The organism is Streptomyces sp. CC53, from assembly GCF_001865245.1.
Classification (GTDB): domain Bacteria; phylum Actinomycetota; class Actinomycetes; order Streptomycetales; family Streptomycetaceae; genus Streptomyces.
The window spans coordinates 9,049-54,740 of sequence record NZ_MKXB01000020.1; the positions used below are offsets into that span (position 1 = coordinate 9,049).

The 45,692-nt window shown below is 73.3% G+C and carries 45 protein-coding genes; 22 read left to right on the forward strand and 23 right to left on the reverse strand.

The window, feature by feature from the left end:
• Positions 1 to 954 precede the first annotated feature (954 nt).
• From BJP40_RS01630 to BJP40_RS01665, 8 genes are all read left to right on the forward strand, one after another.
• Positions 955 to 2,004 carry a BMP family protein gene (locus BJP40_RS01630; RefSeq protein ID WP_071277958.1) on the forward strand — a complete coding sequence of 350 codons (1,050 nt, stop codon included), beginning with the start codon at positions 955 to 957 and terminating at the stop codon, positions 2,002 to 2,004.
• A gap of 238 nt (positions 2,005 to 2,242) precedes the next feature.
• A complete protein-coding gene (locus BJP40_RS01635; protein WP_071275047.1) occupies positions 2,243 to 3,817 on the forward strand; it encodes an ABC transporter ATP-binding protein in 1,575 nt (524 codons plus the stop codon).
• A complete protein-coding gene (locus BJP40_RS01640) occupies positions 3,814 to 4,923 on the forward strand; it encodes an ABC transporter permease (RefSeq protein ID WP_071275035.1) in 1,110 nt (369 codons plus the stop codon). The genes BJP40_RS01635 and BJP40_RS01640 overlap by 4 nt, the downstream gene beginning before the upstream one ends.
• A gap of 5 nt (positions 4,924 to 4,928) precedes the next feature.
• On the forward strand, positions 4,929 to 6,200 hold the full coding sequence (locus BJP40_RS01645; RefSeq protein WP_371258585.1) for an ABC transporter permease: 1,272 nt from the start codon (positions 4,929 to 4,931) through the stop codon (positions 6,198 to 6,200).
• Positions 6,197 to 6,604 carry a cytidine deaminase gene (locus BJP40_RS01650; protein ID WP_071277963.1) on the forward strand — a complete coding sequence of 136 codons (408 nt, stop codon included), beginning with the start codon at positions 6,197 to 6,199 and terminating at the stop codon, positions 6,602 to 6,604. Before BJP40_RS01645 ends, BJP40_RS01650 begins: the two co-directional genes overlap by 4 nt.
• Before the next feature lie 104 nt (positions 6,605 to 6,708).
• On the forward strand, positions 6,709 to 7,986 hold the full coding sequence (locus tag BJP40_RS01655; RefSeq protein ID WP_071277966.1) for a thymidine phosphorylase: 1,278 nt from the start codon (positions 6,709 to 6,711) through the stop codon (positions 7,984 to 7,986).
• A 195-nt stretch (positions 7,987 to 8,181) separates the two neighbouring features.
• A complete protein-coding gene (locus BJP40_RS35095) occupies positions 8,182 to 8,370 on the forward strand; it encodes a hypothetical protein (RefSeq protein WP_071277969.1) in 189 nt (62 codons plus the stop codon).
• Positions 8,371 to 8,403: 33 nt separating this feature from the next.
• On the forward strand, positions 8,404 to 8,772 hold the full coding sequence (locus BJP40_RS01665) for an STAS domain-containing protein (protein ID WP_071277972.1): 369 nt from the start codon (positions 8,404 to 8,406) through the stop codon (positions 8,770 to 8,772).
• Here BJP40_RS01665 and BJP40_RS01670 read toward each other — a convergent pair.
• The 3 genes from BJP40_RS01670 to BJP40_RS01680 all read right to left on the reverse strand — a co-directional run bounded on the left by BJP40_RS01670 (position 8,696) and on the right by BJP40_RS01680 (position 11,903).
• On the reverse strand, positions 8,696 to 9,682 hold the full coding sequence (locus BJP40_RS01670) for a sigma-70 family RNA polymerase sigma factor (RefSeq protein ID WP_071278049.1): 987 nt from the start codon (positions 9,680 to 9,682) through the stop codon (positions 8,696 to 8,698). The two genes, BJP40_RS01665 and BJP40_RS01670, sit on opposite strands and share 77 nt — an antisense overlap.
• A gap of 112 nt (positions 9,683 to 9,794) precedes the next feature.
• The gene (locus BJP40_RS01675) at positions 9,795 to 10,511 is read right to left on the reverse strand and encodes a L,D-transpeptidase family protein (RefSeq protein ID WP_079170841.1); all 717 of its coding nucleotides are present in this window, start codon (positions 10,509 to 10,511) and stop codon (positions 9,795 to 9,797) included.
• Positions 10,512 to 10,610: 99 nt separating this feature from the next.
• Entirely contained in the window at positions 10,611 to 11,903 is a 1,293-nt protein-coding gene (locus BJP40_RS01680) for an MFS transporter (RefSeq protein WP_071277978.1), read from the reverse strand.
• Positions 11,904 to 11,966: 63 nt separating this feature from the next.
• Here BJP40_RS01680 and BJP40_RS01685 point away from each other — a divergent pair, with 63 nt between their 5' ends.
• Positions 11,967 to 12,929: a LysR family transcriptional regulator gene (locus BJP40_RS01685; RefSeq protein ID WP_177204277.1), complete on the forward strand. Its 963-nt coding sequence runs from the start codon at positions 11,967 to 11,969 to the stop codon at positions 12,927 to 12,929.
• A gap of 269 nt (positions 12,930 to 13,198) precedes the next feature.
• Here the strand turns inward: BJP40_RS01685 and BJP40_RS01690 are convergent, their stop codons facing one another.
• Positions 13,199 to 13,981 (reverse strand): alpha/beta hydrolase, encoded by a 783-nt coding sequence (locus BJP40_RS01690; RefSeq protein WP_071277984.1) that lies wholly within the window; start codon positions 13,979 to 13,981, stop codon positions 13,199 to 13,201.
• Positions 13,982 to 14,142: 161 nt separating this feature from the next.
• Between BJP40_RS01690 and BJP40_RS01695 the strand changes: the two genes are divergently transcribed.
• Both BJP40_RS01695 and BJP40_RS01700 read left to right on the forward strand, forming a co-directional pair.
• Positions 14,143 to 15,282, forward strand: coding sequence for an adenosine deaminase (locus BJP40_RS01695; protein ID WP_071277987.1), 1,140 nt, complete (start codon positions 14,143 to 14,145; stop codon positions 15,280 to 15,282).
• A 179-nt stretch (positions 15,283 to 15,461) separates the two neighbouring features.
• Positions 15,462 to 15,785: a hypothetical protein gene (locus BJP40_RS01700; protein ID WP_071275010.1), complete on the forward strand. Its 324-nt coding sequence runs from the start codon at positions 15,462 to 15,464 to the stop codon at positions 15,783 to 15,785.
• A gap of 84 nt (positions 15,786 to 15,869) precedes the next feature.
• Here BJP40_RS01700 and BJP40_RS01705 read toward each other — a convergent pair whose 3' ends face one another.
• The 5 genes from BJP40_RS01705 to BJP40_RS01725 form a co-directional block, all read right to left on the reverse strand.
• Complete coding sequence (locus tag BJP40_RS01705; RefSeq protein WP_071275007.1) at positions 15,870 to 16,070, reverse strand: PspC domain-containing protein; 201 nt, start codon at positions 16,068 to 16,070, stop codon at positions 15,870 to 15,872.
• 91 nt (positions 16,071 to 16,161) lie between these two features.
• Complete coding sequence (locus tag BJP40_RS01710; protein WP_371258584.1) at positions 16,162 to 16,818, reverse strand: VanZ family protein; 657 nt, start codon at positions 16,816 to 16,818, stop codon at positions 16,162 to 16,164.
• Positions 16,819 to 16,958: 140 nt separating this feature from the next.
• Positions 16,959 to 17,672 (reverse strand): hypothetical protein, encoded by a 714-nt coding sequence (locus tag BJP40_RS01715; protein WP_107416670.1) that lies wholly within the window; start codon positions 17,670 to 17,672, stop codon positions 16,959 to 16,961.
• Entirely contained in the window at positions 17,650 to 19,248 is a 1,599-nt protein-coding gene (locus BJP40_RS01720; protein ID WP_071277993.1) for a HAMP domain-containing sensor histidine kinase, read from the reverse strand. The genes BJP40_RS01715 and BJP40_RS01720 overlap by 23 nt, the downstream gene beginning before the upstream one ends.
• A gap of 24 nt (positions 19,249 to 19,272) precedes the next feature.
• Positions 19,273 to 19,950, reverse strand: a complete 678-nt coding sequence (locus tag BJP40_RS01725; protein WP_177204278.1) for a response regulator transcription factor — start codon at positions 19,948 to 19,950, stop codon at positions 19,273 to 19,275.
• A gap of 224 nt (positions 19,951 to 20,174) precedes the next feature.
• On the opposite strand from BJP40_RS01725, the gene BJP40_RS01730 reads away from it, so the two are divergent.
• Positions 20,175 to 20,918 carry a SigE family RNA polymerase sigma factor gene (locus BJP40_RS01730; protein ID WP_071277999.1) on the forward strand — a complete coding sequence of 248 codons (744 nt, stop codon included), beginning with the start codon at positions 20,175 to 20,177 and terminating at the stop codon, positions 20,916 to 20,918.
• A gap of 241 nt (positions 20,919 to 21,159) precedes the next feature.
• Here the strand turns inward: BJP40_RS01730 and BJP40_RS01735 are convergent, their stop codons facing one another.
• Positions 21,160 to 21,879, reverse strand: a complete 720-nt coding sequence (locus tag BJP40_RS01735; protein ID WP_079170842.1) for a uridine kinase — start codon at positions 21,877 to 21,879, stop codon at positions 21,160 to 21,162.
• 56 nt (positions 21,880 to 21,935) lie between these two features.
• On the opposite strand from BJP40_RS01735, the gene BJP40_RS01740 reads away from it, so the two are divergent.
• Positions 21,936 to 22,274, forward strand: coding sequence for a hypothetical protein (locus tag BJP40_RS01740; protein ID WP_071264665.1), 339 nt, complete (start codon positions 21,936 to 21,938; stop codon positions 22,272 to 22,274).
• Between the two features lie 78 nt (positions 22,275 to 22,352).
• Here BJP40_RS01740 and BJP40_RS01745 read toward each other — a convergent pair whose 3' ends face one another.
• The 3 genes from BJP40_RS01745 to deoC are packed head-to-tail and all read right to left on the reverse strand — an operon-like array spanning position 22,353 to position 25,665.
• Positions 22,353 to 23,285 carry an aldehyde dehydrogenase family protein gene (locus BJP40_RS01745; protein WP_071278005.1) on the reverse strand — a complete coding sequence of 311 codons (933 nt, stop codon included), beginning with the start codon at positions 23,283 to 23,285 and terminating at the stop codon, positions 22,353 to 22,355.
• Positions 23,278 to 24,714, reverse strand: a complete 1,437-nt coding sequence (locus tag BJP40_RS01750) for an aldehyde dehydrogenase family protein (protein ID WP_071278008.1) — start codon at positions 24,712 to 24,714, stop codon at positions 23,278 to 23,280. The genes BJP40_RS01745 and BJP40_RS01750 overlap by 8 nt, the downstream gene beginning before the upstream one ends.
• Before the next feature lie 6 nt (positions 24,715 to 24,720).
• The gene (deoC, locus tag BJP40_RS01755; protein WP_079170843.1) at positions 24,721 to 25,665 is read right to left on the reverse strand and encodes a deoxyribose-phosphate aldolase; all 945 of its coding nucleotides are present in this window, start codon (positions 25,663 to 25,665) and stop codon (positions 24,721 to 24,723) included.
• A gap of 173 nt (positions 25,666 to 25,838) precedes the next feature.
• Here deoC and BJP40_RS01760 point away from each other — a divergent pair, with 173 nt between their 5' ends.
• Positions 25,839 to 26,435 (forward strand): PH domain-containing protein, encoded by a 597-nt coding sequence (locus BJP40_RS01760; protein WP_071278014.1) that lies wholly within the window; start codon positions 25,839 to 25,841, stop codon positions 26,433 to 26,435.
• 376 nt (positions 26,436 to 26,811) lie between these two features.
• On the opposite strand, the gene BJP40_RS01765 is transcribed toward BJP40_RS01760, so the two are convergent.
• From BJP40_RS01765 to BJP40_RS01780, 4 genes are all read right to left on the reverse strand, one after another.
• The gene (locus tag BJP40_RS01765) at positions 26,812 to 28,461 is read right to left on the reverse strand and encodes a phospho-sugar mutase (protein WP_071278016.1); all 1,650 of its coding nucleotides are present in this window, start codon (positions 28,459 to 28,461) and stop codon (positions 26,812 to 26,814) included.
• 71 nt (positions 28,462 to 28,532) lie between these two features.
• Complete coding sequence (locus BJP40_RS01770; RefSeq protein ID WP_071278019.1) at positions 28,533 to 29,357, reverse strand: purine-nucleoside phosphorylase; 825 nt, start codon at positions 29,355 to 29,357, stop codon at positions 28,533 to 28,535.
• Positions 29,358 to 29,908: 551 nt separating this feature from the next.
• Positions 29,909 to 30,190, reverse strand: a complete 282-nt coding sequence (locus BJP40_RS01775; RefSeq protein WP_071278022.1) for a type II toxin-antitoxin system RelE/ParE family toxin — start codon at positions 30,188 to 30,190, stop codon at positions 29,909 to 29,911.
• Positions 30,191 to 30,239: 49 nt separating this feature from the next.
• On the reverse strand, positions 30,240 to 30,677 hold the full coding sequence (locus tag BJP40_RS01780) for a gamma-glutamylcyclotransferase (RefSeq protein ID WP_071264680.1): 438 nt from the start codon (positions 30,675 to 30,677) through the stop codon (positions 30,240 to 30,242).
• Positions 30,678 to 30,835: 158 nt separating this feature from the next.
• Between BJP40_RS01780 and BJP40_RS01785 the strand changes: the two genes are divergently transcribed.
• Together BJP40_RS01785 and BJP40_RS01790 are read left to right on the forward strand one after the other, a co-directional pair.
• Positions 30,836 to 32,344 carry an NAD(P)H-quinone dehydrogenase gene (locus tag BJP40_RS01785; RefSeq protein ID WP_368406424.1) on the forward strand — a complete coding sequence of 503 codons (1,509 nt, stop codon included), beginning with the start codon at positions 30,836 to 30,838 and terminating at the stop codon, positions 32,342 to 32,344.
• A 291-nt stretch (positions 32,345 to 32,635) separates the two neighbouring features.
• Entirely contained in the window at positions 32,636 to 33,595 is a 960-nt protein-coding gene (locus tag BJP40_RS01790; RefSeq protein ID WP_071278025.1) for a DeoR/GlpR family DNA-binding transcription regulator, read from the forward strand.
• Between the two features lie 942 nt (positions 33,596 to 34,537).
• On the opposite strand, the gene BJP40_RS01795 is transcribed toward BJP40_RS01790, so the two are convergent.
• Positions 34,538 to 35,101 (reverse strand): TetR/AcrR family transcriptional regulator, encoded by a 564-nt coding sequence (locus BJP40_RS01795; RefSeq protein ID WP_071271415.1) that lies wholly within the window; start codon positions 35,099 to 35,101, stop codon positions 34,538 to 34,540.
• A 108-nt stretch (positions 35,102 to 35,209) separates the two neighbouring features.
• Positions 35,210 to 36,970, reverse strand: coding sequence for a biotin carboxylase N-terminal domain-containing protein (locus tag BJP40_RS01800; protein WP_071271421.1), 1,761 nt, complete (start codon positions 36,968 to 36,970; stop codon positions 35,210 to 35,212).
• A gap of 358 nt (positions 36,971 to 37,328) precedes the next feature.
• Here BJP40_RS01800 and BJP40_RS01805 point away from each other — a divergent pair, with 358 nt between their 5' ends.
• Positions 37,329 to 37,760 carry a hypothetical protein gene (locus tag BJP40_RS01805; RefSeq protein ID WP_071278027.1) on the forward strand — a complete coding sequence of 144 codons (432 nt, stop codon included), beginning with the start codon at positions 37,329 to 37,331 and terminating at the stop codon, positions 37,758 to 37,760.
• A gap of 94 nt (positions 37,761 to 37,854) precedes the next feature.
• Here the strand turns inward: BJP40_RS01805 and BJP40_RS01810 are convergent, their stop codons facing one another.
• The gene (locus BJP40_RS01810; RefSeq protein ID WP_071278029.1) at positions 37,855 to 38,457 is read right to left on the reverse strand and encodes a nucleoside triphosphate pyrophosphatase; all 603 of its coding nucleotides are present in this window, start codon (positions 38,455 to 38,457) and stop codon (positions 37,855 to 37,857) included.
• Between the two features lie 50 nt (positions 38,458 to 38,507).
• Complete coding sequence (gene mmpB, locus BJP40_RS35100; protein WP_256220593.1) at positions 38,508 to 38,636, reverse strand: morphogenic membrane protein MmpB; 129 nt, start codon at positions 38,634 to 38,636, stop codon at positions 38,508 to 38,510.
• A 97-nt stretch (positions 38,637 to 38,733) separates the two neighbouring features.
• Here mmpB and BJP40_RS01815 point away from each other — a divergent pair, with 97 nt between their 5' ends.
• Complete coding sequence (locus BJP40_RS01815; protein WP_071278031.1) at positions 38,734 to 39,132, forward strand: hypothetical protein; 399 nt, start codon at positions 38,734 to 38,736, stop codon at positions 39,130 to 39,132.
• Between the two features lie 181 nt (positions 39,133 to 39,313).
• Here BJP40_RS01815 and BJP40_RS01820 read toward each other — a convergent pair whose 3' ends face one another.
• Both BJP40_RS01820 and BJP40_RS01825 read right to left on the reverse strand, forming a co-directional pair.
• Positions 39,314 to 39,526: an acyl-CoA carboxylase epsilon subunit gene (locus tag BJP40_RS01820; protein WP_071278033.1), complete on the reverse strand. Its 213-nt coding sequence runs from the start codon at positions 39,524 to 39,526 to the stop codon at positions 39,314 to 39,316.
• Between the two features lie 10 nt (positions 39,527 to 39,536).
• Positions 39,537 to 41,126 carry an acyl-CoA carboxylase subunit beta gene (locus tag BJP40_RS01825; protein ID WP_071278035.1) on the reverse strand — a complete coding sequence of 530 codons (1,590 nt, stop codon included), beginning with the start codon at positions 41,124 to 41,126 and terminating at the stop codon, positions 39,537 to 39,539.
• A 121-nt stretch (positions 41,127 to 41,247) separates the two neighbouring features.
• Here BJP40_RS01825 and BJP40_RS01830 point away from each other — a divergent pair, with 121 nt between their 5' ends.
• From BJP40_RS01830 to BJP40_RS01845, 4 genes are all read left to right on the forward strand, one after another.
• Positions 41,248 to 42,153, forward strand: coding sequence for a biotin--[acetyl-CoA-carboxylase] ligase (locus BJP40_RS01830; protein WP_071278037.1), 906 nt, complete (start codon positions 41,248 to 41,250; stop codon positions 42,151 to 42,153).
• A 157-nt stretch (positions 42,154 to 42,310) separates the two neighbouring features.
• Positions 42,311 to 43,450, forward strand: coding sequence for an adenylate/guanylate cyclase domain-containing protein (locus tag BJP40_RS01835; protein WP_071278039.1), 1,140 nt, complete (start codon positions 42,311 to 42,313; stop codon positions 43,448 to 43,450).
• Between the two features lie 67 nt (positions 43,451 to 43,517).
• The gene (locus tag BJP40_RS01840) at positions 43,518 to 44,300 is read left to right on the forward strand and encodes an enoyl-CoA hydratase/isomerase family protein (RefSeq protein WP_371258586.1); all 783 of its coding nucleotides are present in this window, start codon (positions 43,518 to 43,520) and stop codon (positions 44,298 to 44,300) included.
• 153 nt (positions 44,301 to 44,453) lie between these two features.
• Positions 44,454 to 45,692 (forward strand): GGDEF domain-containing protein (locus BJP40_RS01845; RefSeq protein WP_079170847.1); only part of this gene is annotated, 1,239 nt, incomplete at its 3' end.

Below are 45,692 nucleotides of genomic sequence, written 5' to 3' on the forward strand. Positions count from 1 at the left end.
CCCTGGCGCCCAGGCCCCGGTCCTTCGCCACCCAGGCCCGCGGCCCCTCCGCCGCCACGACCGCGCCGGTTCGCGTCGACCCGCCGCGGGCCCGGAGGCGTACCCGTCTGCACGCCGCCTGCCCACCGCCGGGGTACTTCACCGCTTGCCCCCGACCCCGGCTCCGGAGACGGTGACCACCGGGACACCAGGCGATCCAGGGCGGCTCGATCGGCACACCGGGCGATCCGGGGCAGCTCCCCGAGACGGCGACGACCGGAGCGGGGCGTCCCGCCTTGTCGCCGCCGGTACCCCCGCGCCCCCGAGACCCTGCCGTAAGGTACGTCCGGCCGTCGCCGGCAGCCCCGTGAACGCCAGGACCTTGTCGTACGGGCACGTCCGGCCGCCGCCGGCACCCCCGCGCCCCCGAGACCCTGCCGTAAGGCACGTCCGGCCGTCGCCGGCAGCCCCGTGAACGCCAGGACCCTGCCGTACGGGCACGCCCGGCCGCCGCCGGGCCCGACAGCCCCCAGAGGCGATCTCCGTCAGGAACGTGCCCGGTGCGTCCGTCCCGTGGGGCACCCCGGCGCGTCCCGCCCCCGCCGCGTGCTGCGGACTCCCCGCTCTTACCGAAGGGTCGCGCCCCCCCGTCGAGGGCGCCCGCGCCTCGGGCGATTCCTCCCACGCCGACGCCCCCGCAGGTGGCTCGATATCGTCGCTCTCGCCGCCCGTCGGCCCCTGCTGAGCCACCCGGCGCACCCGCCGGCGCGTCGGCCGACCGCAGGCCAGAACGGCTGCCACGCTGGGGTGGCCCCTACTCGGCGGGACCCACGGGGAGGTGGCCGGGCCGCGGCCTGTTCGCGACGAATCGATAACGGCTTCCGTACGGGGCTTTATCTGACATCTACGCGCGTTACGATCGCCGCGAAACCAGCGCCGAGAAGAGGCGCTTCGGTCAGGTCGAAGGAGCCCCCCTTGCGCCGGATCACCAGGATCGCCACCGCGGGCATCGCGTCCGCGGCGCTCGCGCTCAGCGTCACCGCCTGCGGCGGTGGCAACTCGTCGGACGCCGGGTCCGACTCGGACGGCGGCAAGGCCGCCATCGCGTACGACATCGGCGGCCGCGGCGACCAGTCGTTCAACGACGCCGCCTACGCCGGCCTCGCCAAGGCCGAGAAGGACTTCGGCATCAAGGGCACCGAGGCGGAGCCCAGCGAGGGCGAGGGCGACCCGGACAAGGTCCAGCGCCTCACCTCGCTCGCCCGTGCCGGCAACAACCCGGTGATCGGCGTCGGCTTCGCGTACGCGCCGGCCATCGCCGAGGTTGCCCCGAAGTTCCCGGACACCACGTTCGGTCTCATCGACGACACGTCGAAGACCGGCAAGAACATCGCCAACCTGGTCTTCAACGAGGAGCAGGGCTCCTACCTGGCGGGCGTGGCCGCCGCCAAGGTGACCAAGTCGAACACCGTCGGCTTCATCGGCGGGGTGGAGACCCCGCTGATCAAGAAGTTCGAGGCGGGCTTCGTCCAGGGCGTCAAGGACACCAACAAGGACGTCAACGTCAAGGTCCAGTACCTGACGCAGCCGCCGGACTTCGGTGGCTTCTCGAAGCCGGACCTCGGCAAGGCCGCCGCCCAGGGCCAGATCGACGCGGGCGCGGACGTGATCTACGCCGCCGCCGGCCTCGCCGGCTCGGGCTCCATCGAGGCTGCCGCCAAGGCCGACAAGTGGGCCATCGGCGTCGACTCGGACCAGTACAACCAGTCCGGTCTGGCCGCCTACAAGGAGCACATCCTCACCTCGGTCACCAAGAACGTCTCCGGTGCCGTCTACAACCTGATCAAGTCGGTCGAGGACGGCAACCCGCAGAGCGGTGAGATCCGCTACGGCCTGGAGGACGACGGTGTGGGCCTGGCCATGTCCAACCCCGCCTTCACCGAGATGAAGGACGTCATCACCGCGGTCGACCAGGCCAAGGCCGACATCATCGCCGGCAAGATCCAGGTCAAGACCGCCCCGTAACCCACGTCACGGGGCCAGGACCCTCGGTCCTCGGGGTCCGGACGGACAGGAACGCCACAGCGCCTGCCCTCCGGACCCCGCCGTCAGGTTCTGGCCACGGGTGTTTGGCATTCGGGATCACTACGCGCGTAGAACCCTCTCCGGCGCGATAACTTCGGCCACACCGAGCCCACCGTGCCCAGCGTGCCCGTCCTCCCCCCTGCTTCTCCCGCTCCTTTCTCGCCAAGGAGAGTGCGTCATCAACGCGTCCAGCCCCCCCGCAGTCGAACTGCGCGGCATCACCAAGCGCTTCCCCGGCGTCGTCGCCAACCACGACATCCACCTCACCGTCCGCAAGGGCACGGTCCACGCCCTCTGCGGTGAGAACGGTGCAGGCAAGTCGACCCTGATGAAGATCCTCTACGGCATGCAGAAGCCGGACGAGGGCACGATCGTCGTGGACGGCCGGGAGGTCTCGTTCCACAGCCCGGCCGACGCCATCGCCGCCGGCATCGGCATGGTGCACCAGCACTTCATGCTGGCCGACAACCTCACCGTCCTGGAGAACGTCGTCCTCGGCAGCGAGAAGCTGTACGGGATCGGCGGCAAGGCTCGCGACAAGATCAAGGAGATCTCCGACGCGTACGGGCTGAACATCCGCCCGGACGTGCTCGTCGAGCACCTCGGTGTCGCCGACCGCCAGCGCGTCGAGATCCTGAAGGTCCTCTACCGCGGCGCCCGCACCCTCATCCTCGACGAGCCGACCGCCGTGCTCGTGCCGCAGGAGGTCGACGCGCTCTTCGCCAACCTGCGGGAGCTCAAGGCCGAGGGCCTCACCGTCATCTTCATCTCCCACAAGCTGGGCGAGGTGCTGTCCGTCGCCGACGACATCACCGTCATCCGGCGCGGCACGACGGTGGGCACCGCCGACCCGGCCACGACGACCACCAAGCAGCTCGCCGAGCTGATGGTGGGTGCCGAGCTGCCCTCGCCGGAGACCCGCGAGTCCACCGTCACCGACACCGCCATGCTCCAGGTCGACGACCTGCGGCTGGCCGTGACCGACCCCGACGGCGTCGTCCGCGAGGTCCTCGGCGGGATCAGCTTCACCATCCACAAGGGCGAGGTCATGGGCATCGCCGGCGTGGAGGGCAACGGCCAGACCGAGCTGATCGAAGCCCTGATGGGCATGCGCGACCCGGACAGCGGCGTCATCACGCTCGACGGCTCCGACATCTCCCACGCCCCGACGCGCCGCCGGCGCGAGCGCGGCATCGGCTACATCCCCGAGGACCGCCACCGGCACGGCCTGCTGCTGGAGTCCCCCCTGTGGGAGAACCGCATCCTCGGCCACGTCACCGAGGCCCCCAACAGCAAGCACGGCATCCTCGACCCCCGCGGCGCCCGCCGCGACACCGAGCGGATCGTGCGCGAGTACGACGTGCGCACCCCCGGCATCGAGGTCACCGCGGCCTCCCTCTCCGGCGGCAACCAGCAGAAGCTGATCGTCGGCCGCGAGATGAGCCACGCGCCCAAGCTGCTCATCGCCGCCCACCCCACCCGCGGTGTGGACGTCGGCGCGCAGGCGCAGATCTGGGACCAGATCCGGGAGGCCCGGCGGGAGGGCCTCGCGGTGCTGCTGATCTCCGCCGACCTGGACGAGCTGATCGGGCTCTCCGACACCCTGCGGGTCATGTTCCGCGGCCGCCTGGTCGCGGACGCCGACCCCGCCACGATCACCCCCGAGCAGCTGGGCTCGGCCATGACCGGTGCCGCCACCGGCCACCTTGAGCACGACGCGCACGGTCACGACACGGACGGTGAAGGCCGATGAAGAAGTTCGACAAGGAGAAGGTGCTGCTGGCCCTGGCCGGCCCGGCGCTCGCGCTGGCCGTGGCCTTCGTCCTCACCTCGATCGTGCTGCTGGCCTCCGGGCGCGACCCGATCAGGCCGTACACCCTGATGATGGAGACGGCCGAGTTCCCGGACGTCCAGGTCCTGATCATCAACCAGACCGGCACGTACTACCTGGCAGCCCTCGCCGTCGCCGTGGGCTTCCGGATGAACCTGTTCAACATCGGCGTCGACGGCCAGTACCGCCTCGCCGCGATGCTCGCCGCCGTCGTCGGCGCCAGCGTCGAGCTGCCCGGTCCGCTGCACCTGCTGCTGATCGTGGTCGTCGCCGTCCTCGTGGGTGCCTTCTGGGCGGGTATCGCCGGCTTCCTGAAGACCACCCGCGGTGTCAGCGAAGTCGTGTCGACGATCATGCTGAACGCCATCGCGACGAGCCTGATCGCCTGGATGATCCTGCCGGCGAACCTCGGCGTGCAGCCGCCCGGCTCCAACGACCTCACGACCGGTGAGATCGCCGAGTCCGGCTGGATGACCGGCCTGTCGGTCGAGGGCGGCAACATCTACGGCTTCACCTTCGTGGCCTTCGCCCTCGGCGTCGTCTACTGGTTCGTCCTCAACCGCACCCGCTTCGGCTTCGACCTGCGCGCCACCGGCGCCAGCTCGACCGCCGCCCAGGCGAGCGGCGTCGACGCCAAGAAGATGGTGCTCACCGCCATGCTGATCTCCGGCGGTGTCGCCGGCCTGACCGGTATGCCGCTGCTGCTCGGCCAGACCCACACCTACAGCCTGAGCTTCCCCGCGGGCGTGGGCTTCGTGGGCATCACCGTCGCCCTGCTCGGCCGCAACAGCCCCGTCGGCATCTTCTTCGCCGCCCTGCTCATCTCCTTCCTGGAGAAGGCGTCCGGATCCGTGATCGACCCGGAGTTCGAGAAGGAGATCGCCACGATCATGCAGGGCCTGATCGTGATCTCGGTGGTCGTGTCGTACGAGGTCGTCCGCCAGTACGGCCTGCGCCGGCAGCAGCAGAAGGTCGGCGAGGAACTTGCCGCCCAGGCCCGCAAGAACAAGGAGGACGTGGCGGCATGAGCGAGATGGAATCCACGAGCACGGTGACCACCGCGGGCGCCAACGCGCCCGCCAAGGGCGGGGGCCGCCGCAAGCTGTCCCTGCCGGTCATCCTGCTGATCGTCGCCGCCGGCCTGATGCTGTTCTCCCTGGTCCGCGTGATCAGCGGCGCCGAGGACCTGACCTCCGTCGGCCAGGTGGCAGGCGCCCTCCAGCTCGCCGTGCCGATCGGCCTCGCCGGCCTCGGCGGCCTGTGGGCCGAGCGCGCGGGCGTGGTCAACATCGGCCTTGAGGGCATGATGATCCTGGGCACCTGGTTCGGTGCCTGGGCCGGTTACCAGTGGGGTCCGTGGACCGGCGTGCTGGTGGGGCTCCTCGGCGGTGCGCTGGGCGGCCTGATCCACGCGATCATGACCGTCACGTTCAACGTGAACCACATCGTCTCCGGTGTGGCCATCACGATCCTGGCCACGGGCGCGACCCGGTACCTGTCGAACTTCACCTTCGCCGAGGCCGCGGGCGGCTCCTCGAAGCAGTCCCCCCGCATCGACCCCATCGAGCGCATCACCGTCCCAGGGCTGTCGGACTGGTTGAGCGACCTCCAGGAGAAGCACTGGTTCTTCGTCTCCGACCTCGCCGGAGTGCTGGGCGGCCTGGTCACCAACCTGTCGCTGCTGACGGTCATCGCCCTGCTGCTGGTGCCCGGCACGTGGTGGGTGCTGTGGCGCACCGGCTTCGGCCTGCGGCTGCGCTCCTGCGGTGAGAACCCGGTCGCCGCGGAGTCCCTGGGCGTCAACGTCTACAAGTACAAGTACATCGCGGTCCTCGTCTCCGGCGCCCTCGCCGGCCTCGGCGGCGCGTTCCTCGCGATCGTCTCCACCGGCATCTACCAGGAGGGCCAGACCGGCGGCCGCGGCTACATCGGCCTCGCTGCGATGATCTTCGGCAACTGGATGCCGGGCGGTCTCGCCCTGGGCGCGGGACTCTTCGGCTTCACCGACAGCCTCAAGCTGCGCGGCGGCGCCGAGAACGTCCACGCGATGCTGCTCCTGCTGGCGATCCTGCTCGTCATCGCCGCGGGCTGGACGCTGTACAAGAAGAAGTACACGGCCGCCGTGGTCTCCGTCGTGGTGGCAGCCGGGCTCTTCACCTGGTACGCGCTCACCGACGCCCTGCCCAGCCAGTTCGTCGACGCGGCGCCGTACGTCACGACGCTGCTGGTGCTGGCCCTGTCCGCGCAGCGGCTCCGGCCGCCCAAGGCGGACGGCCTGCCCTACAAGAAGGGCCAGGGCAAGTGACGACGCCCGCGCAGGACCCCCCCTTCGACTGGGAGGCCCTGCACGCCGCCGCCCGGGAGGTCATGGCGCACGCCTACGCGCCGTACTCCGGCTACCCGGTCGGTGCGGCGGCCACGGCCGACGACGGGCGCGTGGTCACCGGCTGCAACGTCGAGAACGCCTCGTACGGCATCGGCCTGTGCGCCGAGTGCGGGCTCGTCTCGCAGCTGCAGGCCACCGGCGGCGGCCGGCTGACGCACTTCGTGTGCGTCGACGGCCGCGGCGAGACGCTGGTGCCGTGCGGCCGCTGCCGGCAGCTGCTCTACGAGTTCGGCGGCGGCGAGCTGCTGGTGGACACCCCCGAAGGCGTCCGCACGCTCGACGAGATGCTGCCGCAGGCCTTCGGTCCGAAGCACCTCACCTGATCCGCGCGGCCCTTCCGCCTCCCCTCGGTGGAAGGGCCGCGCCACTTCCCCTCTCTATGCGCGTAGACGACTCGGCGCGCACCGCTGGAAGGAACACTGAGCCCATGGACGCGATTTCCGTCATCCGCACGAAGCGGGACCGTGGTGAGCTGAGCCCCGAGCAGATCGACTGGGTCATCGACGCGTACACGCGCGGCGAGGTCGCCGACGAGCAGATGTCCGCCCTGGCGATGGCGATCCTGCTGAACGGCATGAACCGGGCGGAGATCGCCCGCTGGACCGCTGCGATGATCGCCTCGGGCGAGCGCATGGACTTCTCGTCCCTGTCCCGCCCGACCGCCGACAAGCACTCCACCGGTGGCGTCGGTGACAAGATCACCCTTCCGCTGGCGCCGCTCGTCGCGGCGTGCGGCGCCGCCGTTCCGCAGCTCAGCGGCCGGGGCCTCGGCCACACCGGCGGCACCCTCGACAAGCTGGAGTCCATCCCCGGCTGGCGGGCGCTGCTGTCCAACGAGGAGATGCTGCACGTCCTCGACACCACCGGCGCGGTCATCTGCGCGGCCGGCGACGGGCTCGCCCCGGCCGACAAGAAGCTGTACGCGCTGCGCGACGTCACCGGCACCGTCGAGGCCATCCCGCTGATCGCCTCCTCGATCATGTCCAAGAAGATCGCGGAGGGCACCGGCTCGCTGGTCCTCGACGTGAAGGTCGGCTCCGGCGCCTTCATGAAGAACATCGACGACGCCCGCGAGCTGGCGTCCACCATGGTCGGCCTCGGCACCGACCACGGCGTGCGGACCGTCGCGCTCCTCACCGACATGTCCACCCCGCTCGGCCTCACCGCGGGCAACGCCCTGGAGGTCCGCGAGTCCGTCGAGGTCCTCGCGGGCGGCGGCCCGGCGGACGTCGTCGAGCTGACCGTCGCCCTGGCGCGCGAGATGCTGGACGCCGCCGGGATCAAGGACGCCGACCCGGCGAAGGCCCTCGCGGACGGCTCCGCCATGGACGTGTGGCGCCGCATGATCGCCGCACAGGGCGGCGACCCGGACGCGCAGCTGCCGGTGGCCCGCGAGCAGCACGTGGTCACCGCGCCGTCCTCCGGTGTGCTCACGCGCCTCGACGCGTACGGCGTCGGCGTCGCCGCCTGGCGCCTCGGCGCGGGCCGGGCCCGCAAGGAGGACCCGGTGCAGGCCGGGGCGGGCGTCGAACTGCACGCCAAGCCGGGCGACACCGTCACGGCCGGCCAGCCGCTGATGACCCTGCACACGGACACCCCGGAGAAGTTCGACTACGCCCTGAAGTCCCTGGACGGCGCCTGGGACATCGCCGGTGAGGGCGCGGCGTTCACCCCGCAGCCGATCGTCCTGGACCGCATCGCCTGACCCTGTCAAAGGCATGTGCCCCTTCGGTGAACGGGACCGGTGGCTCGCCACCGGTCCCGTTCGGCATGCTGGACTGTGTGCCCCCCGAAGAGGAGCACACCGCGAGGGCACTCGCCGTCGAGTCCGGACCGGAGGACGGTTCCGGCTGGGACGACATCGTCCGGGTGCAGAAGGTGAAGGGCTACGCCACCGCGGGTGTCCCCCTGTACCTCCTGGTGGAACGCTTGGCAGACGGGAGGCGCCATCGCCACCCTCCACGGCGAGCCGAGGAACGGAACGTACCGGGTTCTGGACACCGTGCTCTCCGGCGAGGAGATCCACCTTCCCGAGCCCTTCGACCTCACCCCCGGCACGGCGGAGTCCCCCGTCCCCCCGCTCCGATGAGTTCCGGACCCTGACCGGGTCCCTGTTCATGTGATGAACAGGGACCCCCTCGTGCTGGAGCTCATCGGCCCCCTCGAACCCCCCGACGTGCCGCGGCTCTGCGCCGGGCTCGCCGAGCAGCTCGGCGCCCGTGCCACACCGCCGGAAGGGGATGTCGTCGTGGACGCCTCCGGGCTGGGCCACCCCACGTTCGCCGCCGTCGACGCCCTGGCCCGCATGCAGCTCACAGCCCGCCGCCTCGGCCGTCGCCTCACCGTCGAGGGGGCGGGACCCGAGCTGCGCGCGCTGCTGGACCTGGCCGGGCTCGCCGACGAGGCCATCCCCCTCACGCCTCCGGCGGATCCAGCCGCTCCGGGAGACCGAACAGGGGGAACCAGCGCTGCACGTCCAGGAACGACGTGATCCCGCTGACCCTGCCGTCCGCTATCTCGATCACCATCAGGGCCCACGGGCTGAACCCGCCCTGCGGATCAGGGTGGTAGTGCGCGAAGGCGGGCGTGCCGTTGGCGACCGTCGGGATCAGGCGCGAGCCGCGGCACACCGAGCCGACACCCAGCATCCAGCCCACGATGTCGTCGTGGCCCCGCAGCCACAGGTCGTACGGCGGCATGGACAGCGTGGCGTCCTCGTGCAGCAGCGCCGTGAGCGCCGCCATGTCGTACGCCTCGAACGCGGCCACGTACCGGTCGAGCAGGTCACGCTGCCCGGCGTCCAGCGGGTCCGCCGTCTGCGTCCGCGCCGGAGCGTGCGCGGCCAGGGTCGCGCGGGCCCGCTGCAGCGCGCTGTTCACGGAGGCCACCGACGTGTCGAGCAGTTCGGCCACCTCGCTCGCCTTCCAGGCCAGCACCTCGCGCAGGATCAGCACCGCCCGCTGCTTCGCCGGCAGGTGCTGGAGGGCCGCGACGAAGGCCAGCCGCACGGACTCCCGGGCCAGTGCCGTCTCCGCCGGGTCGGAGACCTGCGGCAGCACCCGGCCGTCCGGCACCGGCTCCAGCCAGGTCGCCTCGGGGCGGGAGGTGAGCTGCGCCCGCGCCACCGGCACGGCCTCCGTCAGGTCCACGGGCCGGGCCCGGCGGTTGCCCGCGTTGAGCGCGTCCAGGCACACGTTCGTGGCGATCCGGTACAGCCAGGAGCGCAGGGACGAGCGGCCCTCGAACCTCTCCAGGGACCGCCAGGCGCGGATCATCGTCTCCTGGACCGCGTCCTCCGCTTCGAACGCGGAGCCCAGCATGCGGTAGCAGTAGCCGGTCAGTTCCTTCCGGTGCTCCTCAAGCCGGGCCTCCGTGTCCTCGGGCGCCGCCGTCTCGGCCATCCCGACCACCCCTGTCGCGCTCGCTCGTGCCTGACCTGCATGGGTTGTGCGTACCTTTCGGACGCTACAGGAAGGCACTGACAGCGGCCCCTCAACAGGGCTGCGCCGCAGGTCAGGTACCGGGCTTGCGGCCGTAGACGTAGACGTCGTCGCCGTTCTTCAGCAGATTCCAGTACGCCTTGGCGTCCTTGGGCCGCATGTTCACGCAGCCGCCGGAACCGGGCGGGTTCCACATCGACTTGTCCGTCGAGTGGAAGGCCTGGCCGCCGTCGAAGAACTGCGAGTACGGCATCCACACCTTGTAGATCGTCGACCAGTGCTTGACGTTGCGGTGGTAGATCCGCTTGAGGCCGGTGCGGGTCTCGGCGCCGTCGCGGCCCGTGCGCACCGGCACCGGTCCGTACACCAGCTTCGCGCCGTCCTGCACCCAGCTGAGCTGCCGTGTCAGGTCGACGCACGCGATCCTGCCCTTGTTGACCGGGCACTTGCCGGCCTTGTTCGGGTTCTTCCCGGCGGCCCGCTGCTGGATCATCGTGTCCATCGTGCGCCAGGTGAGCGGCCCGGCGTACCCCATGTCCGGGGTGATGCCGTGCTGCCGCTGGAAGGACTGGACGGCCCGGCAGTCGGCCGGCGACTGCCTGCCGTCGACGGGCCGCCCGAGGAACTTCTCCACCTGCTTCTGGTACGGCCCCGCCTTGGTCGTGCAGGCCGTCGCGGCCTGCGCCGTCCCGGCTCCCACCGCCGCCGCCAGCGGGACCACGAGTCCTGTGACGGCCAGCGCGACCCCGCCGCGCCACCGCCACGTCCCGCCCGGACCTCTTGTGCGCATACGCCCGCCCCCTCGCGTCCGTTGTGCTTGTCGTACCTGTAGGACGCTCGGGGGCGGGGCATGGTTACGGCCGGAGGTCCGCCTTTTCCGCGGCCCGGGTCAGCGGCCCGCCATCGCGGGGTGCGCGCGCCGGGCCCGGGCGAGGCCGGCGAGGCGGCGCTCCTGGACGCGGGCGCTGTGGGTGCCGTACAGGGTGATCGACACGACGCCGAGGACCGCGACCAGGCCCAGCAGGACCGTGCCCGCCCAGCCGCCGGAGTGGAACGCGACCGCGCCCAGCGTGCCGCCCGCGCTGCTGCCCAGGTAGTACGCCGACTGGTACAGCGCCGACGCCTGCGCCCGGCCCTCCGTCGCGGTGCGGCTCACCGCCGCGGAGGCCACCGCGTGCCCGGCGAAGAAGCCCGCGGTGATGAGCACCAGGCCCGCGAGGACCCCGGCCAGCGAGGCGGACAGGGACAGCAGCAGCCCCGCCGCGGTCGTCGCCACCGCCAGGTACAGGGCCCCGCGCCGGCCCATGCGGCCCACCAGCGTCCCGGCCGCCGCGGACGACGCCGTACCCACCAGGTACACCAGGAACACCGAGCCCACCACGCCCTGCGGCAGCGAGAAGGGCGCCTCCACGAGCCGGTAGCCGATCACCGTGTAGACCGCGCCGAACACGGTCATGAACAGGGCGCCGATCGCGTACAGCCGCAGCAGCAGCGGGTCCGACAGGTGCGTCCGCACCGTGCGGGCCACCGCCCGCGGGTCCAGCGGCGCCGGAGCGAAGTGGCGGGCCTTCGGCAGCAGCAGCCGGTACGCCACCACGCACACCGCCGCCAGCAGGCCGACCGCGGCGAGCCCGGCACGCCAGCCCCACAGCTGGGCGGCCCAGCCGGTGACGATCCGGCCGCTCATCCCGCCGATGCTGTTGCCCGCGACGAACAGCCCGATCGCCGCCACCAGTGCCTTCGGGCGCACCTCCTCCGCCAGGTACGCCATCGCCGACGCCGGCACGCCCGCCAGGGCGGCGCCCTGCACGGCCCGCAGCACGACCAGCCACTCAAGGCTCGGCGCGAACGGCACCAGCAGTCCGACCGCCACCGCGACGACGAGCGACGTGGTCATCAGGGCCCGGCGGCCGAACCGCTCGGACAGGGCGCTCAGCGGCAGCACGCACAGGGCCAGTGCGCCGGTCGCGGCGGAGACCGTCCAGCTCGCCGCGGAGGCGCTCACCGCGAAGTCCGCGGAGACGGCCGGCAGCAGGGCCTGGGTCGAGTAGAGGAGGGCGAAGGCGGCGAGTCCGGCGGCGAAGAGCGCGAAGCTCATGCGGCGGTAGCCGGGGCGTCCTGGGGCAAGGCGGGTGTCGGCGTCCACGGTCGTCGTGGACGCCTTGGTACTGGCGGGAGACATGTCTCGAACGTACGGACACGGCCGTTCATGCGTCCAATGCATGGAACGGCTTTAATCGTTCCCATGATGCATGACTACAGGTCACAGCCGTGGCTGTCACTGAACAGTAACGAAGACGAAATGGGCCTGCTGCTCGCCCCTCGCCTCGCGTACTTCGCGGCGGTGGCCAGGCACGAGCACGTGACCCGGGCGTCCCTCGACACGGGCGTACCGCAGTCGACCCTGTCGCGGGCCGTCGCGAAGCTGGAGGAGGACCTCGGCGTGACGCTCTTCGCCCGCACCGGCCGCACGGTGTCCCTGACCCCGGCGGGCCGCACGTTCCTGATGGCCGCGGAGCGGGCCCTCGGCGAGGTGGAGCGGGCCGCCGAGGCCGTACGGGCCGACGTCGACCCCAGCGCGGGGCGGGTCGCGTTCGGGTTCCTGCACACGATGGGCTCCGAGACCGTGCCCGGCCTGCTGCGGGCGTTCCGCGTCGACCACCCGAAGGTCCGCTTCACCCTCGTCCAGAACTACGGCGAGGCCATGATCGAGCGGCTGCGCGCCGGAGAGCTCGACCTGTGCCTCACCTCGCCGGTGCCCGACGCGCCCGACCTGGTCGCCCGCCGCCTGGACGAGCAGCGGCTGCGGCTGGTCGTGCCCGACGACCACCGGCTGGCCGCCCGCAAGCGGGTCCGGCTCGCCGAGGCCGCCGACGAGGCGTTCGTGACGCTGGAGCCCGGCTACGGGCTGCGTCGCATCACCGACCACCTGTGCGCCGAGGCGGGCTTCCGGCCCCGCATCGCGTTCGAGGGCGAGGAGGCGGAGACGCTGCGCGGCCTGGTCGCCGCCGGCCTCGGCGTCGCCCTGCTGCCGCCGCCCGCCGTGCCCCGCCCCGGCGTCGTGGAGCTGACGGTGACGGCGCCGCGGGCGGTGCGCGAAATCGGTGTCGCCTGGCAGGCGGGCCGTCCCGACACCCCGCCGGTCGCCGCCTTCAAGAAGTTCCTCCTGTCGCGCCGCGGCAAGCTGCTGAGCGAGGCGATCCACTGACCCCCCCGCCCTCTCGCGGCCACGGCGCCCCGCCGACCCGCACCCCGGCCGGAGGCCGCCCCGCGCCCGCAGCCGTCCGCAGGTGCCCCCGCCCCACGTCCGCGTCCGGGTCGGGAGGCTCCCACGTGCGACCCGCAGTCCCGTCCCGTACGGCTCGGCAGCGCACCCGCGCCCCGCCCGTACCTCTCCGACGCATCCAAAGCCCCCGCGCGTGCGGCCGCGGACCGCACCCCGTCCCGTGCGGCCGCAGACGGCGTCCCCCCGTGCGGTCACGGGCGCAGCGACCGCCCGAACCCCGCGGCCAACGGCATCCGCAGCCCCAGCGGCGGGGGCGCGGCGAACGCGTCCGCGACCGGCCGGGAGAACGGCCGCCCGAACAGCGAGCCCAGCACGAAGTCCGCCGCGAGGGCCAGCACTTCGCCGTGGTGCTGGCGCAGGGCGTGGCCGTCCGAGTGCACCTCGAACCGGCACGTGGACCGGTTCGCCTTCTTCGCGCGGATCGCCAGCCGGTACGACAGCTCCGGATGCGCGGTCTCGTCCGTCGTGCCGTGCACCACCATCACCTGACGGCCCAGCAGCTGACGTACGGGCTCCGGTTCGGCCGCCACGTCGTCCCCGGGCAGCCACGGCGCCAGCGCCAGCACGGACACCACCGCCGCGTGGTCCGCCGCCCGCAGCGCGGCCCGCCCGCCCATGCCGTGCCCCACCAGGCACACCGGCAGGTCCCCGTGACGCCGCGCCACCTCCCCGACCGCCCAGCGGGCGTCCGCCGCGAGCCGGGCGTCCGCGCCGTTCCAGCCGCGCCCCCGGTAGCGCACCACGTGCGCGACCAGTCCGTGGTCCCGGCCCGCCGCCCGCACCAGGCTGCGTCCCAGCGGCCGCAGCGCGGCGTGCGCCAGGAGCGAGGGCCCGCGCCCCGACTCGGGGACGCCGTCGGGGAGCAGCAGCACCACCCCGTCCACCACCCCCGGTGCTCCCGGGTCCCTCACCGGCCGTCCCAGCCGGGGCGCCCGGGCATCCCCTGAGCCCGGGCCTACGAGTGCGTGTGCCATGGCAGAACAGTCTCAGAAGGATTGGTGTACGCCACTCGTCCAACCGGTCACTGTTGGGTATCGGGCGGCGGATCGGCCGATCCTCGCCCCCGGCGGGCCGCCACCCGGCCGCCCCGCGTCGCACCGGTGCCCTCTACGCGCGTAGGGGCTACAGTGCGGAAATGACGAGCCAGAGCCCCTCCCCGGCCGCCTCGCCGGCCGCAGCGACACCCACCGCGGACCAGATCCGCCGCGCCCCGAAGGCGCTGCTCCACGACCACCTGGACGGCGGGCTCCGCCCCGGCACCGTCATCGAACTGGCCCGGGACCGCGGCTACACGGCCCTGCCGGAGACCGAGGCCGACAAGCTCGGCCTGTGGTTCCGCGAGGCCGCCGACTCCGGGTCGCTCGAACGCTACCTGGAGACCTTCGCGCACACCTGCGCCGTCATGCAGACCCGTGACGCCCTGTACCGCGTGGCCGCCGAGTGCGCCGAGGACCTCGCCGAGGACGGCGTCGTCTACGCGGAGGTGCGCTACGCCCCCGAGCAGCACCTCGAAGGCGGGCTCACCCTGGACGAGGTCGTCGCGGCCGTCAACGACGGCTTCCGCGAAGGGGAGCGGCGGGCCCGCGAGAGCGGGCGCCGCATCCGCGTCGGCGCCCTCCTCACGGCCATGCGGCACGCCGCCCGCTCGCTGGAGATCGCCGAACTCGCCAACGCCCACCGCGACACCGGGGTCGTCGGGTTCGACATCGCGGGCGCCGAGGCCGGCTTCCCGCCCACCCGCCACCTGGACGCCTTCGAGTACCTGAAGCGGGAGAACAACCACTTCACCATCCACGCCGGCGAGGCGTTCGGCCTGCCGTCGATCTGGCAGGCCCTCCAGTGGTGCGGCGCCGACCGCCTGGGTCACGGGGTGCGGATCATCGACGACATCGAGGTCGCCGCCGACGGCGCGGTCTCCCTCGGCCGGCTCGCCGCGTACGTCCGCGACAAGCGGATCCCGCTGGAGATGTGCCCGACGTCCAACCTCCAGACGGGCGCGGTCGCCTCGTACGCCGAGCACCCCATCGGTCTGCTGCGCCGACTGCACTTCCGGGTCACGGTGAACACCGACAACCGTCTGATGTCAGGAACGAGCATGAGCCGGGAATTCGAGCTGCTGACCGAGGTCTTCGGTTACACGCTCGACGACCTCCAGTGGTTCACGGTCAATGCGATGAAATCAGCATTCATTCCTTTCGATGAAAGGCTGGCGATGATCAACGACGTCATCAAGCCCGGATATGCCGAGCTGAAGTCCGAGTGGCTGTTCGGCTAGACCGCTCTGACCAGTGCGTCCGCGGCGTGCGTGCGCTGAGGGAGTCGGCTCCCCGCCGCCCCCGGGGGCTCGGGAAACCCGTTGACCCGAAGGTTTCGGGTGATTGCGGACGGCGTTGCGCGGTGGCTAGGTTGCAGAGCCGCTCATCTCCCCCGAGTTTCCCCCAAGGACGATTTTCGATGAAGCAGTCCGCTGCCAAGTCCCTCGGTGTCGCCGCGCTCGGTGCCGCTTTCGCCGCCGCCTCCGCGGGCAGCGCCGCCGCGCTGACCTCCGTCCCCACCGGCCCCGCCCTGGAGACCGTCACGCAGGCCGTCCCGGTCGGCGAGGTCGCCGGTCACCTCCCCGGCGGAGCGGGCGAGGCCGTCGGCCTCACCCAGGGCGTCGTGGAGATGGCCACCCAGGCCGCGCCGGACGTCCCGGTCGACACCCCCGCCGACCCCGTCCTCGGGCTGCTCGGCGGCCTGCCCGTCGGCGGCAGCCTGGGCCAGGCCGGCCTCGGCTGACCCCGCACGCACGACGACGGCGGTGGGCACCCTTCTACGGGGGTGCCCACCGCCGTTTCGCCGATACGGGGACGACCGGTCCGGCTACCAGGCCGCGTCCGCGGGCTTCTCCTGCGGCAGCAGCAGCCACAGCGCCAGATAGAGCAGGAACTGCGGGCCCGGAAGGAGGCACGACACCACGAAGATCACGCGCATCGTCGTCGCCGAGGTGCCGAAGCGCCGCGCCAGGCCCGCGCACACTCCACCGATCATGCGTCCGTCACGAGGGCGGGTCAGTGCGGCCATGGTGGGCTCCTAACTGAAGCGTCGAGGAAGCCTCCGTAGCGGGCCTCCAACTGACTCCATCGTGCCCCGGCCGCGCGGACAAACCATCGGACTACGGGGCGATCCCGACCCTGGGAATCGTCGGGGTAGGCCCCTGAGAGCCGTCCTCCCTCAGGAGGGCCCCGCCCCGACCGTTCCTCCCGCCCAGGGCGGAGGCCCGCTCGCCCGCCGAGCGCACCGCCGCCGCGACCGCGCCCCGGACCCCCGGCCGGCCCCCGCGACCGTCCCCGTGCAGCTCCAGCCGGCGCCGCAGCCGCGCCCGCCAGGCGGGCACCACCGCGAGGTGGGCCAGCGCCACACCGGTGGTGTTCAACAGCAACTGGTCCACGTCCACGACCCGCCCCGGCACCGCGGTCTGCAGCAACTCGATCCCCAGCGACACCAGCGCGCCACCCGCCGCGGTGCGCAGCAGCGACGCCCACGGCGCCACGTCCAACCGCGCGTCCGCCAGCGGCAGCAGCACGCCCAGCGGCGCCAGCAGCAGCAGCCCACCGGCGATCCGCCGCGCCGCCTCCACCGGGCCCAGCGCCAGGTCCGCCCTGATCCCCGCCAGCGGCTCCCAGTTCGCGGCCGTCACCCACATCACGTCCAGCGGGCGCAGCGTCAGCCACCCCACGATCGCGAGGTGGACGAAGAGGAGGACCAGCCCCGCCACGCGGTGGCGGATGACGGCACTGCCGCCCGAACCATGACGCTGCACGCCCCCCAAGACGCGAGGTGCGGCGGCATCGGTTCCGCCCGGACGCACTCCGCCCCGCGCCCGGGCGACTGCGCCGCTCGGCAGCGGTGCGGGCGCCGGCAGACCCCGCGTCCCGGCCGCGGCCCGCCCGGCCGGCTCGTGCGCCACGATCAGGCCGACCGCGTCGGCACGGGCGACTCGGGGCGTTCCTTGACGGCCCGGTCGCAGACGTAGTGGCGCACCGGGTAGTCGCCGGGGCCGCCCAGCGGCACCGCACCCGCCGCCACCGCGCCGGCGCCCGCGTAGGTGCAGACGATCTGCGACAGCGCCGCGGGCGCCAGGTCCTCGGGCTGCCGGCTGAGCCGCAGCGCTCCCTCAGGGTCGCCGTCCCGCCCCTCCGACACCGTCAGCGGGCCCTGCACGTACGTGGCGAAGCCGGCCTGCCGCTCCGCCTCCGACGGCTGCTGCGCCAGCGCGTCCAGCAGGGCCTGTGCCGCGGCCACCCGCGCCGCCCCGCCGCCCGTCGGCAGCCGAAGCGTCCTGTCCATCGTCGCCAGACCGGAGGCGCACACCAGGTACACCGCCTCGGTGCGGGGTGCGGCCGACGTCCGCGCCGCCTCCGAGGCCGCGCCCGGGTCGGGTTCCGGGGTGGCCGCCGGCGGAGGGTCGCACGACATCCGGGACGGCGCGCCGCCCGCGTCGACCGGCACCGACGTCGTCCGGATCCCGCAGCCCGCGGTCACCGCGGCCAGCACCGCCGCACCCGCGAGCACCAGGGACCGGCGGCGCACCGCCGCGCCCCTGCCCGTGCCGCCTCCCGCACGGGAACCGGGTCCGCCGACCGGTGCCGCCCCGGACGGCTCAGGCGCCTGCTTGGCTGTCACTCCGCTGTTCCTCATCCCCTGGACCGTCGCTTTCCCCCCGGCCGCCCCGCCGCGCGCCCTCGCCGCCGTCCCGGCCGGCCACCCCCGAGCCGTCCCTCGGCAGCCGCAGGGTGAAGACGGCGCCGTCGCCGTCCGGCGAGTTCTCCGCCGTGATGCTGCCGCCGTGGATCAGGGCGTTCTCCATGGCGATCGACAGGCCGAGCCCGCTGCCCTCCGAGCGCGGCCGTGACGCGCTCGCCTTGTAGAAGCGGTCGAAGACGTGCGGCAGCACCTCCTCCGGAATGCCCGGCCCGTGGTCCCGTACCCGTACGACGAGGTCGTCGCCGTCCGTCCGCACCGCGACCCGCACCGGCGACCCGCCGTGCTTCAGCGCGTTGCCGATCAGGTTCGCGAGGACGACGTCCAGCCGCCGCGGATCCAGCCGGGCCACCAGACCCCGCTCCGCGTCGAGTTCCACCGCGTCCAGCCACGCCCGTGCGTCGATGCAGGCCGTCACCTGGTCGGCCACGTCCACGTCGTCGAGCACCAGCCGGGCCGTGCCCGCGTCGAAGCGGGTCACCTCCATCAGGTTCTCGACCAGCGTGTTCAGCCGCCGCGTCTCGCTGACGACCAGCGCCACCGCCGGGGCGATCATCGGGTCCAGGCCGTCCTGCTCCTCCTCCAGGACCTCCGTCACCGCCGTCAGCGCCGTCATCGGCGTGCGCAGCTCGTGCGACATGTCCGCCACGAACCGGCGGCTCGACTCCTCCCGGGCGCTCATGTCCGCGACCTTCTTCTGGAGGTTCTCCGCGGCGTCGTTGAACGTCCTTGCCAGCTCGGCCAGTTCGTCCGTGCCCGACACGCGCAGCCGGGTGTCGAGCCGGCCCTCGCCGAGCCGCCGGGCCGCCTCGCCGAGCCGGTGCACCGGCCGCAGCACCGTCGTCGCCGCGAACTGCGCCAGCAGCGCCGACCCCAGCAGCGCCACCAGCGTCGCCACGCCCAGCGACCAGGCCAGCGAGTTCAGGTCCTGACGCTCCGGCTCCAGCGACTTGTACATGTAGCCGGTCGGCCCGCCGCCGATGATCCGCGTCCCGCCCACCAGGTACGGCGTCCCGCCCCGCTCCGTACGCAGCCAGAACAGGTGGTACGGGTGGTCGTTGCCGGAGCCCACCTCCTGCTCCTCGGCCACCGCGGCCCGCAGCGTCTGCGGCACGTCCTTCCAGGTGAAGCGGTCCGGGTCGGACGCCCCGACGATGGGCTTGCCCTCCTCGCGCTCGCCCAGCAGCAGCACGCTGTACCCGCCGCCGCCCGCCGCCATCTGCTCGGCGGCGCGCCGCAGTTCCTCCTCGGTCGGCCGCAGCGGCAGCACCGCCGCCCGGTTCTGCATCTCCTGCCGGAAGTCGCGCAGCGCCGTGTCCTGCGTACGCGTCAGGACCGCCTCGCGGTTCAGCCAGTAGGCGATGCCCGACGCGGACACCGCGGCGGCCAGCGCGACCAGCCCGAACACGGCGATGAGGCGCACCCTCAGACTCGTCCACCGCCGGCCGGGGGGCAGCGCCGCCCCGCCGTTCCTGGTGCTCTTCGCGGCACCGCTCACTGTGCTGTTCCCGTCACTACGATCCTACGAAGGGGTGTCCAGGCGGTAGCCGACACCGCGCACCGTACGGATCAGGGTCGGCGAGGACGGCACGTCCTCCACCTTCGCCCGCAGGCGCTGCACACAGGCGTCCACCAGGCGCGAGTCGCCGAGGTAGTCGTGCTCCCACACCAGCCGCAGCAGCTGCTGCCGCGACAGCGCCTGCCCGGGGCGGCGGCTCAGCTCCAGCAGCAGCCGCAGCTCGGTCGGCGTGAGCTGCAGCTCCTGCCCGTGCTTCGTCACCGTCATCGCGGACCGGTCGATCACGAGCGCCCCGAACGTCGCCGAGTCCGTCGTCTCCCGCTCGCCGCGCCGCAGCACCGCCCGGATCCGGGCGTCCAGCACCCGGCCCTGCACCGGCTTGACGACGTAGTCGTCCGCACCCGACTCCAGACCGACGACCACGTCGATGTCGTCGCTGCGCGCGGTCAGCAGGATGATCGGCAGCTGGTCGGTGCGGCGGATCCGCCGGCACACCTCGAAGCCGTCGATGCCAGGCAGCATCACGTCCAGCACAACCAGGTCCGGCCGCTGTTCCCGCAGCATCTTCAGACCCTCTTCGCCGGACGCGGCAGTGGCCACCCGGTGGCCCTGTCGCGAAAGCGAGAGTTCGAGGGCCGTGCGGATGGAGTCGTCGTCCTCGATCAGCAACAGGAAAGGCACGCCGTCATTCTGTCTCATGGGGCGCGGCGAGTTCGACACCCGGAGCGCTCCCACGGCCCCACCGGTACCGGACCGGTATGTCACCGCACGGTCAGAGGACGGTCCGCGCCGTGTCACACGCCCCTGTTGCAGGCCTGTGACAGTCGGCGGACAGCGCCATGAAGTGGCCCCGGCAGTCTTTTGGTCACACGGACGAACCGACTCCAGGACGACAGGGGGGCGTGATGAACGCAGTGCCGCACAGCACCACTCCGAGCGCGAGCGCAGTGGTCACGCGCCTCCACGACGTCGTCCGGAGCGCGGAGAAGTCCGGTGCCGTGAACGGGCGGGGGTGCGTTCGCGGCGCCGGGCGTCAGCACAAGGCGCCGTACATGGTCGCCGTGGCTGACGGGGGAAGGGCGTACGGGGAGGGCCCGGGGGAGCGCGCGGAGCGGACGGGGACGAGCGCCGAAGCGGCGTTCACCGCCTACGTCCAGGAGCGACGCGCCTCCCTGTACGCCACGGCCTACCACCTCACCGGCGACCGCCACGAGGCGGAAGACCTGCTGCAGACGGCGCTGTTCTCCACGTACCGCGCCTGGGACCGCATCAGCGACAAGGCGGCCGTCGGCGGCTACCTGCGGCGGACGATGACGAACCTGCACATCAGTGCCTGGCGGCGGCGCAAGCTCAACGAGTACCCGACGGAGGAGCTGCCGGAGACGGTGGGCGACTCCGACGCGATGCGGGGCACTGAGCTGCGCACGGTGCTCTGGCAGGCGCTGGCCCGGCTGCCCGAGCAGCAGCGCACGATGCTGGTGCTGCGCTACTACGAGGGCCGCACCGATCCGGAGATCGCCGACATCCTCGACATCAGCGTCGGCACGGTGAAGTCGAGCATCTGGCGGTCGCTGCGCCGACTGCGCGAGGACGAGGTCCTCAGCTTCGGGCGCGACCAGGAGGAGTCCTTCGGCCAGCTCGTGGCCTGAGGGTACGGGGGGACACGGGGGAGGCGGTCACGGTCTCGGGGGAGACCGGCGGCCGCCACGGGGGACCGGGGGGATCCACGGGGGGTACGGGGGAACACCTGCGCCGGACAAGCTGGGGGGCTTGTCCGGCGCATTCCCCTGTTCGGGCCGGGGGCTGTGCCGCCGCATCCCGCAGCAGTGAGGGCTGCCGCCCGCCACCGGGGTGCGACGGCGGCAGCCGCGCGGCGGGTCGGCCGCGGTGTCAGCCGCCCTGCGGTGCGGGGGCCGTTGCGGCGGCGAGGGGTCGGCGGCGGCCCGCGGCGGCGGCCTCCAGACGACCCAGCGCCTGCTTCTTGTCGCACGCGTGCGCGCCCAGCGCGGTCTGCCGCGCCACGATGGACCGCTCGGCCCGCATCAGCCGCCAGCCGCGGCGCAGCAGGAACGGCACCGACTTGCGGCCCTCGCGCAGGTCGCGCAGGAGCCGGCGGCGGAACGTGGTCGACGGCCGACCGCGCAGGCACAGGGCGTCGGCGAGCAGGCCGAGCTCCTGGCAGCGGCGCGCGATGTCGGCGGCGAAGATGCCCTCCGCCACGAACAGCGGGGTGCGCTCGATGTCGAAGGCGTCCCAGGACACGCGGGAGCTGGTGGCGATGTCGTACACCGGGACGGTGGTGCGTCCGGTGGCGCAGAGCTCGGCGATCGCGGCGACCGCCGCGTCCGCGTCCCAGGACCCGGGCGCGTCCCAGTCGATGTCCGTGCTGCCCGGCACGAGGGGGAGGGTCGGGTCGCCGGCCTCCTTGTAGAAGTCGTCGAGCCGCAGCACGGGCAGGCCGGTGCGGGCGGCGAGGGACGACTTTCCGGAGCCGGAGGGGCCCGCGAGCAGGACGACGCGGGTCGGGATCGGTTGCGCACTCACGGGACACCAGTGTGAACCATTGAGCCGGTAGGGGGACCCCGCCGTGCACCCGTTGGTATCGAGCATCACACCTCCCCTACGCTGCGTCCTCGATCGAGCACCCTCAGGTGAGGACCAGTGTGATGAACCGTTTGCTGAAGGCCGGGCTGACCGTGTCGGCGGTGGGCGCCGCGCTCGGAGCGGCCGGGGGAGCGGCGCATGCGGCCCCGCAGCTGCACGACGTCGACCCGGCCGCCTCCGTGCAGGCGCTGACGGGCGCGGTCCCGCACGTGGCGGGCCCGGTCAAGCACCTCAAGATCAACCCGCTGGCGGAGACCGGGGTGGACCCGCTGGACAACGGGGTCGGCACGCAGGTGGCCGACTTCCAGCCGGTCGACACGACCTCGGTGACGGGGTCGCTGACCAACGTCCCGAGCCTGCCGGTGGCGGGCCCGCTGCTGGGCGGGGTCGTGCCGGGCTGAGGCGGCCCCGGCAGGGGCACGGCCCCGCCTCCCCTGGACGGCGGGGAGGCGGGGCCGCGGTACGGCGGGGCGTACGGCTCAGTACGACGAGCCGGAGGCGCCCAGGGAGCCGGTGGGGTGCCAGACCCTCTTTGTCTCCAGGAAGGCGGTCAGCCGGCCGGTGCCGGGGTCGGCGAACCAGTCGGTCCTGTCCACAGGCCGGGGGCGCAGGACCCGCTTGAGGTTGTCCGCCGCCGCGACCTCCAGGTCCCGGGCCAGTTCGGTGTCGCCCGCCGCGCCGGTCAGGTCGACGGCGTTCACGTCCTGGTGGGCGGCCAGCGGCGCGGCGATCTCCGCGGTGCGGCCGGACAGGATGTTCACCACACCGCCGGGCAGGTCCGAGGTGGCCAGCACCTCGGCCAGCGACAGGGCGGGCAGCGGGGCCTTCTCGGCGGCAACGACGACCGCGGTGTTGCCGGTGGCGATCACCGGCGCGACCACGGACACCAGGCCCAGCAGCGACGACTCCTGCGGCGCCAGCACCGCCACGACACCGGTCGGCTCCGGTGTCGACAGGTTGAAGTACGGCCCGGCGACCGGGTTGGCGCCGCCGACGACCTGGCTGATCTTGTCGGTCCAGCCCGCGTACCACACCCAGCGGTCGATGGCCGCCTCGACGGTCTCCGCCGCCTTGGACTTCGACAGGCCCTCGGCGTCGGCCACCTCCCGCACGAACTGGTGCCGGCGGCCCTCCATCATCTCCGCGACCCGGTACAGGATCTGGCCGCGCAGGTAGGCGGTGGCGCCGGACCAGCCGCCGAACGCCTTGCGGGCGGCGACCACCGCGTCACGGGCGTCCTTGCGGGAGGCGAGCGGCGCGTTCGCCAGCCAGGTGCCCCGGCCCGCCGCGTCGGAGGCTGATGTCGCTGTGGTCACTTCGTACACCCGGCCGCTCTCGGAACGAGGGAACTTCCCGCCCACGTACAGCTTGTAGGTCTTGAAGACGCTCAGCCGCGTCGCCGACTCAGACATCGAGGTACGCCTCCAGACCGTGGCGGCCGCCCTCGCGGCCGAAGCCCGACTCCTTGTAGCCGCCGAACGGCGAGGTCGGGTCGAACTTGTTGAACGTGTTGGACCAGACGACGCCCGCGCGGAGCTTGCCCGCGACCGCGAGGATGCGGGAGCCCTTCTCGGTCCAGATGCCCGCCGACAGGCCGTACTGGGTGTTGTTGGCCTTCGCGACGGCCTCGTCCGGGGTGCGGAAGGTCAGCACCGACAGGACGGGCCCGAAGATCTCGTCACGGGCCACCGTGTGCGCCTGCGTGACGTTCGTGAACAGCGTCGGCGCGAACCAGTAGCCGTGCGCGGGAAGCTCGCAGGCGGGCGACCAGCGTTCGGCGCCCTCCGCCTCGCCGGTCTCCGCGAGGGCCGTGATGCGGGCCAGCTGCTCGGCGGAGTTGATGGCGCCGATGTCGGTGTTCTTGTCCAGCGGGTCGCCCAGGCGCAGCGTGGACAGCCGCCGCTTGAGGGACTCCAGCAGCTCCTCCTGGACCGACTCCTGGACGAGGAGGCGGGAGCCCGCGCAGCAGACCTGGCCCTGGTTGAAGAAGATGCCGTTGACGATGCCCTCGACGGCCTGGTCGACGGGGGCGTCGTCGAAGACGATGTTGGCGCCCTTGCCGCCGAGCTCCAGCGTGAGCTTCTTGGAGGTGCCGGCGACCGTGCGGGCGATCTCCTTGCCCACGGCGGTGGAGCCGGTGAAGGCCACCTTGTCGACGTCCGGGTGGGCGACCAGGGCGGCCCCGGCGTCCCCGTACCCGGGCAGGATGTTGACGACGCCCTTGGGCAGCCCCGCCTGGCGGCAGATGTCCGCGAAGAACAGGGCGGACAGCGGGGTGGTCTCCGCGGGCTTCAGGACGACCGTGTTGCCCGCGGCGAGCGCCGGGGCGATCTTCCACGCCAGCATCAGCAGCGGGAAGTTCCACGGGATGACCTGGCCGGCGACGCCGAGCGGCTTCGGGTCCGGGCCGTAGCCGGCGTGGCCGAGCTTGTCGGCCCAGCCGGCGTAGTAGAAGAAGTGCGCGGCGACCAGGGGCAGGTCGGCGTCACGCGTCTCCCTGATCGGCTTGCCGTTGTCGAGGGTCTCCAGGACGGCCAGCTCGCGGGAGCGCTCCTGGATGATCCGGGCGATGCGGAAGAGGTACTTGGCGCGCTCGCGGCCGGGCAGCGCCGACCACTTGCCGAACGCCTTGCGGGCCGCCTTGACCGCCCGGTCGACGTCCTCGGCGCCGGCCTGGGCGACCTCGGCCAGCACCTCCTCGGAGGAGGGGCTGACGGTCTTGAACACCTTGCCGTCGGCGGCGTCGGTGAACTCGCCGTCGACGAAGAGCCCGTACGAGGGGGCGATGTCGACGACGGAGCGCGACTCCGGAGCCGGTGCGTACTCGAATGCGGATGCCATGGTGTATCAGTCCACCGTCACGTAGTCGGGGCCGGAGTAGCGGCCGGTGGCGAGCTTCTGGCGCTGCATCAGCAGGTCGTTGAGCAGGCTCGACGCGCCGAACCTGAACCAGTGCGGGTCCAGCCAGTCCCCGCCCGCGGTCTCGTTGACCAGGACCAGGAACTTGACCGCGTCCTTCGTGCTGCGGATGCCGCCCGCCGGCTTCACGCCCACCTGGACACCGGTCTGCGCGCGGAAGTCGCGGACGGCCTCCAGCATGAGCAGGGTGTTGGCGGGGGTGGCGTTGACCGCGACCTTGCCGGTCGACGTCTTGATGAAGTCCGCGCCCGCGAGCATGCCGAGCCAGGAGGCGCGGCGGATGTTGTCGTACGTGGAGAGTTCGCCCGTCTCGAAGATCACCTTCAGGCGGGCGGTCCCGCAGGCCTCCTTCACCGCGCGGATCTCGTCGTGGACCTTCAGGTAGTGGCCCGCGAGGAACGCGCCGCGGTCGATCACCATGTCGATCTCGTCCGCCCCGGCGGCCACGGCGTCGCGGGTGTCCGCGAGCTTCACGCCGAGCGCGGCGCGGCCGGCCGGGAAGGCGGTGGCCACGGAGGCCACCTTCACGTCCGTACCGGCGAGGGCGGCCTTGGCCGTCTCCACCATGTCGGGGTAGACGCACACCGCGGCGGTACGGGGCGCGGTGCGGTCGGTCGGGTCGGGGTGGACGGCCTTGGCGGCGAGCGCCCGGACCTTGCCCGGGGTGTCCGCGCCTTCCAGCGTCGTCAGGTCGATCATCGAGATGGCCAGGTCGATGGCGTACGCCTTGGCCGTCGTCTTGATCGAGCGGGTACCGAGGGACGCGGCGCGCGCCTCAAGACCGACGGGGTCCACGCCGGGCAGCCCGTGGAGGAAGCGGCGCAGCGTGCTGTCGGACGCGGTCACGTCAGCGAAGGGTGCATTGTCGGGCATGGTCACCAGGTGAGCATATCTACGCGCGTAGCGGCCTGTACAGAGCAGGACAGCCGACGGAGGTCACGACTGCGCATCCGTGAACCGGAACGCGCAGGCGAGCGCGGCGCGGGCCGCAGCCGGGTGCAGTACCTCACACCGGCGTCCCGGCGGCCTGAGGCACAATCGCCCCCATGACGACCCCTGAGCAGCAGCCCGGCACCCCCGACCCCTCCGCGGAGCCCGCGTACGCGGACCGGGTCTACCGGTCCCCGATGGGTATGGCCGGCGGTGCTCTGCTCCTCGCGATCGGCCTGTGGATGGGTGTCGACGCGATGCTGCGGGGCGACGGCCGGGTGCCGTGGACGGCCGCCGCGCTGCTGCTGCTCGGCGTGCCGCTGGTGGTGGCGTTCACCTTCCGCCCCGCCGTGCACGCGAACGCGGACCGCGTCAGGATCCGCAACCCCTTCCGCACGATCGAGCTGCCCTGGGGCACGGTGGCCGCGGTGCGCGCCTCCTACTCGACGGAGGCCGTGACCCGCGACGGCGCCAAGTACCAGGTGTGGGCCGTCCCCGTGTCCCTCAGGGCCCGGAAGAAGGCGCTGCGCGGCGGGGGCGCCACCGCGGAGGGCGGCAAGGACCGGCCGCTGGACGTGCTCAAGGAACTAGCGGAGCGGGGCGCCGAGCGCCCCACCGCCCAGGGCGAGCCCCGGGTCCGCTGGTGCTACGAGGTCCTCGCCCCGGCGGCGGTCGGCCTGGTGGCGCTCGTGGTGCTGCTGGCCACGGCCTGACACCGCCGGCGTGGCCGCCCCGGACCCGCGGGCCTCGCCGGCGGCGGGACCCCGGGGGAGGCGCCACGGCCGCCCCAGGGGCCGTGGCCCGCGAGGGCGGGTTCCGGCACGGGCCGAGGCTCCGCGTTGAGCCGTGCGGCACGGCAGGGGGGCGTACCGGCCGGCGCGTGCCGCCACGGCGAAGGGGCCGAGCATCGCGTACCGCCGCACAGGTGGGCGGAGAGCCGGCCGCAGCGGACCGCCGCACGGGTGTGGCGGAGGGGGCGGGCCGCGTGCTCGCCGGGCGCGACCCCGCACAGGGCGCTGTGCCCGTTGTACGCCGGAGGGGCCGGCCCGGGTCGTTCCGGGCCGGCCCCTCCGCCGGGCAGGGGAAGCGTCAGATGCCTGCCGCGGCCGCCAGGTCGCGCTTGACGGCCTCCAGGACCCCGGCCGCGCTGGTGCGGGCGTCCGCCAGCCCCGGGGCGTCCGCGACCGGGACCACGACCTCCAGGTAGCACTTCAGCTTCGGCTCCGTACCGCTCGGGCGGACGATGACGCGGGCCTTGTAGTCGCCCTCCAGGTAGTACCGCAGCCCGTCGGTCGGGGGCAGCGCCTGCGACCCCTTCGTCAGGTCCTCGGCCGACACCACCGTCAGCCCGCCCAGCTTCGCCGGGGGCGCCTCGCGCAGGCGGCGCATCGCCTCCGAGATGACCGACAGGTCCTGCACGCGGACCGACAGCTGGTCCGTGGCGTGCAGGCCGTGCGCCACCGCCAGGTCGTCCAGCAGGTCCGACAGGGTCCGGCCCTGCTCCTTCAGCTCCGAGGCCAGCTCCGTGACCAGCAGGGCCGCCGTGATGCCGTCCTTGTCCCGGACGCCGCCCGGGTCCACGCAGTAGCCGAGGGCCTCCTCGTAGCCGTACCGCAGGCCGTCCACGCGGGCGATCCACTTGAAGCCGGTCAGGGTCTCCGCGTGACCCACCCCGCCCGCCTCCGCGATGCGCCGCAGCAGCGAGGACGACACGATCGACTCCGCGAAGACGCCCTGCGCCCCCTTGTGGACGAGGTGCTCCGCCAGCAGGGCGCCCACCTCGTCGCCGCGCAGCATCCGCCAGCCGCCCGGGGACGCGGTGTCCGGCACGGCCACCGCGCAGCGGTCCGCGTCCGGGTCGTTCGCGATCACGAGGTCCGGCCGGGCCTCCCGCGCCGTCGCGAACGCCAGGTCCATGGCGCCCGGCTCCTCCGGGTTCGGGAACGCCACGGTGGGGAACGCCGGATCGGGCTCCGCCTGCTCCGCCACCAGCACCGGAGCCGGGAAGCCCGCCCGCTCGAAGGCCGCCAGCACCACGTCCTTGCCGACGCCGTGCATCGCCGTGTAGACGACCCGGGCGGTGCGCGGGCCGCCGGGGGTGAGGACCGCGTCCGTGCGCGCCAGGTACGCGTCCAGGACCTCGTCGCCCAGCGTGTCCCAGCCGTCCTCGGCGCGCGGCACGTCCGCCAGCGAACGCACCGCCGCGATCTGCGCCGCGATCTCCGCGTCCGCCGGCGGCACGATCTGCGAGCCGTCGCCCAGGTACACCTTGTAGCCGTTGTCCCGCGGCGGGTTGTGGCTGGCCGTGACCTCCACGCCCGCGACCGCACCCAGGTGCCTTATCGCGTACGCGAGGACGGGCGTCGGCAGCGGCCTCGGCAGGAGCGCGGCCCGCAGGCCCGCGGCGACCATCACGGCGGCCGTGTCCCGGGCGAAGTCCGCCGACTTGTAGCGGGCGTCGTAGCCGACGACGACCAGGCCCCCGCCGCTGCCCTGCTCCTTCAGGTACGCGGCCAGGCCGGCCGCCGCGCGGATGACCACGGAGCGGTTCATCCGCATCGGTCCGGCGCCCAGCTCGCCGCGCAGTCCGGCCGTGCCGAACTGCAGCGTGCCGGCGAAGCGGGCGGCCAGCTCGTCGAGGTCCCGCTCGGCGAGGAGGGCGGCGAGCTCCTCGCGGGTCTCGCCGTCCGGGTCCTCCGCGAGCCATGCCTCCGCCTGCGCGATCAGGTCCTGGTGCACGGTCTGCCTCTCTGGATGTGTGTCGTACGCGTACGGGGTGGTCCTGCCCTGTGCCGGTACCCGGCGGTGCCTCAGATGCGCTCCAGCACCCGGGTGAGGAGCTGGCCCATGCGCGCAGCGGAGTCGCGACCGGCCTGCAGGACCTCCTCGTGGTTCAGCGGCTCACCCGAAAGGCCCGCGGCCAGATTGGTGACGAGCGAGATGCCCAGGACCTCGGCGCCCGCCTCGCGGGCCGCGATGGCCTCCAGGACGGTCGACATGCCGACGAGGTCGCCGCCCAGGACGCGGACCATGTTGATCTCGGCCGGGGTCTCGTAGTGCGGCCCGGGGAACTGGACGTACACGCCCTCTTCGAGGCTGGGGTCCACCTCCTTGCACAGCGCGCGCAGCCGCGGCGAGTAGAGGTCCGTCAGGTCGACGAAGTTGGCGCCGACGATCGGGGAGGCGGCGGTCAGGTTCAGGTGGTCGCCGATCAGCACCGGCTGGCCGGGACGCATGCCTTCGCGCAGACCACCGCAGCCGTTGGTGAGCACGACGGTCTTGCAGCCGGCGGCGACGGCGGTGCGCACGCCGTGGGCGACGGCGGCGACGCCGCGGCCCTCGTAGAAGTGCGTGCGGCCCAGGAAGACCAGGGCCCGCTTGTCGCCGATGCGGTACGAGCGCAGCTTGCCGCCGTGGCCTTCGACCGCGGGCGGCGGGAACCCGGGCAGCTCGGTGACGGGGAACTCGTGCTCGGGGCTGCCGAGCGCGTCGGCGGCGGGGGCCCAGCCGGAGCCCATCACGAGGGCGACGTCGTGGGTCTCGGCGCCGGTCAGCTCACGCAGGCGGGAAGCGGCCTGGTCGGCGGCGGCGTAGGGGTCGCCCAGGGGGCGTTCCGGAGTAGCAGATGCGTTCACGCGACGAGGGTAACCCGAACGGGCCTACGCGCGTAGATGACAGGCCCTACGGTGTTCGGATCGTTGCGTTGTGGTTTCCGCCGAATCGGCCGGGCGACCCCTGGGAGGCGGCTTGCGGCCCTCCGCAGCCCGGAACTCCGGCCCTCCTGAGCATGCGGTTCCCGCCCTGCCGTCCTGCCGTCCTGCCGGCCCACGGACCTGCCGACTCTTCGGGGGCTGCCGGTCCACGGCCCTCCGGGCCTGCCGGTCCACGCTCCTCCGGGCCTGCCGGTCTCCGGTCCTCCGGGCCGGCAGGGGCTGCGGCTCTGCAGGGCCTGGTGCTCTTCCGGCCCTGCCGGTCCTCCGGGCTGAGGGGCTTGGGCTCTTCCGGGCCTGCGGCCTTCCGCGGGCCTGCTGGGCCTCGGGCTTCCGGGCCCGCCGGTCCTCCGGGCCTGCCCGGGCTTCGGGCTCGCGGTCCCGCTGGTCCCGGCTCCTCGGGCCCCCGCCTCTCGCCCACGGATTTCCGGGCCTGCCCGCCCTCCGTGCCTTCGCGGCCCTGGAGGGCGGGCAGGTCAGTCGTCGGCGTCGGTGACGAGGACGTCCTTGTTGTTGAAGACCTCGACGATGAAGATCAGCAGGCGCCCCAGGCTCACGGTGTACTCGACCAGGATGTTCTGCGTGAGGAGGATGGTGCGGTCGTCCCCGGTGGCGCTTATGGGGCGGGAGAGATCGAGGAACGGGTCGCGGGCGATGAGGGCGATGCCCTTGTCGAACGCCGACCGCTGGTGGTCGTCCAGCCGATCGCGGGCCGAAGCGGCCTGCTCGGTGAAGTGCACCTGGTAGGTCCGAGACATGATGATCCCTCCGCCTGTCCTGGCGCGAGTCTATCGCCGCCGGCCGCCCTCAGCAGGGCCGTTTGCGCAGCTCCATCACGTAGTCGTGGGGGGCGCCCGCCGACTCGGCCGCGTCGGCGACCTCACCCAGGTAGCGGGCCGACGGCAGCCCGCCCTCGTAGCCGTTGAGCACGTACGTCCAGGCGGACTCCTCGCCGTCCAGGGTGTGCACCCGCACGCGCAGCCGCCGGTAGATGTCCAGCCCGACGCCCTCCCAGCGGTCCATCGAGTCCTCGTCCATCGGGGCGATGTCGTACAGCGCGACGAAGACCTGCGAGCAGGGGTCCTCCACGATCGTGGCGAGGGCCCCCTCCCAGCCCATCTGCTCGCCGCCGAAGGTCAGGCGCCAGCCGTTCATCCAGCCGGTCCCGCGCAGCGGGGAGTGCGGGGCGCGGCGGGACATCAGCCGCGCGTCGAGATTGCCGGCGTACGCGGCGTAGAGCGACATGGGTCGAGAGTACGTGAGGGGTGGGGCTGCGCGCTGGCCGCGGGCGCAGGGAGGCGGGTGCGACCGCGCGGCCGGAAGCGGCCGAACGAGGACCCGGGGCTGAGCGGGCTCGGGCAGTGCGGGACAATGAAGTACGTACTCCCTTCCTTCCGAGGACCATTCCCGACCCCCGGGCCCGCACAGTCCGCGGGGTTGCCGTGACGAGAGCGCGAGGCGTGACCCCAGTGACCCGGATCGTGATCATCGGTGGCGGACCCGGCGGATACGAGGCGGCCCTGGTGGGCGCCCAGCTCGGCGCGGAGGTGACCGTCGTGGACTGCGACGGCCTCGGCGGGGCGTCCGTCCTGACCGACTGCGTACCCTCCAAGACCCTCATCGCGACCGCGGAGGTCATGACGACCTTCGACTCCTCCTACGAGGAGCTGGGCATCATCGTCGCCGACGACACACCCCACGTGGACACACCCGCACGGGTGGTCGGCGTCGACCTGGGCAAGGTGAACCGCCGGGTGAAGCGGCTCGCGCTCGCCCAGTCCCACGACATCACCGCGTCCGTCACCCGGGCCGGCGCCCGGGTGATGCGCGGCCGGGGCCGACTCGACGGCGCGCAGGCGCTCGACGGCTCCCGGAAGGTCGTGGTCACCGCCGCCGACGGCTCCGAGGAGACCCTCACCGCCGACGCCGTCCTCATCGCGACCGGCGGCCACCCGCGCGAGATCCCCGACGCCCAGCCGGACGGCGAGCGCATCCTCAACTGGACGCAGGTGTACGACCTGGAGGAGCTCCCCGAGGAGCTCATCGTGGTGGGTTCCGGTGTGACCGGCGCCGAGTTCGCCGGCGCGTACCAGGCGCTCGGGTCCCGCGTCACGCTCGTCTCGTCGCGCGACCGGGTGCTGCCCGGCGAGGACCCGGACGCGGCGGCCGTACTGGAGGACGTGTTCCGGCGCCGCGGCATGAACGTGATGGCGCGCTCGCGCGCCCAGTCCGCCAAACGGGTCGGCGACCGCGTCGAGGTCACCCTGTCGGACGGGCGGGTCATCTCCGGCACCCACTGCCTCATGGCGGTCGGTGCCATCCCGAACACCGCGGGCATGGGCCTGGAGGAGGCCGGTGTGCGGCTGAGGGACTCCGGCCACATCTGGACCGACAAGGTGTCCCGCACGACGGCGCCCGGCGTGTACGCGGCCGGCGACGTGACGGGCGTCTTCGCGCTGGCGTCGGTGGCCGCCCAGCAGGGCCGCATCGCGATGTACCACTTCCTGGGTGAGACGGTGACGCCGCTCAACCTGAAGACGGTGTCGTCGAACGTGTTCACGGACCCCGAGATCGCCACCGTCGGGTACACCCAGGCCGACGTGGACGCGGGCAAGATCGACGCCCGGGTCGTCAAGCTGCCGCTGCTGCGCAACCCGCGGGCCAAGATGCAGGGGGTGCGGGACGGCTTCGTCAAGATCTTCTGCCGGCCGGGCACCGGCATCGTGGTGGGCGGCTGTGTCGTCTCGCCCCGAGCCAGTGAGCTGATCCACCCCATCTCGATCGCGGTCGACAACAATCTGACCGTCGAGCAGATCGCGAACGCCTTCACCGTGTACCCGTCCCTGTCGGGATCGATCGCCGAGGTGGCACGGCAGTTGCACACCCGGAAGTCGGCGGGCGCAGAGGCATGACCCCGCGGCGGCCCGACGCAGGCCGGGGGCGGGGCGAGGGGTAAGGGGTGGCGTAAGGTCGCCAATCCGGTCAAACGGACACCCTTGGCCAGGGGGCAACCCCCGGCAACTCCCGGCAAGTCGGGACAATCCGCGGTCGAAGACCGTTCATGGACGGGGCCACCCATACCACTTGGCGGCCCCGTCTGTTCGCAACTTCTCGGATTCGGCGCATACGGCTGCAAACCCTCGACCGCTGGGGTTACTGTCAGTTTCGTGTTCGCTGCAGAACGTCGCCAGTTGATCCTAGAAATGGTGCGGGCCAATGGGGCGGTATCGCTCCGGGAGCTCGCCCGCGTCGTCCAGACCTCCGAAGTGACCGTACGGCGGGACGTGCGCGCGCTGGAGGCAGAAGGACTCCTCGACCGCCGGCACGGCGGTGCGGTACTGCCGGGCGGATTCACGCGAGAGTCCGGCTTCCCGCAGAAATCCCATCTCGCGACCGCCGAGAAGACCGCCATCGCGGACGTCGCGGCGGGCCTCGTCGAGGAGGGCGAGGCCATCGTGGTCGGCGCCGGGACGACCACGCAGGAGCTGGCCCGCCGGCTGGCCCGCGTCCCCGGCCTGACCGTCGTCACCAACTCCCTCCTCGTCGCCCAGGCCCTCGCCCACGCCAACCGCGTGGAGGTGGTGATGACCGGCGGCACCCTGCGCGGCTCCAACTACGCGCTCGTCGGCAGCGGCGCGGAGCAGTCCCTCCACGGGCTGCGGGTGTCCCGCGCCTTCCTGTCCGGCGCGGGCCTCACCGCGGAACGCGGCCTGTCGACCTCCAACATGCTGTCGGCGAGCGTCGACCGGGCGCTCGTGCAGGCGGCGGCGGAGGTCGTGGTCCTGGCCGACCACGGCAAACTCGGTACGGACACCATGTTCCAGACCGTTCCGACCGACCTCATCACCCGCCTCGTCACGGACGAGCCGCCCGGCCACGACGAGCGCGCCGCCATGGAGCTCCAGGCCCTGGCCGACCAGGGCGTCCAGATCACGGTCGCCTCCTCCTCCGGCACGGCTGCCGGCGGCGGCCCCTCCTCGGGGCCCGGCCCGCGCACCGCGGAGGGAGGCCCGTCGGGCCGCCAGCACCGCAGGGACGTTCCGCTCCCGGGCCAGCGCGGCCGCCACCCCGGCGCCCCGCTCCGCGCCGCCTCCCTCACCGCGGCCGTGGACCCCGCACCGGCGGACCGCCCGGCCCGCGTGGCGGACCTGCGCCGCCGCTGAACCCGGCTCCCTCAGGGAGCCTCCCCGTGCCCGGTGGGTACGTCGGCCCGGCGGAGTGGCGGCCACCGGACCCTCCTGAGGGCGGGGCCCGCCGCCGTGCTCCGTTCGGTATGCCGTCCGTGCCGGTCACCGGTGTGGCCCTGCGATCTGCGGGGACACGTTCCGGCCTTTGGCGGACACGCCTCAGAAACCTCTACGGGCGAGTCGTGCGGCTTCACGCCGACCGCGAGGACCGGCACGCCGGGGCGCGTACGCGGCGGGCGCGTCCGCCGGCCTAAGGATCACGCGCGCCCCCGCCGGCCTAGGGATCATGCGCGCGCCCGTCAGCCTCCGGATCACGCGCGCGCCCGCCGCCGACCCGGGCGCGGGCGCAGGCACGGGTCGGGCTGCGGGCGGCGCGGGAGACACGCGGGCGGGGCGTGGCCTCGCCCCCCGGACACAGCCGCACCGCGGTGCACGAGGAGGTCCCCGAAGCCGCCCGGGTACCGCAGTCCGTGGCCCTCACGGGGTGACGGGCGGTGGGTGCCAGCGGGTCCGCAAGGAGGGGGCCTCGGGGCAGGGCGGGTCCGGTGCCGATCCGGTGCTCGGAGGCCCTCGCCCCCACGGTCCCGGGTGGGGGTGCGGGCGTCGGCCGGTCCCCAACGGCCTCGGGGGCGACGGAGGCCCGCAGGGGACGCCCTCATGGGCGCCGGGTGATCCCCGCGCCGACGCGGGTCCGGTGCCGATCCGGTGCTCGGAGGTCCTTGCCCGCGACGGTCCTGGGCGGGGGTGCGGGCGTCGGCCGGTCTGCAACGGTCTGGAGGGCGACGGAGGCCCGCAGGGGACGCCCTCATGGGCGCCGGGAGATCCCCGCGCCGACGCTGGTCCGGTGTCGGCTGCGGCCTGCTTCGGGGGCCCGTGCCGGTGGGGCCCTGAGCCGGCGGCGGCCCGCGCCGGCGGGACTCAGGCCTTGAGTCCGCGGAGGGTCAGGGTCAGCAAACGGTCGGCCAGTTCGGGGTCCTCGGCGTCCTGCTCCGCCGCCAGGGCTATCGCGTTGGTGAGCTGCATCAGATCGCCGATCGACACGTCCGCCCGTACCGCGCCCGCCTCCTGCGCGCGGACCAGCAGGCGGTCACCCGCCGCACGCAGCGGTTCACTGCACTCGGACAGCGCCGAACCCGGCTCGTACGGCGCCGACATCAGCGCGCGCGCCAAGCCCCGGTACTCACCGGCATGGGTCACGATGGCCCGCAGCCACTCCACCAGTGCCGTGCACGGCTCCTCGGTGTCCGCGAGCTCCCGGGACCGCTCCAGCAGGGTCGCCAGCGCGTCCTGGAAGACGGCGTTCAGCAGGGCGGGGCGGTTCGGGAAATGCCGGTAGAGGGTGCCGATCCCCACGCCCGCGCGCCGCGCGATCTCCTCCAGCGCGGCGTCCGCGCCCTGCTCCGCGAAGGCCGCGCGCGCCACGCGCAGCAACCGCTCGTGGTTGCGCCGGGCATCGGCCCGCATGGGCCGGGTCGTGGTCATCGCCGCACCCTCCTCGTACTCCAGGATGCCATCCGGCGGGTACGGGCGAGGGGCCCTCCGCAACGATCCGGAAGGCCCCTCGCGCCGGGCTGCGCCGCGGCGCGGCCGTCAGTCCTTGATCTCGCAGATCGCCGCGCCGGACGTCACCGAGCCGCCGACCTCGGCGCTGAGGCCCTTGACGGTGCCGGCCTTGTGGGCGTTCAGCGGCTGCTCCATCTTCATGGCCTCCAGGACCACGATGAGGTCGCCCTCGTCGACCTCCTGGCCCTCCTCGACGGCCACCTTCACGATGGTGCCCTGCATCGGGGAGGCGAGGGTGTCGCCGGAGGCCGCGGCGGCGGCCTTCTTCTTGGCGCGCCGCTTCGGCTTCGCCCCGGCGGCGAGACCGGTGCGGGCCAGGGACATGCCGAGCGACGTGGGGAGGGAGACCTCCAGGCGCTTGCCGCCGACCTCGACGACGACCGTCTCGCGACCGGGCTCCTCGTCCGCCTCCGCGTCGGCGGGCGCGGCGAAGGGCTTGATCTCGTTGACGAACTCGGTCTCGATCCACCGGGTGTGGACCGTGAAGGGGCCCTCGGCGGGGGCGAACGCCGGGTCGGCGACGACCGCGCGGTGGAACGGGATGGCGGTCGCCATGCCCTCGACCTGGAACTCGGCGAGCGCGCGCCGCGCCCGCTCCAGGGCCTGCTGCCGGGTGGCGCCGGTGATGACCAGCTTGGCGAGGAGGGAGTCCCAGGCGGGGCCGATCACCGAGCCGGACTCGACGCCGGCGTCGAGGCGGACGCCCGGGCCGGTCGGCGGGGAGAACAGGGTCACCGTGCCCGGGGCGGGCAGGAAGCCGCGGCCCGGGTCCTCGCCGTTGATGCGGAACTCGAAGGAGTGGCCGCGGACGGCCGGGTCGCCGTAGCCGAGCTCCTCGCCGTCGGCGATGCGGAACATCTCCCGCACGAGGTCGATGCCGGTGACCTCCTCGGTGACCGGGTGCTCGACCTGGAGGCGGGTGTTGACCTCCAGGAAGGAGATCGTGCCGTCGGCGCCGACGAGGAACTCCACGGTGCCCGCGCCGACGTAGCCGGCCTCCTTCAGGATGGCCTTCGACGCGCGGTACAGCTCGGCGTTCTGCTCGTCGGTCAGGAACGGCGCGGGCGCCTCCTCGACGAGCTTCTGGTGGCGGCGCTGCAAGGAGCAGTCACGCGTGGACACCACGACGACGTTGCCGTGCTTGTCCGCCAGGCACTGCGTCTCCACGTGGCGGGGCTTGTCCAGGTAGCGCTCCACGAAGCACTCACCGCGGCCGAACGCCGCGACGGCCTCGCGGACCGCCGAGTCGTAGAGCTCGGGGACCTCTTCGAGGGTGCGGGCGACCTTCAGCCCGCGCCCGCCGCCGCCGAAGGCGGCCTTGATCGCGATCGGCAGACCGTGCTCGCGGGCGAACGCGACGACCTCGTCCGCACCCGACACGGGGTCCGGGGTGCCGGCCACCAGCGGCGCGCCGGCGCGCTGGGCGATGTGCCGGGCGGCGACCTTGTCGCCGAGGTCGCGGATCGCCTGCGGCGGGGGGCCGATCCAGACCAGCCCGGCGTCCATGACGGCCTGGGCGAACTCCGCGTTCTCCGACAGGAAGCCGTAGCCGGGGTGGACCGCGTCGGCCCCCGAGTCCTTGGCCGCCTGGAGCACCTTGGCCATGTCCAGGTAACTGGCGGCCGGGGTGTCACCGCCCAGGGCGAATGCCTCGTCGGCCGCACGGACGTGCAGGGCGTCCCGGTCCGGGTCGGCGTAGACGGCTACGCTGGCGATCCCGGCGTCCCGGCAGGCACGGGCGACACGGACAGCGATTTCGCCACGGTTGGCGATGAGCACCTTGCGCACGATGGCTCCCTCCATTCCCAAAACACGCTGAGTTTAGGGACTGCCGACACGACGTTTCGACTGTTCCCCAGTCGTGAGGTTGCCCACACGGAGCGTGAAACGGGGTCTCTCGGGCCTCAGGACCCCTTGTCCTGCCACGGTAAGCAGGGCTTCTCCACTGCACAGTAGCCCTGCGGTGTGGCCAAGGTCTCTGTCCTGGGGGCCAGCGGGGCGGGTTGTTTCTTTGTGGAGTCCCTACGAATGGGCGAATGATTCTTTGCCGTTGCGTCAGGACCCTTGCCCAGGGGTTTACCGGTGAGTAGCCTGCGCGTTGTTTCTCCGTACTAGCGGTAACAGGCCGAGTGCGCAGGGGGTACCCGTGGCGACCCGCAGACCGATAGCGCTGACGGCGGCCACCGCGCTGCTGCTGGAAGCGGTGGGCGTGCTCGTGCTGCACGCGGTGCTCGCGAAGGTCCAGGGCGACCAGCGGATGTCGCTGGCGGACCTGGACCCCGGCGCGATGGTCGCCGGCACCTGGGCGATGGGCGCCGTCCTCGGCGCCTACCTGGCGCTGTGCGGGGCGGCGCTCCTCCGCGTCGGCGTCCGCGACCGCGCGCCCACCCGCCGGGTGCGGATCCTGCTGGTCTCCTGCGCGCTCACGCACGGCGTGCTGGGCGCGGTGGCCGTGGCCGTGGTCGGCTGGACCGCCTTCGCGGTGCTGATGCTCGTGCTGGGCCTGGTGGTGCTGGCCCTCGTCGCGTACGGGGACGAGACCGCGGCCGGGCAGGAGGGCGCGGCGGCGGCGCCGTAGCCGCACGGGGGCGCGTCGGGCACGCCCCTGGCCGCGGCCGCGTGGGCACCGGCGAGGCGTCAGACGGTGGCTGCGGCGGGCGCGGCGGGGACGGTCACGTCCACAGGTCCGTCATGGCAACGCCCAACTGCCCCAGCAGGCGCCGGAAGAGCGGCAGGGACAGTCCGATGACGTTGCCGGGGTCCCCGTCGATGCCCTCGATGAACGGGGCCGAGCGGCCGTCCAGGGTGAACGCGCCCGCCACGTTCAGGGGTTCGCCCGTAGCCACGTACGCGGTGATCTCGTCGTCCGTGGGGTCGCCGAAGCGGACCAGCGTGGACGCCGTTCCGGACGCGTACCGCTTGGCCGCGGTGTCGTGCACGCAGTGGCCCGTCTGGAGGACGCCGACGCGGCCGCGCATGGACTTCCAGCGGGCGACGGCCTCCTCGGCGTCCGCCGGCTTGCCCAGGGCCCGGCCGTCCAGTTCCAGGACCGAGTCGCAGCCGACGACCAGTGTGCCCTGGGCCTCCGGCTTCGCGGCCACCAGGGACGCCTTGGCCTCCGCCAGGGCGAGCGCCAGCTCGGCGGGGGTGGGGGCGGTGATGCGGTCCTCGTCGAAACCGCTGACGATGACCTCCGGTGCGAGTCCCGCCTGCCGCAGCAGTCCGAGGCGGGCAGGGGAGGCTGAGGCGAGGACGAGGCGACGCTGTGGGCTCATGGCGCCATCGTACGGAAACGGGGGCGGCGATCCGCGACCCTCCGACCCGGTCAGCGCAGGCCCGTCGCGAGCATCAGGAACAGCATCGCGACGGCCAGCAGGACCCCTGCCCGGCGCAGCATGGCCTGCGTGGCCCGCATCTCCTCGGGCGGCTCGTTCTCGGGGTCGGACCACAGCATCCTCCGATGGTGCGCCCGCGCCGGGCGGGGCGCCTGAGTACGCGTACTCATCTGCGCCGCCAGGCCGTTGTCAGCGGCGGGTGCGAGCCTGTGCCGTATGACTCCTCTGACCCTGCTCGACCTGGACCGGGCGCTGCGGGCCTGCTGGGCGGCGGACACCGCCTCGCCCGACGACCGCGACGTGTGGCGGCCGGAGAACCCCTCCTGGGGGCACTGTGACATCACGTCCCTGGTCGTCCACGACCTGTTCGGCGGCGACCTGGTCGTCGGCGAGGTGCACGTCGACGGCGCACAGCGCGGCTACCACTGGTGGAACCGGCTGGCGAGCGGCGTCGAGCTGGACCTGACGAGGGAGCAGTTCCGGCGCGGGGAGGCGATATCCGCCGCCCGGGTCGTGCAGCGGCCTCCCGGTCCGCTGCCGCGCCGGTGGGACGCGTACCTGTTGCTCAGGGAGCGGCTGCGGGCGCACCTCGGGGACCTGCCCGAGCCCTGCTGAGGCCCGCGCCTCGGGTTCCGCCCCGCCGGTACGGCGGGCGGCCTGCGTCCGTCGGGGCGGGACCCACTGCGGTGCGGTGCGCGCAGTCCGGCCACCGTACCGGCGCCGCCCCTGCGCTCGACGTGCGCGCGCCCCGGCGTGTGCGCGGGGCGCGGGCACAGGGCGGCGGGCCCCGCCGGGGTCAGCCGGGCCAGTACGTGCGGGACCAGGACGCCGCACCCGGGCGCCGCGTGCGGACGCGGGCGATGCGCGACGGCTCGGACCACGCGTCCGGCGTGGCGGGCTCGCCGCCCGCGTCCGGCGCCGAGGCCGCCGCCGCGGCGCGCGCCCTGACCACCGCCAGGGCGGCGGCCAGCTCCTCCGGGGTCGGGTTGCCCCGTACGACTCTGATCATCGGGGGCTCCTCACAGGGGGATGTTGCCGTGCTTCTTCGGGGGCAGGTCTTCCCGCTTCGTGCGGAGCTGACGCAGGCCCTTCACGATGTGGGCGCGGGTCTCCGACGGCATGACCACCGCGTCGATGTAGCCGCGCTCCGCCGCCGTGTACGGGTTCAGCAGGGTGTCCTCGTACTCCTGGATCAGGCGCGCCCGCAGCTCCTCGCGCTCCTCGTCGGGAGCCGCCGCGAGGGTGCGGCGGTGCAGGATGTTCACCGCGCCCTGCGCACCCATCACCGCGATCTGCGCCGTGGGCCAGGCCAGGTTGAGGTCGGCGCCCAGGTGCTTGCTGCCCATCACGTCGTAGGCGCCGCCGAACGCCTTGCGGGTGATCACGGTGATGAGCGGCACCGTGGCCTCCGCGTACGCGTAGATCAGCTTCGCGCCGCGCCGGATGATGCCCTCGTGCTCCTGGCCCACGCCCGGCAGGAAGCCGGGCACGTCGACGAAGGTCAGGACCGGGACGTTGAAGGCGTCGCAGGTGCGGACGAAGCGCGCGGCCTTCTCGCTGGCGTCGATGTCCAGGCAGCCGGCGAACTGCATCGGCTGGTTCGCCACCACGCCCACCGGGCGGCCCTCCACCCGGCCGAAGCCCGTGACGATGTTCGGCGCGAACAGCGCCTGGGTCTCCAGGAACTCGCCGTCGTCGAGGACGTGCTCGATGACGGTGTGGATGTCGTACGGCTGGTTCGCCGAGTCCGGGACCAGCGTGTCCAGCTCGCGGTCCTCGTCGGTGATCGTCAGGTCGGCTTCCTCCGGGTACACCGGGGGCTCCGAGAGGTTGTTCGACGGGAGGTACGACAGCAGCGACTTGATGTGCTCGATCGCGTCCTTCTCGTCCGCCGCCATGTGGTGCGCCACGCCCGACGTGGCGTTGTGGGTGCGGGCGCCGCCCAGCTCCTCGAAGCCGACGTCCTCGCCCGTCACGGTCTTGATGACGTCCGGGCCGGTGATGAACATGTGCGAGGTCTGGTCCACCATCACCGTGAAGTCGGTGATCGCGGGGGAGTACACCGCGCCGCCCGCGCACGGTCCGACGACCAGGGAGATCTGCGGGATCACCCCGGAGGCGTGCGTGTTGCGGCGGAAGATCTCGCCGTAGAGGCCGAGCGCGCTCACGCCCTCCTGGATGCGGGCGCCACCGGAGTCGTTGATGCCGATCACCGGGCATCCCGTCTTCAGCGCGAAGTCCATCACCTTGACGATCTTCTGCCCGAAGGTCTCGCCCAGGGCGCCGCCGAAGACGGTGAAGTCCTGGGAGAAGACCGCCACCGGACGGCCGTCGACCGTGCCGTAGCCCGTCACCACGCCGTCGCCGTACGGGCGGTTCTTGTCCAGGCCGAAGTTGGAGGAGCGGTGTCGCGCGAACTCGTCCAGCTCGACGAAGGAGCCCTCGTCCATGAGCAGGTCGATGCGCTCACGGGCGGTCAGCTTGCCCTTGGCATGCTGCTTCTCGACGGCACGCTCGGAACCCGCGTGCGTCGCCTCCTCGATTCGGCGCTGCAGGTCCGCGAGCTTCCCCGCGGTCGTGTGGATGTCGATCTCTGGACGCTCGGACATCGGGATGCGGCTCCCTGCCTGGTACACGTGTGGTCACGGGCTGCGTTGGCTACTGGCCCGTAGCGTATCGGCGGGGGTGGCCTTCGGCAGTGCGGTGTTTGCCACACCTACGCTGGGTTGCATGACGCCCTCACTTGGTCCAGCGAACCGCGCAGGCAGCGGCTCCGGAAGCCCCGATTCCGCGGCCGGACGCTGGAGCGACCTCGACCGGCCCCCGCTCAATGCCGCGACGCTGCGCCGGGCCCTCCTGCGGCCGGGGTCGCTGTGGACCTCCCTCGACGTCGTGCCCTCCGTGGACTCCACCAACTCCGACCTGGCGCGCCGCGCCCCCGACCTCCCCGAGGGCGCCGTCCTGGTCGCCGAGGAGCAGACGGCGGGGCGCGGGCGGCTCGACCGGACCTGGTCGGCGCCCGCCCGGTCGGGGATCTTCGTCTCCGTGCTGCTCAAGCCGGCCGTGCCGGTGCAGCGGCTCGCGTGGCTGCCGCTGCTCACGGGGGTGGCCGCCGCCACCGCGCTGGCCCGCGCCGCCGGCGTCGACACGGCCCTCAAATGGCCCAACGACCTGCTGGTGCACGTCGGCAAGGGCGCGGACAAGGAGGAGCGGAAGGCGGGCGGCATCCTCGCCGAGCGCGCCGCCGAGCACGGCGTCGTGGTCGGGCTCGGCCTCAACGTCACGCTGCGCGCCGACGAGCTCCCCGTGCCCACCGCGGGCTCCCTGGCCCTCGCCGACGCCGTCTGCACCGACCGCGACCCGCTGCTGCGGGCCGTCCTGCGCTCCCTGGAGGAGTGGTACCGGCGGTGGACCGCCGCCGACGGCGACCCGGCCGCCTCCGGACTCCAGGAGGCGTACGCCGCCGGGTGCGCCACCCTCGGCCGCACCGTGCGGGCGGAGCTGCCCGGCGACCGGGCGCTGACCGGCGAGGCCGTGGCCGTGGACGGCGACGGGCGCCTGGTCGTCGCCACCGCCGACGGCGGCCGGGAGGCCGTCGGGGCGGGCGACATCGTCCATCTGCGCCCTGCGGGCTGAACGCGCTGGGACGCCGGGACGTGAGCTACGGCACACCTGACGTATCGTTGAGGCGGCCCGCCCGGGGGTGCCCAGCAGCACCCCCTCGTGCACGCCACGGGGCGGGGCGGCGACAGAACGGCGGAGCAGTGCGTACGGAACGGGCAGGAGGCGGCCGGTGACCGTCGACGACGCGAACGCTGGCGGAGCGGCACACCCCTCCCCCCACCATGTCGTCGACCACACCGCGGAGCCGACCGACAACCCTCTGGCCATCCGCCTGGAGCAGCTCATCCTCGGCGCCGAGCGGCGTTACACCCCCTTCCAGGCGGCCCGCACCGCGGGCGTCTCCATGGACCTCGCGTCCCGGTTCTGGCGGGCCATGGGCTTCGCCGACATCGGGCAGGCCAAGGCGCTGACGGAGGCCGACGTGCTGGCCCTGCGGCGGCTCGCCGGACTCGTGGAGGCAGGGCTGCTGAGCGAGCCGATGGCCGTGCAGGTGGCGCGGTCCACCGGGCAGACCACGGCCCGTCTCGCGGAGTGGCAGATCGACTCGTTCCTGGAGGGGCTGACCGAGCCGCCGGAACCGGGCATGACCCGCACCGAGGTCACGTACCCGCTGGTGGAGCTGCTGCTGCCGGAGCTCCAGGAGTTCCTGGTGTACGTGTGGCGGCGCCAGCTCGCCGCCGCGACCGGCCGGGTGGTGCAGGCGGCCGACGACGACGAGATGGTGGACCGGCGGCTCGCCGTCGGCTTCGCCGACCTGGTCGGCTTCACCAGGCTGACCCGGCGGCTGGAGGAGGAGGAGCTCGGGGAGCTCGTGGAGGCCTTCGAGACCACCTGCGCCGACCTCGTCGCCGCCCACGGGGGGCGGCTCATCAAGACCCTCGGCGACGAGGTGCTGTTCGCCGCGGACGACGCGGGCACCGCCGCGGAGATAGCGCTGCGGCTCATCGAGACCCTCAGGAACGACGAGACCATGCCCGCGCTGCGGGTCGGGATCGCCTTCGGCACGGTCACCACCCGCATGGGCGACGTCTTCGGCACCACCGTGAACCTCGCCAGCCGGCTCACCTCCATAGCGCCGAAGGACGCCGTCCTCGTGGACGGGGCGTTCGCGGAGGAACTGGCCCGCACCCGGGAGGCACCCGAGTCGGAGGCGCAGCTCGCGGAGGAGGTTGCGCGCGCGGAGAAGGAGGGCGGGAAGCCGCCCGCGTACCGGTTCGCGCTCCAGCCGATGTGGCAGCGGCCCGTGCGCGGCCTCGGCGTGATCGAGCCCTGGCTGCTGTCGCGGCGGGAGCCTAAGATCCCCGGGTAACCAAATGAACGGTCGTTAACCGGGAGGGCCCGCCGCCGTGTCCGAATCGTCGTCCGCTGCCACCGACCTGCGCTTCGGGGAGTTCGTCGCCGTGCGCCGGCACGGCCATGTCGCCGAGCTGCTGCTCGACCGCCCCAAGGCCATGAACGCCGTCTCGTCCGAGATGGCCCGCTGCATCGCTGCGGCCTGCGACGCCCTGGCCGCCGACCCGTCCGTCCGGGTCACCGTCCTGACCTCCTCCCACGACCGGGCGTTCTGCGTGGGCGCCGACCTCAAGGAGCGCAACTCCTTCACGGACGACGAGCTGCGCGCGCAGCGGCCGACCGCCCGCGCCTGCTACACCGGCGTGCTGGAGCTGCCCATGCCGACGATCGCCGCCGTGCATGGCTTCGCCCTGGGAGGCGGCTTCGAGCTGGCGCTGGCCTGCGACCTGATCGTGGCCGACGCGACCGCGGTCGTCGGGCTGCCCGAGGTGTCGGTCGGTGTCATCCCCGGCGGCGGCGGGACGCAGCTGCTGCCGCGCCGCGTGGGGGCGGCCCGCGCCGCTGAGCTGGTCTTCACGGCCCGCCGGGTGCCCGCGGCCGAGGCGGCCGGCCTCGGCCTGGTCGACGAGCTGGTGGAGGAGGACGCCCGGGGCGCCGCCCTGGAGCTCGCCGGGCGGATCGCCGCCAACTCGCCGGTCGGGCTGCGCGCCGCCAAGAAGGCGATGCGGCTCGGCCACGGCCTCGACCTGCGGGCGGGCCTGGAGGTCGAGGACGCGGCCTGGCGGACCGTCGCCTTCTCCGGCGACCGGCGGGAAGGCGTCGCCGCCTTCAACGAGAAGCGCTCGCCGGAGTGGCCCGGAGCATGACGCACCGCCCCTCGCGCCGCGGTAGGGGGCTGTGCGGCGACCCCGCCGGCGCGGGCGGCCGGGGCTGCTCCGGGTGCGGGGGATGGCGTCACCTGGCGTAACCGGAGTGGCGATCTCGGGTAAAACGTACGAAATCATCCCTAAGCTTGAGGAATGGGTGAGGATGTCCGGCTGAGGGCCGTGGTGGCGCTGGCGCAGGCCATGGCGGCCGCGCACACGCCGCGCGAGTGCTGGCGCGCCGCCGCGCTCGGCGCGCGAGACGCGCTCGGTGGTACGTTCGCGGCCCTCTCGACCTGGCAGCGGGACCTCGGCAGGCTCAAGGTCCTGGTGAACGCCGGTCAGCGGGCCCCGGACGAGGAGGAGTTCCCGGAGGACGAGACGTACCCCGTGTACCAGTTCTCCGAGATCACCGAGTTCCTGCACGAGCGCTGGGCGGGCGGCGGGGAGCCCAACGCCTGGGTGGAGACGGCCGACGGGCCGGCGCCCGGCCCGCGCCCCGGCCACCGCAGACCGGATGCCTCGCCCGGCGGGGCCCGGTCCATGCCCTGGGGCCGGGCGGCGGCCCTGCGTCGGCGGGGCCGCGGCTGCTGCGTCGTCGCGCCGATCGTGCTGCACGGGCGGGCCTGGGGCGAGCTGTACGTCGCCCGACCGGTCGGCGCGCCGGTCTTCGACCGGGGTGACGCGGACTTCGCGACGGTGCTGGCGGCGGTCGTCGCCGCCGGGATCGCGCAGACCGAGCGGCTGGAGGAGGTCCGCAAGCTGGCCTTCACCGATCCGCTGACCGGGCTGGCCAACCGCCGGGCCGTGGACACCCGGCTGGAGGAGGCCATCGAGCGGCACCTCGCAGACGGCTCCGTGGTCGGCCTCGTCGTCTGCGACCTGAACGGACTGAAACGGGTCAACGACACGCAGGGCCACGCCGTCGGCGACCGGCTGCTGGAACGGTTCGGCTCCCTGCTGTCGTACTGCGGTGCACGGCTGCCCGGGGGCCTTGCGGCACGCCTCGGCGGAGACGAGTTCTGCCTCGTGACGGTGGGGCCGAGCGCCGACGAGCTGGTCGCGGTGGCGGACGAGCTGTGCGTACGCGCCGGAGAGCTGGAGCTCGGCGAGGGCGTCGCCTGCGGGGTGGCCTCCACCGGCGACCCGATCGGCCCGGTGCGGTCCGCGCGGCGGCTGTTCCGGCTGGCGGACGCCGCCCAGTACCGGGCCAAGGCGGCGCTGTCGCCCAAGCCGGTGGTCGCCGGGCGCGACGGGGCGGTGGTGCGGCTCGCCGACGCCCCGCCGGCGGCGGCCCGGGACCGGCGGCGGTTCCGCGACGCCCGTCCGGACCCGCGGCCGCCGGGCCCGGGGCCGTCCGGAGCGGCACCGTCCGGGCCGGCACCGTCCGGGTCG

Excerpts from the sequence above, each read along its gene's own strand:
- BJP40_RS01760 (WP_071278014.1), top strand. The coding sequence starts at position 25,839 with ATGACGACCCCTGAGCAGCAGCCCGGCACCCCCGACCCCTCCGCGGAG.
- BJP40_RS01745 (WP_071278005.1), bottom strand. The coding sequence starts at position 23,285 with ATGTCTGAGTCGGCGACGCGGCTGAGCGTCTTCAAGACCTACAAGCTG.
- BJP40_RS01735 (WP_079170842.1), bottom strand. The coding sequence starts at position 21,879 with ATGCTCGATACCAACGGGTGCACGGCGGGGTCCCCCTACCGGCTCAAT.
- BJP40_RS01640 (WP_071275035.1), top strand. The coding sequence starts at position 3,814 with ATGAAGAAGTTCGACAAGGAGAAGGTGCTGCTGGCCCTGGCCGGCCCG.
- BJP40_RS01645 (WP_371258585.1), top strand. The coding sequence starts at position 4,929 with ATGGAATCCACGAGCACGGTGACCACCGCGGGCGCCAACGCGCCCGCC.
- BJP40_RS01750 (WP_071278008.1), bottom strand. The coding sequence starts at position 24,714 with ATGGCATCCGCATTCGAGTACGCACCGGCTCCGGAGTCGCGCTCCGTC.
- BJP40_RS01825 (WP_071278035.1), bottom strand. The coding sequence starts at position 41,126 with ATGTCCGAGCGTCCAGAGATCGACATCCACACGACCGCGGGGAAGCTC.
- BJP40_RS01830 (WP_071278037.1), top strand. The coding sequence starts at position 41,248 with ATGACGCCCTCACTTGGTCCAGCGAACCGCGCAGGCAGCGGCTCCGGA.
- BJP40_RS01655 (WP_071277966.1), top strand. The coding sequence starts at position 6,709 with ATGGACGCGATTTCCGTCATCCGCACGAAGCGGGACCGTGGTGAGCTG.
- BJP40_RS01775 (WP_071278022.1), bottom strand. The coding sequence starts at position 30,190 with ATGTCTCGGACCTACCAGGTGCACTTCACCGAGCAGGCCGCTTCGGCC.
- mmpB (WP_256220593.1), bottom strand. The coding sequence starts at position 38,636 with ATGCTGTGGTCCGACCCCGAGAACGAGCCGCCCGAGGAGATGCGGGCC.
- BJP40_RS01740 (WP_071264665.1), top strand. The coding sequence starts at position 21,936 with ATGAACCGTTTGCTGAAGGCCGGGCTGACCGTGTCGGCGGTGGGCGCC.
- BJP40_RS01795 (WP_071271415.1), bottom strand. The coding sequence starts at position 35,101 with ATGACCACGACCCGGCCCATGCGGGCCGATGCCCGGCGCAACCACGAG.
- BJP40_RS01810 (WP_071278029.1), bottom strand. The coding sequence starts at position 38,457 with ATGAGCCCACAGCGTCGCCTCGTCCTCGCCTCAGCCTCCCCTGCCCGC.
- BJP40_RS01685 (WP_177204277.1), top strand. The coding sequence starts at position 11,967 with ATGATGCATGACTACAGGTCACAGCCGTGGCTGTCACTGAACAGTAAC.
- BJP40_RS01680 (WP_071277978.1), bottom strand. The coding sequence starts at position 11,903 with ATGTCTCCCGCCAGTACCAAGGCGTCCACGACGACCGTGGACGCCGAC.
- BJP40_RS01790 (WP_071278025.1), top strand. The coding sequence starts at position 32,636 with ATGGTGCGGGCCAATGGGGCGGTATCGCTCCGGGAGCTCGCCCGCGTC.
- BJP40_RS01690 (WP_071277984.1), bottom strand. The coding sequence starts at position 13,981 with ATGGCACACGCACTCGTAGGCCCGGGCTCAGGGGATGCCCGGGCGCCC.
- BJP40_RS01665 (WP_071277972.1), top strand. The coding sequence starts at position 8,404 with ATGAACAGGGACCCCCTCGTGCTGGAGCTCATCGGCCCCCTCGAACCC.
- BJP40_RS01815 (WP_071278031.1), top strand. The coding sequence starts at position 38,734 with ATGACTCCTCTGACCCTGCTCGACCTGGACCGGGCGCTGCGGGCCTGC.
- BJP40_RS01695 (WP_071277987.1), top strand. The coding sequence starts at position 14,143 with ATGACGAGCCAGAGCCCCTCCCCGGCCGCCTCGCCGGCCGCAGCGACA.
- BJP40_RS01670 (WP_071278049.1), bottom strand. The coding sequence starts at position 9,682 with ATGGCCGAGACGGCGGCGCCCGAGGACACGGAGGCCCGGCTTGAGGAG.
- deoC (WP_079170843.1), bottom strand. The coding sequence starts at position 25,665 with ATGCCCGACAATGCACCCTTCGCTGACGTGACCGCGTCCGACAGCACG.
- BJP40_RS01700 (WP_071275010.1), top strand. The coding sequence starts at position 15,462 with ATGAAGCAGTCCGCTGCCAAGTCCCTCGGTGTCGCCGCGCTCGGTGCC.
- BJP40_RS01675 (WP_079170841.1), bottom strand. The coding sequence starts at position 10,511 with ATGCGCACAAGAGGTCCGGGCGGGACGTGGCGGTGGCGCGGCGGGGTC.
- BJP40_RS01780 (WP_071264680.1), bottom strand. The coding sequence starts at position 30,677 with ATGTCGCTCTACGCCGCGTACGCCGGCAATCTCGACGCGCGGCTGATG.
- BJP40_RS01730 (WP_071277999.1), top strand. The coding sequence starts at position 20,175 with ATGAACGCAGTGCCGCACAGCACCACTCCGAGCGCGAGCGCAGTGGTC.
- BJP40_RS01705 (WP_071275007.1), bottom strand. The coding sequence starts at position 16,070 with ATGGCCGCACTGACCCGCCCTCGTGACGGACGCATGATCGGTGGAGTG.
- BJP40_RS01820 (WP_071278033.1), bottom strand. The coding sequence starts at position 39,526 with ATGATCAGAGTCGTACGGGGCAACCCGACCCCGGAGGAGCTGGCCGCC.